52 protein-coding genes and 2 pseudogenes are annotated in these 57671 nt (G+C 27.2%); 42 read left to right on the forward strand and 12 right to left on the reverse strand.

Going from position 1 to position 57671, the window contains the following annotated elements; genetic code table 11:
- Positions 1-75, forward strand: a pseudogene (locus I2E83_RS08145) (NADH peroxidase); the annotation flags it as partial.
- A gap of 297 nt (positions 76-372) precedes the next feature.
- Here I2E83_RS08145 and I2E83_RS08150 read toward each other — a convergent pair.
- On the reverse strand, positions 373-837 hold the full coding sequence (locus tag I2E83_RS08150) for a DMT family transporter (protein ID WP_195429373.1): 465 nt from the start codon (positions 835-837) through the stop codon (positions 373-375).
- A gap of 9 nt (positions 838-846) precedes the next feature.
- Complete coding sequence (locus I2E83_RS08155) at positions 847-1269, reverse strand: DMT family transporter (RefSeq protein ID WP_195263205.1); 423 nt, start codon at positions 1267-1269, stop codon at positions 847-849.
- A 154-nt stretch (positions 1270-1423) separates the two neighbouring features.
- Between I2E83_RS08155 and yeiL the strand changes: the two genes are divergently transcribed.
- Positions 1424-2110, forward strand: coding sequence for a transcriptional regulator YeiL (yeiL, locus tag I2E83_RS08160; protein WP_195429375.1), 687 nt, complete (start codon positions 1424-1426; stop codon positions 2108-2110).
- Between the two features lie 278 nt (positions 2111-2388).
- Positions 2389-3036: a hypothetical protein gene (locus tag I2E83_RS08165; protein WP_195429377.1), complete on the forward strand. Its 648-nt coding sequence runs from the start codon at positions 2389-2391 to the stop codon at positions 3034-3036.
- A 225-nt stretch (positions 3037-3261) separates the two neighbouring features.
- Here the strand turns inward: I2E83_RS08165 and I2E83_RS08170 are convergent.
- Both I2E83_RS08170 and I2E83_RS08175 read right to left on the reverse strand, forming a co-directional pair.
- Positions 3262-3612: pseudogene (locus I2E83_RS08170) on the reverse strand (TIGR04076 family protein).
- A gap of 265 nt (positions 3613-3877) precedes the next feature.
- On the reverse strand, positions 3878-4117 hold the full coding sequence (locus tag I2E83_RS08175) for a hypothetical protein (RefSeq protein ID WP_195263208.1): 240 nt from the start codon (positions 4115-4117) through the stop codon (positions 3878-3880).
- 299 nt (positions 4118-4416) lie between these two features.
- Between I2E83_RS08175 and trmB the strand changes: the two genes are divergently transcribed.
- On the forward strand, positions 4417-5070 hold the full coding sequence (trmB, locus tag I2E83_RS08180) for a tRNA (guanosine(46)-N7)-methyltransferase TrmB (RefSeq protein ID WP_195263209.1): 654 nt from the start codon (positions 4417-4419) through the stop codon (positions 5068-5070).
- 101 nt (positions 5071-5171) lie between these two features.
- On the opposite strand, the gene I2E83_RS08185 is transcribed toward trmB, so the two are convergent.
- Positions 5172-6458, reverse strand: a complete 1287-nt coding sequence (locus I2E83_RS08185; RefSeq protein WP_195429378.1) for an aminotransferase class V-fold PLP-dependent enzyme — start codon at positions 6456-6458, stop codon at positions 5172-5174.
- 143 nt (positions 6459-6601) lie between these two features.
- Here I2E83_RS08185 and I2E83_RS08190 point away from each other — a divergent pair, with 143 nt between their 5' ends.
- Both I2E83_RS08190 and I2E83_RS08195 read left to right on the forward strand, forming a co-directional pair.
- Entirely contained in the window at positions 6602-8521 is a 1920-nt protein-coding gene (locus I2E83_RS08190) for a hypothetical protein (protein WP_195429379.1), read from the forward strand.
- A gap of 10 nt (positions 8522-8531) precedes the next feature.
- Complete coding sequence (locus tag I2E83_RS08195) at positions 8532-9149, forward strand: DUF4397 domain-containing protein (protein ID WP_195263212.1); 618 nt, start codon at positions 8532-8534, stop codon at positions 9147-9149.
- 34 nt (positions 9150-9183) lie between these two features.
- Here I2E83_RS08195 and zupT read toward each other — a convergent pair whose 3' ends face one another.
- Entirely contained in the window at positions 9184-9960 is a 777-nt protein-coding gene (gene zupT, locus I2E83_RS08200; protein ID WP_195263213.1) for a zinc transporter ZupT, read from the reverse strand.
- Between the two features lie 330 nt (positions 9961-10290).
- Here zupT and I2E83_RS08205 point away from each other — a divergent pair, with 330 nt between their 5' ends.
- The 7 genes from I2E83_RS08205 to I2E83_RS08235 all read left to right on the forward strand — a co-directional run bounded on the left by I2E83_RS08205 (position 10291) and on the right by I2E83_RS08235 (position 19249).
- Positions 10291-11121, forward strand: coding sequence for an alpha/beta hydrolase (locus tag I2E83_RS08205; RefSeq protein WP_195263214.1), 831 nt, complete (start codon positions 10291-10293; stop codon positions 11119-11121).
- Positions 11109-12137: an acyltransferase family protein gene (locus I2E83_RS08210; protein WP_195263215.1), complete on the forward strand. Its 1029-nt coding sequence runs from the start codon at positions 11109-11111 to the stop codon at positions 12135-12137. The genes I2E83_RS08205 and I2E83_RS08210 overlap by 13 nt, the downstream gene beginning before the upstream one ends.
- A 99-nt stretch (positions 12138-12236) precedes the next feature.
- Entirely contained in the window at positions 12237-12758 is a 522-nt protein-coding gene (locus tag I2E83_RS08215; protein ID WP_195263216.1) for an ECF transporter S component, read from the forward strand.
- A gap of 186 nt (positions 12759-12944) precedes the next feature.
- Positions 12945-13799 carry a patatin family protein gene (locus I2E83_RS08220; protein ID WP_195263217.1) on the forward strand — a complete coding sequence of 285 codons (855 nt, stop codon included), beginning with the start codon at positions 12945-12947 and terminating at the stop codon, positions 13797-13799.
- 199 nt (positions 13800-13998) lie between these two features.
- Positions 13999-15168, forward strand: coding sequence for an exonuclease SbcCD subunit D (locus tag I2E83_RS08225; protein WP_195429380.1), 1170 nt, complete (start codon positions 13999-14001; stop codon positions 15166-15168).
- A gap of 1 nt (position 15169) precedes the next feature.
- Positions 15170-18304 carry an AAA family ATPase gene (locus I2E83_RS18235; protein ID WP_195429381.1) on the forward strand — a complete coding sequence of 1045 codons (3135 nt, stop codon included), beginning with the start codon at positions 15170-15172 and terminating at the stop codon, positions 18302-18304.
- Positions 18305-18448: 144 nt separating this feature from the next.
- Positions 18449-19249 (forward strand): Rpn family recombination-promoting nuclease/putative transposase, encoded by an 801-nt coding sequence (locus I2E83_RS08235; protein ID WP_195263220.1) that lies wholly within the window; start codon positions 18449-18451, stop codon positions 19247-19249.
- Positions 19250-19491: 242 nt separating this feature from the next.
- Here the strand turns inward: I2E83_RS08235 and I2E83_RS08240 are convergent, their stop codons facing one another.
- A complete protein-coding gene (locus I2E83_RS08240; RefSeq protein ID WP_195429382.1) occupies positions 19492-20379 on the reverse strand; it encodes an AraC family transcriptional regulator in 888 nt (295 codons plus the stop codon).
- A gap of 142 nt (positions 20380-20521) precedes the next feature.
- Here I2E83_RS08240 and I2E83_RS08245 point away from each other — a divergent pair, with 142 nt between their 5' ends.
- Together I2E83_RS08245 and hcp are read left to right on the forward strand one after the other, a co-directional pair.
- Entirely contained in the window at positions 20522-21868 is a 1347-nt protein-coding gene (locus tag I2E83_RS08245) for an MATE family efflux transporter (protein ID WP_195429383.1), read from the forward strand.
- A 216-nt stretch (positions 21869-22084) separates the two neighbouring features.
- Complete coding sequence (hcp, locus tag I2E83_RS08250) at positions 22085-23722, forward strand: hydroxylamine reductase (protein ID WP_195429384.1); 1638 nt, start codon at positions 22085-22087, stop codon at positions 23720-23722.
- Positions 23723-24068: 346 nt separating this feature from the next.
- On the opposite strand, the gene I2E83_RS08255 is transcribed toward hcp, so the two are convergent.
- Positions 24069-24572, reverse strand: a complete 504-nt coding sequence (locus I2E83_RS08255; protein WP_207738495.1) for a TetR/AcrR family transcriptional regulator — start codon at positions 24570-24572, stop codon at positions 24069-24071.
- 135 nt (positions 24573-24707) lie between these two features.
- On the opposite strand from I2E83_RS08255, the gene I2E83_RS18165 reads away from it, so the two are divergent.
- The 7 genes from I2E83_RS18165 to I2E83_RS08285 all read left to right on the forward strand — a co-directional run bounded on the left by I2E83_RS18165 (position 24708) and on the right by I2E83_RS08285 (position 31325).
- A complete protein-coding gene (locus I2E83_RS18165; protein ID WP_279325024.1) occupies positions 24708-24842 on the forward strand; it encodes a hypothetical protein in 135 nt (44 codons plus the stop codon).
- Positions 24839-25810, forward strand: coding sequence for an alpha/beta hydrolase (locus I2E83_RS08260; RefSeq protein WP_195429387.1), 972 nt, complete (start codon positions 24839-24841; stop codon positions 25808-25810). Before I2E83_RS18165 ends, I2E83_RS08260 begins: the two co-directional genes overlap by 4 nt.
- Positions 25811-25823: 13 nt before the next feature.
- Positions 25824-26777 (forward strand): alpha/beta hydrolase, encoded by a 954-nt coding sequence (locus I2E83_RS08265; RefSeq protein ID WP_195429389.1) that lies wholly within the window; start codon positions 25824-25826, stop codon positions 26775-26777.
- Between the two features lie 398 nt (positions 26778-27175).
- A complete protein-coding gene (locus I2E83_RS08270; RefSeq protein WP_195263231.1) occupies positions 27176-27844 on the forward strand; it encodes a Crp/Fnr family transcriptional regulator in 669 nt (222 codons plus the stop codon).
- A gap of 428 nt (positions 27845-28272) precedes the next feature.
- Positions 28273-29700 (forward strand): NAD(P)/FAD-dependent oxidoreductase, encoded by a 1428-nt coding sequence (locus I2E83_RS08275; RefSeq protein WP_195429390.1) that lies wholly within the window; start codon positions 28273-28275, stop codon positions 29698-29700.
- Positions 29701-29710: 10 nt separating this feature from the next.
- Entirely contained in the window at positions 29711-30964 is a 1254-nt protein-coding gene (locus tag I2E83_RS08280) for an FAD-dependent oxidoreductase (RefSeq protein ID WP_195429392.1), read from the forward strand.
- 1 nt (position 30965) lies between these two features.
- Positions 30966-31325 (forward strand): DUF1667 domain-containing protein, encoded by a 360-nt coding sequence (locus I2E83_RS08285; RefSeq protein ID WP_195429394.1) that lies wholly within the window; start codon positions 30966-30968, stop codon positions 31323-31325.
- A gap of 149 nt (positions 31326-31474) precedes the next feature.
- On the opposite strand, the gene I2E83_RS08290 is transcribed toward I2E83_RS08285, so the two are convergent.
- Positions 31475-31981, reverse strand: coding sequence for a hypothetical protein (locus I2E83_RS08290; RefSeq protein WP_195429396.1), 507 nt, complete (start codon positions 31979-31981; stop codon positions 31475-31477).
- A gap of 146 nt (positions 31982-32127) precedes the next feature.
- The gene (locus tag I2E83_RS08295; protein ID WP_243249612.1) at positions 32128-32631 is read right to left on the reverse strand and encodes a GNAT family N-acetyltransferase; all 504 of its coding nucleotides are present in this window, start codon (positions 32629-32631) and stop codon (positions 32128-32130) included.
- A gap of 283 nt (positions 32632-32914) precedes the next feature.
- Between I2E83_RS08295 and I2E83_RS08300 the strand changes: the two genes are divergently transcribed.
- From I2E83_RS08300 to I2E83_RS08320, 5 genes are all read left to right on the forward strand, one after another.
- On the forward strand, positions 32915-33184 hold the full coding sequence (locus tag I2E83_RS08300) for an ACT domain-containing protein (protein ID WP_195263236.1): 270 nt from the start codon (positions 32915-32917) through the stop codon (positions 33182-33184).
- 13 nt (positions 33185-33197) lie between these two features.
- On the forward strand, positions 33198-34553 hold the full coding sequence (locus I2E83_RS08305) for a PFL family protein (protein WP_195263237.1): 1356 nt from the start codon (positions 33198-33200) through the stop codon (positions 34551-34553).
- 249 nt (positions 34554-34802) lie between these two features.
- A complete protein-coding gene (locus tag I2E83_RS08310; protein WP_195263238.1) occupies positions 34803-35558 on the forward strand; it encodes an NAD(P)H-dependent oxidoreductase in 756 nt (251 codons plus the stop codon).
- Between the two features lie 33 nt (positions 35559-35591).
- Positions 35592-36701, forward strand: coding sequence for a hypothetical protein (locus I2E83_RS08315; protein ID WP_195429398.1), 1110 nt, complete (start codon positions 35592-35594; stop codon positions 36699-36701).
- A 265-nt stretch (positions 36702-36966) separates the two neighbouring features.
- Entirely contained in the window at positions 36967-37485 is a 519-nt protein-coding gene (locus I2E83_RS08320; RefSeq protein WP_195263240.1) for a hypothetical protein, read from the forward strand.
- Positions 37486-37694: 209 nt separating this feature from the next.
- On the opposite strand, the gene I2E83_RS08325 is transcribed toward I2E83_RS08320, so the two are convergent.
- The gene (locus I2E83_RS08325; RefSeq protein ID WP_195263241.1) at positions 37695-38339 is read right to left on the reverse strand and encodes a TrkA C-terminal domain-containing protein; all 645 of its coding nucleotides are present in this window, start codon (positions 38337-38339) and stop codon (positions 37695-37697) included.
- Positions 38340-38591: 252 nt separating this feature from the next.
- On the opposite strand from I2E83_RS08325, the gene helD reads away from it, so the two are divergent.
- The 12 genes from helD (at position 38592) to holA (ending at position 54371) form a co-directional block, all read left to right on the forward strand.
- Complete coding sequence (gene helD / locus I2E83_RS08330) at positions 38592-40874, forward strand: RNA polymerase recycling motor HelD (RefSeq protein WP_195429400.1); 2283 nt, start codon at positions 38592-38594, stop codon at positions 40872-40874.
- 157 nt (positions 40875-41031) lie between these two features.
- Entirely contained in the window at positions 41032-42204 is a 1173-nt protein-coding gene (locus tag I2E83_RS08335; protein ID WP_195429402.1) for an FprA family A-type flavoprotein, read from the forward strand.
- A 277-nt stretch (positions 42205-42481) separates the two neighbouring features.
- Positions 42482-44791: an AAA family ATPase gene (locus I2E83_RS08340; RefSeq protein WP_195263244.1), complete on the forward strand. Its 2310-nt coding sequence runs from the start codon at positions 42482-42484 to the stop codon at positions 44789-44791.
- 522 nt (positions 44792-45313) lie between these two features.
- Positions 45314-45649, forward strand: a complete 336-nt coding sequence (gene spoIIAA / locus I2E83_RS08345; protein WP_195263380.1) for an anti-sigma F factor antagonist — start codon at positions 45314-45316, stop codon at positions 45647-45649.
- A 14-nt stretch (positions 45650-45663) separates the two neighbouring features.
- Positions 45664-46095, forward strand: coding sequence for an anti-sigma F factor (spoIIAB, locus tag I2E83_RS08350; RefSeq protein ID WP_195263245.1), 432 nt, complete (start codon positions 45664-45666; stop codon positions 46093-46095).
- Positions 46096-46104: 9 nt separating this feature from the next.
- The gene (gene sigF, locus I2E83_RS08355) at positions 46105-46860 is read left to right on the forward strand and encodes an RNA polymerase sporulation sigma factor SigF (RefSeq protein WP_195263246.1); all 756 of its coding nucleotides are present in this window, start codon (positions 46105-46107) and stop codon (positions 46858-46860) included.
- A 186-nt stretch (positions 46861-47046) separates the two neighbouring features.
- Positions 47047-47517, forward strand: a complete 471-nt coding sequence (gene spoVAC / locus I2E83_RS08360) for a stage V sporulation protein AC (protein WP_195263247.1) — start codon at positions 47047-47049, stop codon at positions 47515-47517.
- An 18-nt stretch (positions 47518-47535) separates the two neighbouring features.
- Complete coding sequence (spoVAD, locus tag I2E83_RS08365) at positions 47536-48570, forward strand: stage V sporulation protein AD (protein ID WP_195263248.1); 1035 nt, start codon at positions 47536-47538, stop codon at positions 48568-48570.
- Between the two features lie 15 nt (positions 48571-48585).
- Positions 48586-48942, forward strand: a complete 357-nt coding sequence (gene spoVAE / locus I2E83_RS08370) for a stage V sporulation protein AE (RefSeq protein WP_195263249.1) — start codon at positions 48586-48588, stop codon at positions 48940-48942.
- A 169-nt stretch (positions 48943-49111) separates the two neighbouring features.
- Complete coding sequence (locus tag I2E83_RS08375) at positions 49112-51610, forward strand: cation-transporting P-type ATPase (RefSeq protein WP_195429404.1); 2499 nt, start codon at positions 49112-49114, stop codon at positions 51608-51610.
- A gap of 267 nt (positions 51611-51877) precedes the next feature.
- The gene (locus I2E83_RS08380; protein ID WP_347708057.1) at positions 51878-53323 is read left to right on the forward strand and encodes a ComEC/Rec2 family competence protein; all 1446 of its coding nucleotides are present in this window, start codon (positions 51878-51880) and stop codon (positions 53321-53323) included.
- A gap of 16 nt (positions 53324-53339) precedes the next feature.
- Positions 53340-54371 carry a DNA polymerase III subunit delta gene (gene holA, locus I2E83_RS08385; RefSeq protein ID WP_195263252.1) on the forward strand — a complete coding sequence of 344 codons (1032 nt, stop codon included), beginning with the start codon at positions 53340-53342 and terminating at the stop codon, positions 54369-54371.
- 45 nt (positions 54372-54416) lie between these two features.
- Here holA and rpsT read toward each other — a convergent pair whose 3' ends face one another.
- Positions 54417-54680: a 30S ribosomal protein S20 gene (gene rpsT / locus I2E83_RS08390; protein WP_008677290.1), complete on the reverse strand. Its 264-nt coding sequence runs from the start codon at positions 54678-54680 to the stop codon at positions 54417-54419.
- A 175-nt stretch (positions 54681-54855) separates the two neighbouring features.
- Here rpsT and gpr point away from each other — a divergent pair, with 175 nt between their 5' ends.
- The 3 genes from gpr to I2E83_RS08405 all read left to right on the forward strand — a co-directional run bounded on the left by gpr (position 54856) and on the right by I2E83_RS08405 (position 57631).
- Positions 54856-55830, forward strand: coding sequence for a GPR endopeptidase (gene gpr, locus I2E83_RS08395; protein WP_195263253.1), 975 nt, complete (start codon positions 54856-54858; stop codon positions 55828-55830).
- A 78-nt stretch (positions 55831-55908) separates the two neighbouring features.
- The gene (locus tag I2E83_RS08400) at positions 55909-57009 is read left to right on the forward strand and encodes a stage II sporulation protein P (protein WP_195263254.1); all 1101 of its coding nucleotides are present in this window, start codon (positions 55909-55911) and stop codon (positions 57007-57009) included.
- A 64-nt stretch (positions 57010-57073) separates the two neighbouring features.
- Positions 57074-57631, forward strand: a complete 558-nt coding sequence (locus I2E83_RS08405; protein ID WP_195263255.1) for a hypothetical protein — start codon at positions 57074-57076, stop codon at positions 57629-57631.
- Positions 57632-57671: the final 40 nt, after the last annotated feature.

The following is a 57671-nucleotide window of genomic DNA, read 5'->3' on the forward strand; positions in this document are numbered from 1 at the left end:
GAAATGTGTAAAGATGAAGCTAGACACGGACAAGCATTCAAGGGATTATTAGACAGATATTTCGGACAAAACTAATTATAAATAAAAAAGGAATTGTATCAAAATAAATTTTGATATTATCCAATAAAAATGGAAGTTCTAATTAGAACTTCCATTTTTGCGCATATATAAATAATATATATAAATAATATATATAAATAATATATATAAATTTAAAAATGTATTCAAGTAAGTAAAATAAATGGTTTAAAAGGGGCTCGCGTTTCGCGAGGCCCTTTATAAAAATAAGAGATTAACTTTTTTGAAAAATAAAGCTTACTTGAAATTGAATAAATTTTATATTAAATAGATTTTTGAGACTGCGCCTTTTTATCATTTAATTATATTTAAACTTTTTGTTTCTTGAGCTTTTTTATCAATAAATATATTATAACTTAACCCTAATAAAATTAATAATCCACCGAGTATTTTACCAATAGAAATAATATTACTAGAAAAGTAATCTATAATAATACCAATAGATAGCTGACCTATAAAAACTAAAAGTGATAGAGAAAAAGATGATACTTTAGGTGTAATATAATTAAATAGTAAAACTACTAAAATACCAATTGTTCCTCCTAGGTATGCATAAAATGGAATAGATAATTCATTCATATTGTTGATATTAATATAGTCTTTAGTAAGAAAGAAAAATATTAATGATGTTATGAAACCTGTTAAATAATTAAAAAAGGTTCCTTGGAAAGTTCCTATTTCTTCAGCTAACTTAAAATTAACAATTCTTGATAAAACAACAGAGACTCCAGATAAAATTGCAAGTAAAATATATAACATAAAACCCTCCTAAAAAAATGTCATAATAATTATTCCAGATGTTATAATTAAAAATCCAAATATTTTTTTATTTTCAAATCTTACTTTTTTCATTCCCATTAAACCATAACTATCTATTATAAAAGAAGATACAACTTGTCCAAGAAGAGCTAATGATATAGTCAAAGAAGCCCCTAATTCCTTAAAACTTATATTATTAAAAATTACTGTAAAAACTCCAATTACTCCAGCACTATATAATATAATAGGAAGTTTTTTCTTAAAGGATATTTTATATTTCTTTAGCAATAGAATTACTAGTACTATAATAAATCCAGTTAGATGAATAATTAAAGAGGATGAATAATTACCTATGGCTTGTGATAAAATGCCATTAAAGCTAACCATTATAGTAATTAATATTCCTGTAAATAAAGATAAAAAATTATACATATTAATTCTCCTTATGCTTTTTTTATAAATTTAGCATAAAAAAATTATATTTTATTAGGACATATGTCATAATGAGTATATAAAATTTATAATAAAGATTTAATATTTAAATAAAATATGAAAAAGATCATATCTTATAAATTAGGGAGAAAGAATGAAGATAGTAACTGACATTAATTTAATAGAAAAATATATAAAATTAAATAATATTGAAAGTTTATTTAATGATGATATTAAGAATAATTCTGAAGTTTTATTTTTTAATAAGAGAGAATTAATTTTTCAAGAGGGGGAAGAAATAAGGTATCTAATGTTTTTTGTGGAAGGAAAGGCAAAAGTTTATACAACATTAAAGAATGGTAAACTATTGTTATTGGATTTTTATAAAGAGTTAGATACATTAGGGGATTTAGAGTTAATTACTAATGATTTATCAAGCTGTAATGTTGAAGCTATAGAGCCTTGTATTTGTATAGGTATTCCATTAAAAGTATTGAGAAATATTTATTATAATGATACAAAATTATTAAATTTCTTATGTAATTCATTAGGGAGAAAACTTAAAAGATCATCTAAAAATGCATCTATAAATCTAATGTATCCATTAGAAAGTAGGGTTGCAAGCTATATAATTTCTATAGGTACAGATAAAAACAGTAAAATTGTTAAATTTGATGAAACTTTAACTGTAATATCTGAATTGTTAGGTACAAGTTATAGACATTTATCAAGAACATTAAATAGATTATGTAATAAAAATATTTTAAAAAAGGAAGAAGATTATTACATTGTTATAGATTATAAAAAGCTAGAAGAATTAGCAGCAGATATATATAGCTGATGAATATTTTTTTTATTAAGAGATACTTTATAAAATTTCTATTTAAGCTGAAATAAAGGATTTATATATAATTAAATATATATTTTATAAACTTATATAAAGAATGAATCACATTCAGTATTTTGGTGATATATTTTACTTAAATATGTTTATTAATTATCTAAATATTATATTATTGTTAATTATGTTGATTATTAGATGAAACATATATATTAGAAAATTTACATATGATATAATTAAATTACTATACCATAATTATTAAAAGCGAGGGAAAACACATGAAAATAAAAAAGTTATCAGCAATAGTAGCAGCAGTAGTTATAACAGCAAGCTTAGCAGGATGTACAGCAGGTGGAGCTAAATTACCAGAAGGAGATGTTAAGATAGTAAATCAACAAGTTCAAGGAGTTGTTGAACTATTATTAGAATCTGCAAATTATGGTGAAGATAAAAGTACAGTGGCATCAATGGTATTACCAAAGGATTCTCAATATGATGTGAGTTTATATGTGGAAAAATACAGTAATGGTGAGTTGAGTGAAACAAAAGAATTAACTAAATATACAACTGAAACTATAGAAAAAGACTCAATAGTACATATAATAATGAATACAGCAAAATCAAATGATGGAGAAGCTGACAAATCTATATATTCTATTGCAGAAGTAGATAAAGAAAATACAAAGGATGCTAAAAATCCAGAATATAAGATAACTAAAACTTATGGGGAAAGCATAGATTTTGATTCAAAGTCAGAAGTAAGTCAAATAGGCAAGAATTTAGATGAAGAAATTACATTAATTGGATTAGTAAAATTTAAAGATGATGATTCAGAAAAAGCGACAATAAATTTAGATTCATATAAAGATGAAGTAGGTAAATATGCATCAGTTAATATAATCAAGGTTAAGGTTACTAAAAAGTAAATAGAAATAATTGATAATGTGCTGAGGCACGGTTAAAAGTATAAAATGGGATTAAAGACTACAAAAAGTAATTTTTAATTTAATATTTTAAATTGAAGGGCTGTTCTATGACAGCCTTTTATTAATTAAAGGCTTTATTTTAAACTGATGGTGATTAATAAACATAAATAAAAGTAGACATCAAATTTTTCACTTTTTTCAAACTAAACGCAATAAAAACTAAAATCAATCGAAAAACTTACCATTGTAAAAATTCTCATTTCCAAGTTTCTTTGCCGTCAGCCTGAACATAACGCAACCATCTGGACATACAATATCCTTGCTATATTTGCTATTGCCGCCGATGCTCTCTAAATCTTCGCCACTTCTGACAGCCTCCATAATTGGGAACATAATCATCATTACTTAGAGCAAATCCCTTGTCCATCTGTATTTACAGGAGAGCCATAGGTACAGAGATACATACTTATCTCCGACGTCCTCACCATTTCGGCAATACCGCTCTGTGTTGTCGCTAAGAAGAAATCTTGTTACCTAAATCTCAAATTTATATTCCTCATCATACCATTTTTTAATGATTACACTCCAAATTCCAATTTATCGAGTAGTTTAATATTCAACTAACTCATATAATTCAATTATATATCAAATAAAGAATAATTTTTATATATTTTAATGCGTACTATTCAATTTTCAAAGAACAAATTATATAAACTAATTATTGTTTCTGAATTGTAAACTAAAAAATACCGTATATTCTTTTTGAATAATACGGTATTTATATAAATTTGTTTTTATTTTGTTTTTATAATATAAGAATCCTAATTAACCTAGAATGATTTTATTTTTTTACTTCTGAATTTAATAATATTGCTATAACAAAAAATATAATACTTGGAATTAAAAATATTACGCCATGAATTATGTTATAAACAGATAATGGCGTTGAAGCGTAAGGACTAGCATTAGTATAGTAATCATAACGTAAATAAACTAAACCTCCCACAAAGCATACCAATAATATAGTCCCAATTATAAATGAAATCTTTGTTAGAATAGATTTCATTTTCTTACTATTCATTTATTTCACCTCTTTTTACTATTACAAAATAATTATGTTATATTTGGGCAAATATCCCGTAGCATTGAATTTTTTAAATCAAATTTTCCTGTAGTTTGAAATAGTTACAAATTATAAGTAAAGTTAATATGAATAAATCTTCATTTAATAATTTTAATAAGATATAAATAAATTGAATTTTAATAAATAGTGCCTGTCTATTCAACATCTTTAAATTCAAACGAAGGATATTTATATGTTGTATATGATATATAAAATCTGTATAATGATTATGAATTATAATAGATGGAGTGAAGAACATGAGATTAAGAAAAAAGCCATGGGCTAGACCAGAATTAGAAGCATGTAATTTTTTTATAACTAATCCAAGTGAAAATAAAGGAAAATGGAAACAATCATTTGTTAATGATAATCCTATATACTTAGAACTAGGATGTGGAAAGGGAACGTTTATAGCTGTTCATGGATCAGAAAATGAAGATATAAATTATATTGCTATTGATATCAAAGATGAAGTATTGGTATTAGCAAAAAGAAATATAGAAAAAGCATACGAAGATAAAAATAAAGAAATAAATAATTTGAAATTAATGGCTCAAGAAATTGCCTTAATTAATGATATTTTTAGTGAAGAAGATGTAGTAGATAGAATATACATAAACTTCTGTAATCCATGGCCAAAGGAAAGACATAAAAAAAGAAGACTTACTCATACAAGACAGTTAGAAAACTACAAAAACTTCTTAGCAGAAGATGGAGAAATATACTTTAAGACAGACGATGATGAGTTATTTGATGAGTCTATAGAATATTTTAAAGAGTCAGGGTTTAATATTGACTATATTACATATGATCTACATAAAAGTGGTTTTGTGGGTAATGTTAGAACAGAACATGAAAATATGTTTAGTGAACAAGGAATAAAGATTAAGTTTTTAATTGCAAGTAGATAGAAAATAATAAAAAGTTAAGTAAAAAGCCTCATTATGAGAGGCAGTGTAATTTAGAGTTTAATTACACAACTTTTACTTAACTCTTTTTATTATAAAGTTTTTTAATTTCTTAGTTTACATATTAAATCAATGATATTTAAGAATATATCAACTTCTTTTATTGAGTTATATAATCCAAAGCTTGCTCTTACCATACCAGGCATTTTACAAGTTGAATCCACTAAATGTCTACTTGCTTCCAAATCCGTTAATCCTAATAATCTTTTTACATAAGGATGAGCACAAAAAGCACCTTGCCTTACAGCTATTGCTCTAAGATTTGCTAGTAATCTAGCTACCTCAGCATTATACATTCCATCTATATTAAAAACTACTATACCTAATCTATCCGATATATTTTCATTATCACCATAAGATATAACGCCATTAATACAGTTTAAACCATCTATTGTTCTTTTTAATAGTGTTTTTTCGTTTTCTTCAATGGTATCAAATCCTATATTTTTTAATTCTTTCATTGCTTGAACTAATGCAATAGCACCAAAAAAATTAGGACTACCAGCCTCATCTTTTTCAGGAGGTGGTAATAAAACTTCGGAGTTATCTAACACAGCTTCTACAGTTCCTCCACCTTTAAAATCGGGATATAGTCTTTCAAAATCTTCTTTTAGTCCAACAATAGCACCACTTCCAAATGGAGCATACATTTTATGAGCAGAAAAAACTAAAAAATCTATTGAATCAGCAGTTATATCAATTTTTTTATGAGCCACTATTTGAGCACCATCTACTATTAGCTTGGCGTTATAGTTATGAACAAGTTCAGAAATATAAGATAAATCATTCATATATCCTGTTACATTTGAAGCAGCAGTAATTGTAACATATTTAACTAATCCACTATATTTGTCTAGTAAGTATTGTAACTCATCTAGCTTTAGTCTGCCATTTTCATCTACTTCAATATATTTTAAATCACATTTTCCTCTCCAAGGGAGGTCATTAGAATGATGTTCCATTCTTGTAGTGATAATTATATCATTCTTATTTTCTATTAATATATTAGATAGTCTATTAATTCCCTCAGTAGTGTTATTTACAAATATAACAGTATATCTATCCTTTGAAGCATTAAAAAAATTCAATATATAATCCCTACAGTCACAATATTGTTTTGTTGAGTATTCTGACTTTTGTCCAAGGCCACGACCAATTGATCCATATAATTCACATGCTTCTGTTATTTTATTTATAACACTATTAAAAACTGGTGTTGTTGCAGCGTTATCAAAATTTATTGGTATTATTTTATTATCATCTAATATAGGAACTCTTTTATTAAGACCTATAAATAAATCTCTTAAAGAATTATCTGTTGAATTACACATAGCATTACCTCCCATATATTCTATTCACTTACTTCATGTATTGTGCTATGAAAGTTAAAAGTGGGGAGTTCTAATGATATATGAGGGAACATATATAAATATATAACATATAAATATAATGAAATATTTTTTGGAGGAAATATATGTATTATAATGATTTAAATAGACAGCAAGAAGAGAATGAAGATGATGATTTAAAATTTATTCCTTTAAATATAAAAGAGCCTTTTTCAGAGAAGGATTCTAGCTGGTTTCCAATTGTAAACATGAATTCACCAAATATAAGCCATATGACTAATAATTTTATATTAGGATTTTCTAATCCGTCAGATGGTGAAATATTAGATGAAAACTTTTTAAAAACAATAGATTATGTACCAAACGTTAAATATGGTTATGCAGATGAAAATTACTTTAATACTTACGATGAAGGTAATTTGCCAAGTAATATGTCAGGTAGCATGCAAGGTAATATGCAAGGTGGCATGCTAGGTAGTATGACAGGTAACATGCAAGGTACCATGGCAGGAAATATGTCAGGGAATAACTATAATCAAGGCTTTTCTCAAGAAAGTGGATATTTGTCTAGTAATATGTTAACTAATACCAACACTAGTGGAATGAATAATCAAAGTGGTACTAGCTTTAGTAATAACTTTAATTTAGAATATCCGTCAGAAACTCAATCAGAAGCTTTATATTCATATAATAAGGAAAAAAACTGTAATGGTGCAACTTTAGGTTATGGTAATACATCGAATATTAATGCTGGGAATATGGGGATGAGTGATGGTACAGGAAATATGAATACTGGAGCTGCAGGAATAAATAACAACATGGGAAATATGAACACTGGAACTGCAGGAATGAATAGTGGAATGGGAAATATGAACACTGGAACTGCAGGAATGAATAGCGGAATGGGAAATATGAATACTGGAACTGCAGGAATGAATAGTGGAATGGGAAATATGAATACTGGAACTGCAGGAATGAATAGTGGAATGGGAAATATGAACACTGGAGCAGCAGGAATGAATAGCGGAATGGGAAATATGAACACTGGAGCAGCAGGAATGAATAGTGGAATGGGAAATATGAACACTGGAACTGCAGGAATGAATAGCGGAATGGGAAATATGAATACTGGAACTGCAGGAATGAATAGCAACATGGGAAATATGAACACTGGATTTACAGGAATGAATAGTGGCATAGGAAATATGAGTACTGGGGCTGCAGGAATGAATAATAACATGTGGAATATGAATGCTGGATTTACAGGAATAAATAGTGGAATGGGAAATATGAATGCTGGATTTACAGGAATGAATAACAACATGTGGAATATGAATAATGGAGTTTCAGGAGTAAATGATAATATAAATAATATATGGGATGATGATTATCAAGGAAGCATGGATGAAGAATATGTTCCATTTACTAATTACAATAATCTTAAATTAACTCCAAATATCCAATCCATGGAAGAAAATAATGAGAATATAAGCATGGGGGAAAATGCAAATAATTTATATACAGGTAGTGTAACTGGAGTAGCTACTAATACTTTACCAAATAGCATGGATATAAATTATAATGATTCTGAACCTAATTACACATTAACTAATATTCCCAATATGAATCCTTTAAATATGGGACCAAGTTATACCGTACCAGAAGGCTTTGATATAAATGATACTAGTAATCAAATAGAAACTTTAACTGCGACAAATCCTAAAATAGATAATTCATATAATTCATTTGAGAAGTTAAATGATTATATGAAAAATTATGAAAAAAGTGGAGTTATAAGAGAAGATAAGGAGATAGAAGAACCTCCTCATATGCGAATATTAAGAGATTTAGATTTGGGAAGTGAATATGAAAGCATATATAGAGATGATAAGAGTAAAGAAATAGACAGTATATTTAAGAAAATAGAAGAAAATCATGGAGCTATAATATCAACTTTAAAGGCGTATAGAGTTCCACACCCAATAATAAGCTTATTAGTTAAAAAGATAATAAAAATAACTTTAGAGCATTCTAATAAAGAGTGAGGTGAAAAATATGTTATTCCGTCAGAACTTACCTAACTTACAAAGTAAAATAAGATTTTTACATGCTATCCCTTTGGCACCTGCTGTAGATATTTATTTAGATGGAAATTTACTTGGAGAAAACATAGCTTTTTCGGATATATCATGCTATGAAAATATACCTCCAGGAAATCATGAGCTTCAGTTATATGTAACAGGAACGTATGATGATCCAATATTTACAAGAAATATTGATGTTTTACCTGATACTACTTTAACAGTTAATATAGTATCTAGCGGTAGTGCAATTAATATATTAGTTTTGAATGATGTTAATGTGAAAGGTAATATGACACTCACTTTTTTGAGGTTTATTAATTTATCTCCTAATGCTCCTTTAATATCTTTATCATTGCCAAATGATATAAATTTATTTGGGAATGTCGAGTATTTGGAAACTACAGGATATTATCCTTTATCTCCAGCGATTTATGATTTTAAAGTTACTTTTTCAGCTATAGCTGGATTAGAAAAGTATATAAATGAGAAGACATTACGAAATGGAAGATATTACACAATATATATAATAGGTTTATTAAATAGGCACCCACAAATTGGATATCTTATGGTTGAAGACGGAAGAGATTAAAAAATGACTGTATCTTTCAAGATACAGTCATTTTTTAATGTACATAAATATGGCTTAATGGAATTATACATATTCCTAAAAAAATTGAAAATAAATAAGTTTTATGATATCCATATTGTCTAGAAGCAGGTATAAGCTCAGCAAAGGAAATATAAAGCATTATTCCCGAAACCATAGCAAATATTATAGCAAGTATTATTTCATTTATATAAGGCCTTAAAAATAAGAAAGCTAATAAAGCGCCAACTGGTTCAGCAAGTCCAGAAAAAAGTGTGTATTTAAATGCTTGATATTTACTTTTAGTAGAGTAATATATAGGCATGGCTACTGAAATACCTTCTGGAATGTTATGAAGTGCTATGGCTAAAGCTATAGATATACCAAGTGTAGTATTTTCATACCCAGAAACAAAAGTAGCGATGCCTTCTGGAAAGTTATGTATCATTAAAGCTATCATTGATACAAATCCAACTCTATATAGTTTTCCTGATGGAGCTGAAGGGTTCACTTTAGGTTCATCAGGAATAAACTTATCTATTAGTAATGCTACAAATGCACCTGCTAACAAAAATAAAAGTGATAAAAGGACTCCATTTAATTTGCCATTATACTTACTAAGGGTCTCTTCAGCAGAAATGAATAGATCAGTAAAGGATACTGTTATCATTACTCCAGCAGAAAAAGCTAGTGCAAATGTAATTAGCTTTTTATTTTGAGACTTAGAAAAAAACACAATAAAAGCCCCAATTACTGTAGATAGACCTGCCATTAAAGAAAGTAATAAGGGAATAAAAGATTGATTGTTTAACATAAAAGTACCTCACAAAGTTATTAGTATTTTGAATTATGTTTTCAATAAATAATCTATATTATCAAAACTATTAAATACTTGTAGTTTAGTTAAATGTTAAATATTTATTGTAACAAATATATTAATAAATATATTAGAAAAGAAAATATACTATGCAATTTATAGAAAATTTTATAATATAATTTATGTAATTGTATTATTAGGAAGGAAATGTAATATATAATGTATAGTTGATTTATAAATAATAATATTATTAAAGTGATATTACATAATACTAATCTAACTATATATAATTACGAAGCTAGTATTTTAAATTTTAGGAGAGGTAGTATGATAAATAATAAAATAGAAGAAAAGATAGCAATGATACCTATAATTTATAAGATTTTACATGAAAATATACAAAGTAGAAAAAATGATTTTGAAAATTTTAAATATGGGGAGAATATAAAACAGTATTATAGAACTTATAAAGGTGATAAAAATAAACCTATAATATTTTTCATTCATGGAGGTGGATGGTGGCATGGAAGCCCTAAGACATCTAGTTGCATTGGAAAGTTTTTTAATGATTTAGGATATAATGTAGTTCTTCCAGCTTATAGGCTTGTACCTTTATATAAATATCCAACTCAAATAGATGATGTTTTTATGTCTTTAAAAGATTATTTATTAAAAGAAAATGATATTGAAAACAAGAAAATCATAGTTATAGGGTTTTCAGCAGGTGGAGAGCTTGCAGCTAATATAGTTTTCAATGTAAATAAACAAAAGGAATTTGGTATAAATAGTGATATTTTTAAAGGGCTAATTACATTAGCTGGAGTATTAGATTTTGAAAAATGTAAATCTAAACACTCTATAACATTAATTGAAAATTATATTGGTAAGGATAATTCTTTTAAAGAAATGAATCCTATAAACTTGCTAAAAGAAAGCAATAATATTCCTACACTATGTTTACATGGTAATAAGGATCCATTAATCAACTTAGAAAATTCTATTAGCTTTGTTGATAAGGTAAATAGTCTAAATGGGAATGCTAAATTAAAAATTTTAGATAAAAAGCATCATTCGGATATAATATCTCTAGTAATAAACAAAGGAGAAAAAGAATCTAAAATAATTTTAGATTTTATAGAAGATATATGGAGAAGTTAAAAACAAGAAATTATTTATTAGATAATCTGAAAGTTATATTAATATTCTTTGTAGTGTTTGGGCATGTAATTGAATATTATATAAAGGATAATAGTACCCTTAGAACTATATATATTTTCATATATATTTTTCATATGCCTCTTTTCATATTTATTTCAGGATACTTATCTAAGAATTTTTACAGAATGAAAAGAAAGGCAATTAGAAATTTATTAATACCATATATAATATTTAATATGATTTGGTATACTGCTGTATATATAGGTACAAAAAGAGCGATGTTTTCTGTACTTTATCCTGGGTGGACTTTATGGTATTTATTAAGTTTGTTTTTTTGGAGAATGACATTAAAATATTTAATAAAATTTAAACATATTTTATTAGTTAGTTTTATAATAGGTGTTTTAGTTGGATTAATACCTAGCATAGGAAGTACTTTATCAATTTCTAGAACTATTGTGTTTTTACCATTTTTCTTACTTGGATACTATACGAAGGAAGAGAATTTAGAAAAAGTTAAATCTTTAAAAAGAGAATATGCTCTTACGGGAATACTAGCATTTTTATTAGTGGCTATGTATATAGTTAAAAATAATTTATTTGATTATAAATTTTTATACAATTCATATTCATATGATGCTTTGGGAGTTTCATTACTGGAGGGGATTGTCTTTAGGATTTTCCTTTATTTTGGAGCAATAATATTTAGTGTTTGTGTAATAAATTTAGTTCCAAGTAAAGAACAATTCTACTCTAGAATAGGAAAAGCAACTATGAATATATATGTTTTTCATATTTATTTAGTTATGCTAGTATATTTCTTTATACCTAGATGGAATATTAGCATGTTACAGAATGTTTTAATTTTAGTAAGTCCTTTTATTATAATTTTCCTTTTATCTAGAAAAAAGATTAATAGCGTGTATGATGGAATATTTTATCCGGTTAATATAAGTATAGATACTGGGAAAAAATCTATTAAAAAATATAAATATATGAATAAGAAAACTCATTAATTTATTTAATGAGTTTTTTATTTGCGAAAAAAATATTTACAAATAGATATATTAATAATATACTGGTGTATATACACTAGTGTTTAAGGGGGATTTTATATGGAAAGTAGAGAAAAAATTAGAAAAATGGTTTTTGCAGCTGTGTTGACTGCAATTGCAATTATAATTCCAACTCAATTTGGCTTTTTAAAAATAGTAGTAGGACCTTTTACAGCAACTATAGCATCACATGTACCTATGTTTTTAGCAATGTTGATATCACCAGCTGTAGCAATATTTGTTGGAGTAGGATCTGCACTTGGATTTTTTATAACAACTCCATTAGTAGTTGCAGCAAGAGCATCTATGCATATAATAGTTGGATTTGTAGGTGCGTTAATAATAAATAAGGATAGGAACTTTAAGAAAGCAATTGCTATAACAGCACCTATTCATGGTATTTTAGAAGGGCTTATAGTTATACCATTTGGTTTTTCAGTTTATCAATTTATAGTAGTAGTAGCAATAGGTACTATTCTTCATCATTTTGTTGATGGAGCAATATCATATGCATTAGTAAAATCATTAGCTAAAGCAAGAAGAAAAAATATATATGATGTATTTTCAAGTGAAGCTGCTTAAAATACTTAATATTATTACTTATAAAAAGTCTGTTGAAGTATTAACAGACTTTTTATTATGAAAAATTATAATTAATTTAAATTCACATTATTATTAAGTTTATATTTTTTTATTTTATATAAAGTGATATAATTTAAAATTAATGGAAATAGTTACGATATAATTATATAGTTTGGAGGAATTAACATGGAAAGTACATCACTTATTCTAGAAGGTGGAGGAATGAGAGGAGTTTATACTGCAGGTGTGCTAGACTTACTATTAGATAAAGATATAGATATAAAATATTGTATAGGAGTATCAGCTGGAGCTTGCAATTGTGTTTCATATATTTCAAAACAGCATAAAAGAAATTATAGGGTAAATATAAATTACATAAATGATAAGAGATATTTAAGTTTCAGTAATTTAATTAAAACTGGTTCAGCTTTTGGAATGGATATGCTTTTTAATATTATACCAAATGAATTAGAGCCTTTCGATCATAAAGGGTTTGAAAGTTCAGGAGCACAATTTATTGTTGGAGCAACAAATTGTGAAACTGGCAAAGCAGAATTTTATAATATTAAAGATTTTAATGATGGATATGGATATGGGGCATTAAAAGCTTCTATTTCGTTACCATTAGTTGCAAAGATAGTTGATTTTGACAATAAAAAATTAATGGATGGTGGAATAGCTGCACCAATACCAATACAAAAAGCTATAGATGATGGAATAGAAAAGCATATTGTAGTTTTAACTCAACATAAGGGTTATAGAAAGAGTAAAACAAAAATAATGCCTATAATAAAAAGAAAGTATAAAAAACATCAAGGTCTTATTAATGCTATGGAAAATAGATATAAAATATATAATGAAACATTAGATCAATTAGATAGATTAGAAGAAGAGGGAAAGTGTTTTGTTATAAGGCCAAGTAGCCCATTAGATGTTAGTAGATTTGAAAGAGATAAAAATAAATTAGAATCTATTTATAATAAGGGATATGAGGATGCAAAGGCTATATCAGAGGATTTAATAAAATTTATTAATAAATAGTTTTATAAGTAGATAAAAAGGGAAGTGATTTTGGAAAAAAATTACTTCCTTTTTTTTTGTATACTTACTTAATTTAAATACTATCAATTTCTTATATATTTAGTTAAATGTAATATCATTATTGTAACTTATGTAATATAAAATTATTTTGCTATGATATAATTATCATATATTAAGTAAAATATTTTGAGGTGATTTTATGAAGATTTTTCATATGGGTGATTGGCATATAGGAAAGCTTGTCAATGGATTTTATATGACAGAAGATCAAGAATTTATAATAGAGCAAATTTATGAGGCAATTGAAAAAGAAAAACCAGATGTTGTTTTAATTGCAGGTGATTTATATGATAGATCAGTTCCACCGGTTCATGCTGTTGAATTATTAAATAAAACCATGAAAAAAATAGTTAAGGATTTAAATACTAAGGTAATAGCTTTAGCAGGAAATCATGACAGTAATGAAAGAGTGGAATTTGCAAGCTCATTATTAAGTGATAGTGGGTTATACATAGTTGGAAACTTAAAAAGAAAAATAGATAGAATAGTTTTAGAAGATGAATATGGAAAAATCAATTTTTACCCAATACCATATGCAGATGTACCAGTTGTTAGGGATTTATTTGAAGATGAAAATATAAAAACACATGATTTAGCTATGCAAAAAATAATTTCTGAAGCATTAAGTGATTTTAATGAAGATGAAAGAAATATTGCTATAGCTCATGGTTATGTAACTCAAATGAAGGAAGATAACTTTGAAGTTTTAGAAGAGAGTGATTCAGAAAAGCCTCTTTCTATAGGTGGAACTGAATATATTAATTCAAAGCACTTTGAAAAATTTAATTATACAGCTCTTGGACATTTACATGGTCCTCAAAAGGTAGGAAGTGATAGAATAAGATATTCAGGTTCACTTATGAAATATTCATTTTCAGAAGTAAAGCAAAAAAAAGGGATCACCATTGTAGATATAGATGAAAATGGAGATGTAGATATAAAAATTTATGATTTAAAGCCAAGAAGAGATTTTAGAATTAAGACTGGAACATTAGATGAAATCATTAAAGGCTTTGATAATTCATCAGAGAATTATGAGGATTACATAAAAGTAATATTAAAAGATAAAGGTGAGCTTTTAGATCCAATGGCAAAGCTTAGAAGTATATATCCAAATGTTATGGAACTTACCAGAGAAGAAAGAGTTTCAAGAAATAGTAGTAGAAATGTAGCAACTAATATAAAAGAAAAATCTAAAATAACTTTATTTAAAAATTTTTATGAAGATATAATGGATGAAGTTTGTAGCGAAGATGAAATGATAATCATGGAAAAAATAATAGAAGGCGCAGAGAAGGGGGGAGAGTAAGGTGAAGATAAGAAAGCTAATAATAACAGGTTTTGGACCATATGCTGAAAGACAAGAGTTAGATTTTGAAGCAAGTCTTGATGGGAAAAATATGTTTGTTATAACAGGAAATACAGGTGCTGGAAAAACTACAATTTTTGATGCTATAAACTTTGCTTTATATGGAGAAGCAAGTGGTAGTGAAAGAGATGGTAAAAATTTAAGAAGTGACTTTGCTGATAAATCAACTCCAACTGAAGTAGAGCTTTGGTTTTCACTTAGAAATAAAGATTATTATATAAAGAGGTCACCACAATATTTTAGAGCTAAGCAAAGAGGTGATGGATTTACAGAAAGTAAGCCTTCTGCTGAAATAAAAATAGGAGATAAAACAGTATCAGGACCAAAAGAAGTCACTAGATTAGTTGAAGAAATACTAGGAATTACATGCGAACAATTTAAACAACTTGTTATGATTCCACAAGGTGAATTTAAGAAGTTATTAAATTCAGATAGTGACAAGAAAGAAGAAATTTTTAGAAAGATTTTTGGAACTAAGGTTTTTTCAGATATACAACAAAATATAAAATCAGAAGCAAATAATCTTAAAAAGTCTATAGAGCAAATACAAAGAGATAGAGAAAATAGAATTAAGGCATTTTCATGTAAAGAAGATGACGAAGAGTTAAGAAGAAATATAAATGCTAAGGACTTAAATATAGAATTAATACTTTCAAAATTTAAAGATGCTATAGATAAAGATGAAGTAGAAGAAGATATAATAAAGGAAAATCTTAAAGAAATTAATATAGAAATTAATAATATATCAAAAGAATTAGTTTTAGCCAATGATATAAATAAGAAGATAGATAATCTAGAAAAATATAAATGCGATTTAGAGAAATTAAATTTATTAAAGCATGAATATGAAGTCAAAAATGTGAAATTAGAAAGTGGAAAAAAAGCTGTAACAGCTTTAGGATTTGAAGACAAATATAAGGAGAAGAAATTATCCTTATTAAAGGCAGAAGAAAGTTTAAGAAAAAGTATAGAAAATTTAGAGAAATATAAAAAAGAATTTGAAGATGCAGAAAGAAAACTAAAAATAGAAAATGAAAAAGAAGATATAAAAAACAATTTAAGAAAACAGCTTGATGAAATAGAGAAATTAAAAGAAAAGGCATCAAATTATCAAAGCAATAAAGAAAAGCTTGATAAGATAAATAAAGAATCTCAATATATTCTTGAAAGAATAAAGCAAATAGACTTAGATAGGAATAATAAGAACGACTTAATAAAATTATTATCAGAAGAACTAGAAAATATAAATAAGTTAAAAGATGAAAAGAGTAGCTTAGATATAGAAGAAATAAATTATATATCTAAGCAAGAAAAACTTAATAAGCTTTTAGGTGCTTTAGAAAAATGTAAGTTAGAAAGTCAAAGACATGTAAAAGGAACAGCATTTTATGAAAGTGCAGATAAAGAATATAATGAAAAGAAAAATAATTATGAAAAGCTAGAAGATGCCTTTAGAAGAAATCAAGCAGGAATATTAGCTAAAGACTTAATAGAAGGAGAAAATTGCCCAGTTTGTGGGTCTACTCATCATCCAAAGCTTGCAGTTATAGAAGCTGAAAGTATAAATGAAGTAACAGTAAAAGAAGCTAAAGCATTAGCTGACAAGTTTTATGAAAAAAGAGAATCTTATTATAGAGAATTAACTAAGATACAAGCAGAGATAAATTCACTTAAAGAAGAAACGATAAAGCCTGTATTTATAGAAATATTTAATAGTGAAAACTTCAAAGATGATATTGAAGGGGCTATAGAAAAGACCAATTTTGAACTAAAAAATAATTGTAGCAATTTAGATAAAATAACTAATAGGAAAAAAGAAATTGAAAAAGTAGTGTCTTTAGAATCAAGTAAATTAAAGCAAAAGCAAGAAATAGAAAAATATACTGAACAGTTACGAGTTGAGCTAGAAAATAAAAATAAAGAACTATTAGCAAAAGAGGGAGAATTAAAAACACAAGAAGCAAATTTACAAAATATAGTTAGTGAATTTAAAGGAACTATAAGAAGCCTTAAAGAGTTAGAAGAGGAACAATTAAAAGTAAATAGTACTCTTGAAAAGCTAAAAGAGGATTATATAAAAGCAGAAAAAGAATTTAATAATATAAAAACTATTTATGATAAAGAAAATGGTAATAGAAGTTCCTTGGAGAAAGTTACTGAAAATGCAAAGTCAGAGCTTGATGATGCTTTGAATATGTTTAAAGAAAAGGTTCTAGAATTAGGATTTGAAAATTACAATGACTATTCTTCAAGTAGAATGACAGAGGTGGAAATTAATGCATTAGAAAGAGATATAAATAAGTTTAATATGGATATATCTAATGCACAAAAGGTCTATAATTTATCTTTAGAAGAGTGTAAGGACTTAAATAAAGTCGATATAAGAAATATAGAAGAAACGTTAGAAACTAAGAATAATGAAAAGATTAATTTAGAAAAAACTGAAAAGGAAATTTACTTAAGAATAAGCCAAAATAAAAGAATCATTGGAGAATGTATTAATTACAGTAAATTAATAGAGGCAGATGAAGAAAAATATAAGACTGTAGGTAAGCTTGCAAAAGTGATAAACGGAGATAATCCAAGAAAAATAAGTTTTGAAAGATATGTTTTAGCAGCATATTTTGAAGATATAATTGAAGCTGCTAATATTAGATTTGCCCAAATGACTTGCAATAGATTTGAGCTTTTAAGAAAAGAAGAATTAGGAGATAAGAGAAAAGGGCAAGGATTAGATTTAGAAGTGTTTGATAACTATACAGGTAAGTCTAGAGATGTAAAGACTTTATCAGGAGGAGAATCTTTTAAAGCATCATTATCTATGGCATTAGGCCTTGCAGATGTGGTTCAAAGTTATTCAGGTGGAATACAATTAGATACTATGTTTATAGATGAAGGCTTCGGAACCCTAGATCCAGAATCCCTTGATTCAGCCATCGAATGCTTAATAGACCTACAAGACGATGGAAGAATAGTTGGAGTAATTTCCCACGTTCAAGAACTAAAAGATAGAATAGAAACTAAACTAGAAGTAAGCTCAACAAATAAGGGAAGTAAAGCTGTCTTCAAAGTTTAGACATAAGTTAATAAGGTGAGTTAGTTGTTTAATAAAGCACTCTATAAATAGGAATTTGTCATTGAGATTGAAGGAATAATTTAATATAATAATGGCAAGAACTTAAACAAAAGATAAAATGAGAGAAGTGTAAAGGGCGGTATAATGGCAAAAAGATTAAAAGATTTAAATTTAGAAGATGATTTTTTGTTTGCGAAAGTAATGAGTGATAAGGAAATTTGTAAAGAGTTTCTAGAGAAACTTTTAGAGATTAAAATTGAAAAGATAGAAATGCCAGAAAATCAAAAAACTATAGAATTACTTTTAGAAAGTAAAGGTATTAGATTAGATATATATGTAAAAGATGAAAATAATACTGTTTATAATGTAGAAATGCAACGTGGGAAACATAAAAATATTCCCAAAAGATTAAGATATTATCAAGGAAATATTGACTTAGACTTAATAAGTAAAGGTGAGGACTATATAAAACTTTCTAAAAGTTATATTATATTTATTTGTACTTTTGATTTATTTGGAGCAGGTAGGCATAAGTATACTTTTGAAACAGTATGTATTGAAGATAATACTATAAAATTAAAAGATGATACAAATAAGATAATATTAAATACTAAAGGGATTATGAAAGATCTAGATGATGAACTTATTGATTTTTTAGAGTATGTTGAACATTCAGATGATAAAACAGCTGAAAAAACTACAGGAACTTTAGTTAAAAATATTCATAAAAGAGTAATTGAAGTTAAAAATAATCCTAATGTGGAGGTGGAATTTATGACACTTTTAGAGCGTGATAGAGAAAAGTTAGAAGAAGGAAGAGAAGAAGGTTATGAAGAAAAGGCATTTGATGTTGCTAAAGAAATGCTTAAAGACAATGAACCTATTGAAAAAATAATGAAATATACAAAATTAAGTAAAGAAGAAATTCTTAAGATAAAAATTTGATAAGATTATATTATTGGAGACCTAGCGGTTTCCTTTTTTATTTCTAAAAATATAGTATATAATTATTGCATAAATTGGAAGTTAATGAGTAGTTTAAAAAGAGTAAGTTTAAAGGTATGGACGACTTGAAATGTGACATTAGGTCGTGTAAAATCTATATGTGACCATCAAATTAAAGAATTGTATTCGAAATTATACGAAAATCGAAAAGTTAATACATATCATTAAGTTTAATTCTCAGTCTATAAATTTGTTTTTCTATATTTGGTAGGAGATATTGATAAAAACTTCTTAAAGGTTTTAATAAAATATGACACATCGCCAAAGCCAACTTCATAAGCAATTTCTGTTATAGATAAATTGGTATTAAATAAAAGTAATGTTGCTTTTTGAATTCTAAAATAATTAATGTATTGAGTACAAGTTTTTCCAGTTTGAGCTTTGAAGAATCTTAAGAAATGATATTCACTATATTGCGCTATATCTGCTAATTCTTTAATTGATATAGGGTTTTTATAATTGGTTTGAATATATTTAATAACTTCTTTTAATTTTTCAACTTTAATTAAATCACTATAGTTTTCGGAACTTACATTTAGCTTTACATAACCTTCTCTAAAAATAGTAGAAAAAATTAAAAATAAAGATCCTTTAATTTCTAGTTGAAATCCATGAAATTTAGTATTGTAGCTTTCTATTAAGTTATTAAAAGAATTAATTATTTTATCATGTCCAACATTTGAAGATCTTATTATATTTGTAAAAAATAATTTGTTTTTCATTATAGGATTTACAAAGTTAATTTGAGAATAATCTAAAGTACTCCCCTCTATTAAAGATAAATTAAATACAAGAGCTATATAAGATATCTTAGTATTTTCTTTACCTATCATATAATGAATAGCTCCATTAGGAATAATAATGAAATCTCCAGTAGTTACGCTAAATATTTTAAAATCTATACAAATTTCTGCGGAACCATCAAGTATGTATATAAACTCCATTTCATCATGCCAATGTGAATAGAAATCGGCTGAGTTTCTAAATTCTACATTATAGACTTCTAGAGGCAATTGAATATTTCCATGGTTAACTTGTTCTTTAAGTTGTAAATAACTTTTATTATCCATAATATCTCCTTTAAATAAAAAAAATAGCAGAATTGTTATAGCTATAAGCAGTTTTCAACGAGAAAAGTAATTCTAATAACAGTATAATACAAAAAGAAATAAATTTCATTATATTAACATCTTTATGATGGTGGAGGAGATTATGGAGGTTGAAGGAAGATTAAAGAGAGACTTAAAAAGTATAACTTGGCCATTATTTATAGAAAGCGCGCTTTTTTCTTTATTGGGTAGTGTTGATACAATAATGTTAGGAAGATACTCTGATAATGCTGTTGCAGCTGTAGGTGTATCTAATCAAATAATATGGATGCTAAATCTTATGTTTGGAATAATAACAGCTGGTACATCTATTTTAATTGCTCAATATTTAGGAGCAAAAAGTGAGCAAAAAACTATAATTCAGGTTGCAGGAATATCTATTGGTGTAAATACAATTATAGGGGTAATTATAAGTTTATTAATGTTTTTTTGTGGAACTGGAATGATGAAATTATTAAATAGCCCGCCAGAGTTAATAAATTTAGGAAATCAATATTTAAAGATAGTTGGTGGATTTATATTTATTCAAGCAATAACTATGACTTTTACAGCTATATTAAGGGCTCATAGTTTAACAAAGATATGTATGAATGCAACTATTATTATGAACATTGTAAACGTAATACTAAATTATATACTTATATTTGGGAAACTTGGATTTCCTAGTATGGGAGTTGCAGGAGCAGCTTTAGCAACTACTTTAAGTAAAGTTGTGGGATTGATAATTTTAGGGAAATCTACTTATGATTTACTTTTAAATAAGTTTAGGATATCTATGTTTATGCCATTTCCTAAAGCTCATCTTATAAATATACTTAAGATTGGGGTTCCATCAGCTGCTGAGCAAATTTCATATAATTTATCTCAATTAGTTATAACGAGTTTTATAAATCTTATAGGGGTAAGTAGCATGGCTGCAAAAAGTTATGTTGGGACGATAGTTTGCTTTAGTTATATATTTGCATTAGCTGTAGGACAAGGCGGAAGTATATTAATAGGAAATTTAGTAGGAAATAAAGAAGATAACAAAGCTTATAAATTATGTATTTATACAATAAAAAAGGCAGTAATAGTATCAATAGTTATGAGTATTTTGATTGCTATTTCAGGCAAGGGTATTTTAGGATTCTTAACAAATAGCCAAGATATATTATCAATAGCAGTAATAGTATTTATAATAGAAATAGTATTAGAACCTGGAAGATGTATAAATATAGTAGGTATTAATGGATTAAGAGCAACAGGGGATGTTAGATTTCCAGTATACATAGGAATATTTTCAATGTGGACATTTGGAGTTGGACTAGCGTATTTACTTGGAATAAAATTAAATCTTGGTCTTGCAGGAGTATGGATAGCTTTTGCAGTAGATGAATGGTTCAGAGGGATATTAGTATTAATTAGATGGAAAACAGGAAAGTGGAAGGGAAAAGGATTTGTGAACAATTAACAATTGATAATTCATAATTGATAATTAAGGAATAAATTCTTTCGGGGTCAGAAGTAGAAGTTCTTTATTAAGTAAGCTTAGATAAATTAAATTATAAATTTTTTTAATTTTTAATTATTTTGTAACGAGTGTTACCGAATTGAATATAAAATCCTCATATAATGTAAACATAGAAGAAACAAATTAAGATTTAGATTATCAAGGGGGATTTTTTCGATGGAAAATAAGATGTTTTGTTTCCAATGTCAAGAAACAGCAGGATGTACTGGATGTACACAATTTGGAGTTTGTGGTAAATCACCAGATTTAGCAAGAATGCAAGATCTATTAGTATATACAACAAAAGGATTATCAGAAGTTACAACAAGATTAAGAAAAGAAGGAAAAGAAATTTCAGCTGAAATTAATCACTTTATAACATTAAACCTTTTTACAACTATAACTAATGCTAACTTTGACGATGAAATATTCTATGAAAGAGTTAAAAGAGTTTTAGAAATAAAAGAAGAATTATTAAATAAGTTATCAAACAAAGATGGTTTATCAGAAGCTGCATTATGGACAGCGACTACAAGAGAAGAATATGATGCAAAATCAAGAGAAGTTGGTGTATTAGCAACTAAGGATGAAGATATCAGAAGTTTAAGAGAACTTATAACTTATGGATTAAAGGGATTATCAGCTTACATGAAACATGCTAACGAATTAAGTTATGATAATGAAGAAGTAAGTGCATTTATGCAAGAAACTTTAGCTAAATTATTAAATGATAATTTAACAGTAGATGAATTAGTTGCTTTAACTTTAGAAACTGGTAAGGTTGGGGTAGACGGTATGGCTTTACTTGATAGTGCTAATACTGGAACTTATGGACACCCAGAAATGACAAAAGTTAATATAGGTGTTAGAAATAACCCAGCAATATTAGTTTCAGGTCATGATTTAAAAGACTTAGAACAATTATTAAAGCAAACAGAAGGTACAGGAGTAGACGTTTATACTCACTCAGAAATGTTACCAGCTCACTACTATCCAGCATTTAAGAAATATGGTCACTTTGTAGGAAACTATGGAAATGCATGGTGGAAGCAAAAAGAAGAATTTGAAAGCTTCAATGGACCAATACTAATGACAACTAACTGTATAGTACCACCAAAGGATAGCTATAAAGACAGAGTTTTCACAACTGGAGCAGCAGGATTCCCAGGATGTAAGCATATAGATGGTATAGATGGACAAGCTAAAGATTTCTCAGAAATGATTGAACTTGCAAAGGAATGTAAGGCTCCAACAGAAATAGAAAAAGGAGAAATAATTGGAGGATTTGCTCATAATCAAGTAATGCAACTTGCAGATAAAATTGTAGATGCTGTTAAGTCAGGAGCAATTAAGAAGTTCTTCGTAATGGCAGGATGCGATGGAAGAGCTAAGTCAAGAAATTACTACACAGATTTTGCAAAAGCTTTACCAAATGATACTGTTATATTAACAGCAGGTTGTGCAAAATATAAATACAATAAATTAGATTTAGGAGATATCGGTGGAATTCCAAGAGTTTTAGATGCAGGACAATGTAATGATTCATACTCATTAGCATTAATAGCATTAAAACTTAAAGAAGTATTTGAATTACAAGATATTAATGAATTACCAATAGCATTTAATATTGCATGGTATGAACAAAAAGCTGTAATAGTATTATTATCATTATTATATCTTGGAGTTAAGAATATCCACTTAGGACCAACATTACCAGCATTCCTATCACCAAATGTAGCTAAAGTACTTGTTGAAAACTTTGGTATTGGTGGAATCACTAATGTTGAAGATGATTTAAATATGTTCTTAGCATAATAAGAAGATTAAAAACTGATTATTAAAGTGAATTTTATTAATGACATCTAAAAATATTAAGAAGATGATTTCTGTACTTAGCAGAAGTCATCTTTTTTTATTTGGGAAATTATGTTTATTAAAATTTATGATAGTAATTTTTATAAGTAGGAGAAATATATAGTATGTAAAGATGATTTTTACTTAATTTTAAATCTGTAAATATGTATTTTTCATAAATAAAATAATCTAATATTTAAGATCATCAGAAGCAGAGCTTAGTTTAGAAACTAATATTTATTTTTTTGTTGAATGTTCATTAGCTTTACAATAAACTGTAACCTTAAAAGACAACACTAAATATTTTTTACAGATTTCTATTTTTAAGTAGCTTTGTCATTTCTTCGCCTGATTCTTGCATTCCTCTTAAAAACCATTCTTCAATCCATCCATAAATACCATTTGCAATAAAAGCAGTAGTGTAGGCACCAAAGTTTGGATACTCCGCCTTGGGTCCTAAAGCATCCATAATAATATCTTTAAGAAAATAGAAAATGCCTCTATCTCTTAGCAACAAATAAAAATCTTTATATTCTGTAATATAGGCAAATATATCCCCAAGAATATCATCATCGGTATGTTCACTATTTTTGGGGTACTTTTTATTCCATTCATTTAATGTCAAAGACATGTACTCTTTAATGATAGTGTCTTTATCGTCAAAGTTGCGATAAAAAGAAATACGACTGACTTGAGCAGCTGTAGTAATTTCACTTATAGAAATATCCTTCAGCTCTTTTTCTTTCAATAATTTAAGTAAAGCACTGGTAATCTGTTTTTTTACATAGCTAGTTTTTTCAACATTATCCACGATGTTACATTTCTCCCTTCTTTGTACCATTTTTTAAAATCCATTGATTGAGCAAAAGTAAGATGTTACACTTGTTACATGCTGATGTTACACTTGTTACATTGAGATGTCAAGTAGAGTTAGGAGGAAAGTATTATGATATTTACAACAAAACGAGTAGTTATTCTTATTACTGTTATTCTTGTTGCTGCTGTATTAGGTAGATTGGCTGTAAGAGCTATTATGAATCTTATGTTAGGTGGAACAATGTTTGGAGGTAATTTACTATGAAAAATAAAATGAAGAAAGGAAAAGGAATGTTTATATTTATATGCATATTAGCATTTATTATTTCATTTGTTGGCTCAGCTATATTTAAAATAACCTATCAACCTAAGTGGGCTAAAAAATATTCTGTAGATTGGGATAACTCTATAGGTACAATTTATAAAGATATTTCTTACGGTGATAAAGAATCTAATAAATTTGATTTATATGTTCCAAAGGATAATTCAAAAGAAAATTATGGATTGATTGTCTATCTTCATGCAGGAGGTTTTACAACTGGAGATAAAAGTGGCGATGCAGCAATACTTGAATGGTTATGTTCTAAAGGATATGTAACTGCAGGTATAAATTATACACTTCGTACTGATGAAAATGGGGCTAGTGTTTATTCTCAATCTATGGAAATAAAAGAGGCTATGCCAGTTGTTGTAGAAGAAGCCAAAAAACTCGGGTATAATTTAAATGAAATGGTTATAAGTGGTGGCTCAGCAGGTGGAACACTTGCTATGTTATATGCTTATAGGGATGCTGAGGAATCTCCTATACCGGTTAAAATGATGTTTGAGATGGTTGGGCCATCAAGTTTCTTTGCTGAAGATTGGGATGTTTATGGACTAGATAAAAGCAATGAAGCAGCTGCGGGACTATTTGGAGTAATGCTTGGTAGTGAAATAGATAAAGATATTATTGGAACAGATAGACTTCAAGAAATAATTAAACCAATATCAGCTTATGCATGGGTAAATGAAAATTCAGTTCCATCTGTAATTGCTTATGGAAAATACGATAAAATATGTCCATTTAAAACTGCAAGACATCTAGTTAATGCATTAAAAGATAATAATGTAGATTATAAATATTTTGAAGCACAACATTCAGGACATGGACTTCAAAATGATTCTAAGCTATATGAAGAATTTATGGATACAGTTATTAGCTATTTAGATAAATATATGCCAGTAGAAAAATAAAAGTGAGGTAAAAATGCAAAAATTCTTAGAAATTATTGGAATTATATTGTTAATAATAATTGGAGGAGTTTTTATTTTATTAAAAGTAATAGAATACAGAGTGAATCATTACTATAATTATTTAGAAACTGAAAAAGATTTAGAAAAGAAGTATTCCGAGTTTGGAGAGTATGAAGTATCATTTAAATCCTTTGATGCTGATAGTGATGTATTTAAAAAATATGAAATATGGTATCCAACTGATTTAGAGAATAGTAATGAAAAATACCCATTAATTGTTGTTGCAAATGGTACTGGGATAACGGCATCAAAATATAAAGCCTTTTTCAAACATTTGGCATCTTGGGGATTTGTAGTAATTGGAAATGAAGATGAAAATTCAAGAAGTGGTGAATCTTCTTCAAAATCTTTAGACTATGTTTTAAAATTAAATCAAGATAAAAATAGTATTTTCTATAATAAAATAGATACTGATAATATTGGTATTGGTGGACACTCACAAGGTGGAGGTGGAACAATTAATGCTGTAAATAACTGGGGCAATGGTAAATTATATAAAGCAATGTATACAGCAAGTGCAACATCATCATTTTTTGGACAAGAAGGCCATCTTGGTACTGACTGGGCTTATGATGTAACAAAAATAAATATACCTTATTTCTTTATTGCAGGAACAGAATATTTTGATGCAGGAGAAGCAATAAGCATAGAAGAAACAACAGGTCAAGGAATATGCCCATTATATGCGATGAAGGATATTTATAGTAAATTAACTACTGAATATAAAGTTATGGGAAGATTAGTGAATGTAGACCACGGAGCGACATATCAAAAAGCAGATGGATATATGACAGCTTGGTTTATGTATTGGCTAAAAGATGATTTACAAGCTGGTGGTGTATTCTTTGGGGAGGATTCGGAGATACTTACAAACGCTAACTGGCAAGATGTTAAAATAAATAAGTAATACACAACTCTATAAAAAAGTAGAACTCAGTTTTTACCATTCTGCTTCTAAATATTAGTATATTGTAAATTTAAAATGTATAATATCAATATTAGTTTAAAGCAGTGACTTAGCAATAAACAATATTTGTAGTTTTTAGATGTACACTTTATATCATAGCTTTTTATTTTTTTTATGTATAATTTATGATAGTATAATATTAATAAATTACAAAGCAATTTAAATTGATAATGGACAATTGATAGTGGATAATTAAGGAGGTTTTGCACAGCAAAACTTAAATTGGTGCGCAGCACCTTTTATTTAAAAATCCCTGGGGTTTTTTCTTAATTGTCCATTATGCATTATCAATTATCAATTATAAAAATGTTCGCATTTTTATACAAAGGAGAGTTCGTATGATAGATATATTAAAGAATACTTGCTTTTTTAAAGGGATTTCTGAAGATGAAATAGGAGAAATTTTAAAAAGCGAATCATATATAATAAAATCTTATAAAAAGGGTGAAGTAATAGCAAACCAAGGAGAAAAGTGTAATAGTTTATCTGTTGTAATTGAAGGAAAGGCTGTAATACAAACTATATATGAAAATGGAAAAGTATTAACATTATCCTATTTTAATGTAAGTGATGTATTTGCAGAAGCACTATTATTCTCTAAAGAGAAGGAATATCCTGCAACAGTTATGGCTTTTGAAAATTGTAAGGTATTATCTCTTCCTAAAAAAAGTGTTTTAGGAATAATTCAAAAAAATACAAAATTTACAGAAAACATATTAGAACTTTTATCTCAAAAAATAGTTATATTAAATAGAAAAATAAATTTAATAGAATTAGATTCAATAAGAAGGAAGATATGTAAGCTTTTACTTGATAATTATAAAAGAAATAATACATTTTCATTAAAAATATCATCTAAAAAGGATTTAGCTGAAGAACTTGGAATACCAAGGCCATCTCTTTCAAGAGAGCTAATAAATATGAGAGATATGGGGCTTATAGAGTTTACTTTAAAAGAAATAACTATATTAGATCTTGAAGGGCTAGAAGATGAATTTTTTATTTAGTAATAAAAATAAATAGGCAGACCCTATGAAAGAAGTCTGCCTATTATTTGGTATATATAAATTGTAAAGGGATAACTTAAATTAACCCGTGCAACAAATATATTATAATGGAATATTTTAATAAATTAAATAGAATTTAGAGAATTTAGCATAATTGCCAAAAAAGTTTAATAATCTTTGTATAAATTCTATATGAAAAATATTATATAGATAAAATTCTGAAAACTATATGTACCATTGGAAAAATATATGATATAATGGGGTCATAATTATTTAATGTGCTAAGAGAAGTTAGAGTTAAGCATAAAAATAAGATTTAAGTCTTATTTTTGTGCTTTTTTTGTTATCTAAACACAGATTACAGTGATAATTTAAATTATAAAAAATTGGTTAAACTAAATTTAAATAATATTAATGGGGGTATATATATGTATGATGTTGCCATAATAGGAGCTGGTGTTATAGGAGCTTCTATTTTTAGAGAACTAACTAAATTTAATTTAAAAGTTGTAATTTTAGAAAAAGAAAATGATGTAGCCATGGGAACTACAAAAGCAAATTCAGCTATAATTCATTCTGGGTATGATCCGGAGTATGGAACGCTAATGGCAAAATACAATGTAAAGGGTAATGAAATGTTTGAAGACTTATGCAAAGAGCTATCTGTACCCTTTAAAAGAAATGGTTCATTAGTAATAGCTTTTAATGAAGAAGAGTTAGAATTAATAAAAGTTTTATATGAAAATGGTATTAAAAATAAAGTAAAGGGATTAGAACTCTTAAATAAAGAAGAAGTTTTATTAAAAGAGCCTAATTTAAATGATGATATATTAGGTGCATTATATGCTCCAACAGGAGGAATAGTAGGACCATTTGAATATACAATAGCTTTAATTGAAAATGGTATAGAAAATGGGGGAGAAATCAAATTAAGTAGTGAAGTTATAGGAATAGAAAAAGATGATATTTTTAAAATTAACATAAAAGATAAAGAAACAGTAGAAGCAAAATACGTAATAAATGCAGCTGGTGTTTATTGCGATAAGATTCATAACATGATATGTGAAGAGAAATTTGAGATAACTCCAATTAGAGGAGAATATTATGTAATTGATAAGAATGAAGGTAAGATGTTTGAACACACTATATTTCAATGTCCTACAAAGCTTGGAAAAGGTGTACTAGTTACTCCGACTGTTCATGGAAACTTAATAGTAGGACCGAATGCAGAAACTATTGAAGATAAAGATTCAGTAAAAACAACAAGTAAAGGTTTAGAATATATAAAAGAAACTGCTTCAAAGACAACAAATAAAATAAATTTTAGAAATTCAATTAGAAATTTTTCAGGCTTAAGAGCACATTCTGATAATGGAGATTTTATTATAGAAGAAAATGAAGATGTTAAAGGATTTATAGATGTAGCTGGTATGAAGTCACCAGGATTATCTGCTGCTCCAGCAATAGCTATAGATATATTAGATATATTAAAAAATGCAGGACTTAAGATGGATAAAAATGATAAATTTAATCCATATAGAGAGCAAATCAGATTTATGGAACTTTCATTAGAAGAAAGAGCTGAGGTAATAAAAAAGGATAGTAGATATGGAAGAATCATATGTAGATGTGAACAAATAACTGAAGGAGAAATAGTAGACGCTATAAAAAGATCCTTTGGAACTATTTCATTAGATGGAGTAAAGAGAAGATGTAGACCAGGAATGGGAAGATGCCAAGGGGGATTTTGTGGACCACGTGTTCAAGAAATTATATCTAGAGAGCTTAATATACCGTTAGAAAATATAGTTTTAGAAAAAGATGGTTCATATATTTTAACTGGAAAGTCAAGATAGGGGGATAATTATGAGTTATGATTTAATTGTAATAGGTGGAGGTCCTGCAGGTCTTGCAGCTGCATATGAAGCTTATTTAAATGGAGTAAGAAATATCTTAATAATTGAAAGAGATAGAGAGCTTGGAGGGATACTAAACCAATGTATTCATAATGGATTTGGACTTCATACTTTTAAAGAGGAGCTTACAGGTCCAGAGTACGCAGACAAGTTTATAAAGTTAGTTCAAAGTAGTGAAATAGATATTAAACTTGATACAATGGTTCTAGAAATAGAAGAAGATAAAAAAATACATGCAATAAATTCTAATGATGGCTATATGATTTTGGAAACAAAGGCAATTATATTGGCAATGGGATGCAGGGAGAGAACAAGAGGAGCTATAAATATTCCAGGGGATAGACCTTCAGGGGTATATACTGCAGGAGCAGCTCAAAGATATATAAATATGGAAGGATATATGCCGGGCAAAGAAGTGGTAATCTTAGGCTCAGGTGATATAGGACTTATAATGGCTAGAAGAATGACATTAGAAGGTGCTAAGGTAAAAGCAGTTGTAGAGCTTATGCCATATTCAAATGGACTTAATAGAAATATAGTTCAATGCTTAGAAGATTATAATATACCATTATATTTATCACATACAGTTGTAGATATAATTGGAGATAAAAGACTAGAAAAAGTTATAATTTCAAAGGTTGATGAAAATAAGAGACCTATAAAAGGAACAGAGATAGAATTTGAATGTGATACGTTACTGTTATCGGTTGGATTAATTCCAGAAAATGAATTATCAGATAAGGTAGGAATAGAATTAGATAGAAGAACTAATGGACTTGTTGTAACAGAAAGCATGGAAACTAATGTTGATGGAGTTTTTGCTTGTGGAAATGTAGTTCATGTACATGATTTAGTGGATTTTGTTACTGAAGAGGCTAAACATGCTGGAAAATCAGCTGCAAAGTATTTGAAAAACATATTAAAGAAGGAAAATTATATAAATATAAAAAATGGTAATGCTATAAATTATACTGTTCCTCAAAAGATTTGTATAGAAGATATAGATGAAAAATTGACTGTATTTATGAGAGTAAATAATGTCTATAAGGATAAAGTGCTTGTTGTTAAATCTGGAAATAAAGAAGTTACAAGGCTAAAGAAAAGGCATTTAGCACCATCAGAAATGGAGAGAGTAGTCTTAAGTAAGAAGCTATTAAGCAATATAGAAGAAGATTTAATTATTTCTTTAGAGGATGGTGAATAAAATGGAAAAGAATTTGATTTGTATATGTTGTCCTATGGGATGTCATTTAAAGGTCAATGTTGAAGAAAACAAAGTAAGTGGAAATGGATGCAAGAGAGGTATTGATTATGGGATTAGTGAAATAACAAATCCTGTTAGAGTAATAACTACAACTGTTAAGATAAAAGATGGTGAACTTCCAGTGCTTCCAGTAAAAACAAAGGGAGCTATTCCAAAAGAGCTTAACTTTAAATGTATGGAAGAACTAAAAAAACTTGAAGTAGTTGCACCTGTTTCTGTAGGTGAAGTAATTCTTAAAGATATATTAGGAACAGGAATTGATATTGTAAGTTGTAGAGATATAAAAAGCATTAAAGCTTAAATAATATTAAATTTAAAATAGAAGTATAAAGGAAGAAAAATGATTAAAGATGACTGGCTATTAATAGCCAGTCATCTTATTTAACATAAATATATGTACAAATTAAAATTTATCTGCCAATTTTATAATAGTTAATTACATATTAGTAATTAATGAAGTAGCTCGATTATTTTCATTTTCATTAAAGCTAATTGAATAGCTTCAAGTATTTCCTTTTTACTTATATTTTTTTCACTACCATAATGAGGCTGTAATCTTTGAATTAATACATCACTAGCACTATTTATAGCATCTAGTTCAATATTTTTTAGGTTACTACTATCGTATTTCAATACTGATTCAAGATTATCTAAAGAATTATAAAGTGCACTACCGTTCACGCCATTTCCTGAAAGTAATATTTCACCACTCTCTAACACATTTTGTAATGCATAGACATTAATAATTAGGTCTTCTACATTGCGGTTAAAATCTTCTTCTGTTGGGGAAGCTTCCGTAATTGCATAAATAGAGTTTTGTGTATTAATAGCTAACCATAGAACTCTATCAGCATAGGTATTTAATTTATTATTGTTTAACTGAAAGTATTTATAAAGAGAAAATGAAAAAAGGATTAATACCGTAGCACATATACTTATTATTATTTTTTTTCTCATGGAAAGCTCCTCCTAAAAAACTAGGTATTAGTAAATATAACTTCAATATTAATTTTTCCTAAGGGTATAACGAAACCTTATATCCTTTTAAGTCATTGATTTTACTTACTTAAAATTGATTTTGAATAGAATTTTATACGCAACATCTATAAATCTTTGCAATACATGACTTCAACAGCATCACAAAATTTTTGTGATTTATCTGTTAGAACAAATCCATGATTTTCATAAAATTTACGTGCTCTAATATTTTCTTTAAATACCCATAGCATAACTTTGCTAAATCCAGCATTTTTTATATCTCTTAAAATATAATCCATCATTACTGTTCCGTATCCTTTTCCCCAATTATCACATAAACTATGAATACAAATAATCTCTGAATATCCCTTCATTTCTTCATCCCTTGCTTTATCCCAATATGCAATACAATGAGGATTTTCATTAATGGACAATATGAATCCATTTCCAATATTTTTGCTAAGTAACATATTATATAACTCTATAGCTTCATTAATGTTAGTATATTTATCTAAATTTTCTTTAGACAAAATTTTGTTAAATGCATTTTTCCATGATTCTGTTTGAATGTAAGCCAATGTATTAGCATCACCAGCTTTTACTCTTCGTATATTAATAACGCTCATCATACTTACCATCCTTTTAATTTTATATTTTTATTATACATTAAATATGGTTATAATTACATGAAAATAAAAATATTAACATTATATCTTTAAATTCCTTCACAATAGTATGATAAATCAACACTTAATTAATACAGAGCCTAATTTTTTATTTGAAAAGAATAAAGTTTGCTAGAACCACGAATGATGGAAGTTAAAAATTGACAAACTTACGGACTAGAGATAAAATTATAATAACTTTTCAGATTATTTAGAAAAATACAATAAAAATAGGAGTTGAATATTTATGAAAGCAATTTTAACAGTAATAGGAAAAGATAAAGTAGGAATAGTTGCAGGCGTTAGTAACGAATTATTAAGATTAAACATAAACATCTTAGATGTTAATCAAACTATAATGGACAAATACTTTACAATGATAATGATGTTAGATTTAAAAGAATCTAATTCTACCTTTGATGATATTAAAAGTGCATTAGTAACAAAAGGCGAAGAACTTGGAGTAGAGGTTAAAATCCAAAGAGAAGAAATATTTAATTCAATGCACACTTTATAATTGGAGGTTAAATATGAATAGTAATAATATATTAGAAACCATAAAGATGATAGAAGAAGAAAAACTTGATATAAGAACTATAACTATGGGTATTTCATTATTGGATTGTATAGATTCAGATGGAGATAAGGCAAGAGAAAAGATATATAATAAAATAGTTAGCAGTGCTAAGGACTTAGTAAAAGTAGGAAAAGAAATTGAAAATGAATTTGGGGTTCCAATAGTAAATAAAAGAGTAGCTGTAACTCCTATATCAATAATTGCTGGAGCTACAGATGAAACAGATTATGTTAAGTTTGCACAAACTTTAGATAAAGCAGCAGAAACTCTAGGTATAGATTTTATAGGTGGTTTTTCAGCTTTAGTACAAAAGGGATATACTAAAGGAGATAAAATACTAATAAATTCAATACCAGAAGCATTAGCTAAAACTAGCAAAGTATGTTCATCTGTAAATGTAGGTTCAACTAGAGCTGGAATAAATATGGATGCAGTTAGAGAAATGGGAGAAGTAATTAAAAAAACTGCTGAATATACAAAGGATACAAAGGGATTTGGTTGTGCTAAACTAGTTGTGTTTTGTAATGCAGTTGAAGATAATCCTTTTATGGCAGGAGCCTTCCATGGAGTTGGAGAAGCTGATAAAGTTATAAGCGTTGGAGTTAGTGGACCTGGTGTTGTGCAAAGGGCATTAGAAAAAGTAAAAGGAGAATCTTTTGATGTAGTTGCAGAAACTATAAAGAAAACTGCATTTAAGATTACAAGAATGGGACAATTAGTTGCAAAAGAAGCCTCAGAAAGATTAGGTGTTCCATTTGGAATAGTAGATTTATCATTAGCTCCAACTCCAGCAGTAGGAGATTCTGTTGCACATATATTAGAAGAAATGGGACTTGAAGTAGTTGGAACTCATGGTACAACAGCAGCTCTTGCATTATTAAATGATGCTGTTAAAAAAGGTGGAGTTATGGCATGTAGTCATGTAGGAGGATTAAGTGGAGCATTTATACCAGTTTCAGAAGATGCAGGAATGATTGATGCTGTATTAAATGGTTCATTAAATTTAGAAAAACTAGAAGCTATGACTGCTATATGTTCAGTTGGATTAGATATGATTGCAGTTCCAGGAGATACCCCAGCAGAAACAATAGCAGCTATGATTGCAGATGAATCAGCAATAGGAATGATTAATAATAAAACTACAGCAGTAAGAGTTATACCAGCTCCTGGCTGTAAGGTAGGAGACTTAGTTGAGTTTGGAGGATTACTTGGAACAGCTCCAGTAATGCCTGTAAATAAATATTCATCTTCATTATTTATACAAAGAGGCGGAAGAATACCAGCACCAATCCATTCATTTAAGAATTAGTCATAAATTGTGAATATAAAGGCTACGATAACTAGATATGTTCCATAAGCTAATAGCTTACGCAAAGAAGTACTAGGCTCATTAATGATATCCATTAAATTGGAGATATTATATAAAAATCGGAAAGTTAATACATATCATTAAGTTTAATTCGCAATTTATAAATATCGTGTATAATATAATAGAGTAATCACAAGAGAGAAGGCAAAATAAAGTGCTTTCTCTTTTGTTATTTTAGGGGGAGAAATTATGAGATGTGTTGTAATACATGGAAGTCCAAGAAGGGGTAATACTTGGGATGTATTAAATATTGCAAAAGAGGAAATGAAAAAACATGGTGAAATTGAATTTGTAGATATTGAATTACGTAAAGAAAGCATACCTTATTGTAATGGATGTTTTTTATGCATTTATAAAGGTGAAGATAAATGCCCACACAATGAAAAGATAAGTTATATAGTTAATGAAATTGAAAATTCAGATGCTATTATAATCACTTCACCTGTTTATTCAATGCAAGTTAGTGGGCTTTTAAAAATATTTATAGACCATATGTCATATAATTTTCATAGGCCAAAATTTTTTACAAAAAAGGCATTAGTAATTACTACTACTGCAGGGGCAGGTCATACATCTTCAGCAAAGTATATTAGGGATGTCTTATATTATTGGGGATTTAATTTTGTGGAAATGATACCAATAGCATATAGAGCAACAGAATTAAATGATAAAAATGTGGAAAAAATAAAATGTATATCTAGTAAGTTTAGTGAAGATTTGATATCTAGAAAAATACACAAACCAAAAGTAAAATCTATATTTATGTATAATTTATGGAGAAAATCAGGAGAAACACCTTTTAAAGAAGGAGATGCAGATTATATATATTGGAAGAATTCAGGGCTTGCAAAATTTGTTTATCATCCTGATATTAAAATTGGAGTTTTAAAAAGAGCAATAGGGAATGCTACTTATAAATTAATGGGCGGCAAAGTAGAAAGTTAGTGTGATTATAAGATTAGACTTGGGGGATTAATAATGGACTTAATAAACTCTATATATTTAGAATGTAGTGACCAATGGTGGAAATCAGATAGAAATTTCAAATTGGATATGAAAAAATATACTAATATAGAAAAGAAAAATAAAGAAAAGAACTTAGATAATTATATAGATTTAATAATTAAAAAAATAAGTGAATTTCCAAGTGAAGATAGTAAGAAGAAAGAGTGGCAAAAGGATTTTAATAAAATTATAGACGATTTTATAGAAAGTGAAGAAGAAACTTTTAAGCTCGGAATAATTAATAAAAATCTTAAGAATGACTTTTTTAATAGCACTAAAAGGTTTATAAAAGAAGCAAAACAATTTGATGATAATTTAAGTTATAGTGATATAGGGCAAGCTATGAGAAATGTCTGGATTATAAATATTCTTCAAGCAGCATTTGGAGAAAAAGTACAGTTGTCTAAGGCTATATTTGGATATAGTATGTTATATCCATATACAGATAATTATTTAGATAATACAAAGATAAATGATGCAGATAAGAAAATATTTAATAATAAATTGAAAAAGAGATTAAATGGAGAGAACATTGAGGGGAATGATTCGCATGAAGAAGATGTTTATAAATTAGTTAGTTATATCGAAGAAGACTTTAAAAGAAATGATTATAGTGAGTTATATAAATCTTTACTTTCCATTCATAAAGGTCAAATAAGAAGTTTAAAACAACAAGATATCGTTACTATTCCTTATGAAGAGGATATTTTAGGAATATCTATTGAAAAAGGTGGATCATCAGTACTAGTAGATGGATTTTTAACAAAGGGAAAGCTGAATAAAGATGAAATATCTTTTTGTATTTTTTATGGTTTCTTGCTTCAACTGGCAGATGATTTACAAGATATTAAATCTGATATAAATAATAATCATATAACTATAATGTCACAATTAGCTCCTAAATATAATTTAGATAAAATAGTAAACAAATTAATAAATTTTACAACTTTATTTTTGGAAAAAGACAGTTGTTTTAAAGGGAAAAATATACCTGAATTAAAAGAACTTATAAAAACAAATTGCATAATGCTTATATTGTTTTCAGTAGTATTAAGTAAGGAGTTTTTTCAAGTGAATATATAAAAATAATAAATGAATATCTGCCCTTTTCTATAAAATATATTGAAAATATAAATTTTAAGATTAGAAAAAAAATTAGAAAAATAGAGTTTGAAGATGCAGTTAATTATATATTGGAAAATTAATAAAAATAACGGAGCTGTAACATAATTAAAAATGTAAAATGTAAAATTAAGGTGGTATTTCATACTGAGGTTTTGATTGAGTATAATAAATAGATAACTAATTCATAGTAATTGTTATCTATATAATGCAAAGGGGTATGTAAATGAAAAATTTTATTAAAATAATTTTACTTATGGGTATATCATTACTTTTGCTAATAGGATGTAATTCTAAAGAACAAGAAAAAACTATAGATAATTTCATTAACAAGTTACTATCTGTAAAGACATATGAAGGTATTACATTTGGGGAGGATTTGGATAAATACGCAGAGGAGTCAAAAGCAAATTTTGGGGAATACTTTACAGAAAACGGATTTGACACTTTAATGACTAATAGAATTCTTCATTTTTATTATACTGTTATAAATGAGAATAATGTAAAGGATATAACAGATATTAAAATAGTAAAAACTAAAGAATCAGAAAATGATACTTATACAAATTATGAATTTATACATTATGAATATGAAGTGTCTTATAAATTAAAAACAGATGATAAGTCAATAGATATGACAGATTATATGGTTTTTAAAGTGATGAAAGATAATACTTCTATTATTGATGAGGTGTCTATATTAAAAGAAAAAAGTAGCATTTTCACTGAATATTTAAGTGATTAAAATTACCGAGTAAGTTAATTTTAACATTATAAATAGAATAATATTTATAAATTATATATTAAGGTAGTTCAAAATGAACTACCTTAAATTTATGTCATAAATTAATAAATTAGTATAACATAGTTTAAGATAATATAAATTTAAAAGTATTTCAGTATGAAATACAACATTCATTTTAAATTTTTAAATTCTAAATTAAACATGCCCCGTTATTTTAATTCTTTATCAGATGATGGTAAAGAAATATAGTTTTTAACTGTTTCTAGAACAGAATCTTCTCCAACATAAACTATTATATCTTGTGAATGTATTTTGAAGTACGGGCCAGGTGATAAGAATAAATCGCCATCTCTCTTAACAGCAATTATAGTAGCTTTTGTATTATGCCAAAAGTTAAGTTCACCAATACTTTTATCTACAGCAATACTATTTTCTTCTACTATACTTTCAAAAGGGATAATAGAACCAACATTTCTTAGCTGAGTAGCAAATTCAATTATTGCATTAATATTTTTTTCAAGCTTATTATCGATATCTTTTCTTTTCTTTATTAAATCAAAAGTGTCGCTATTTAAATGAGTAAAATCTGATTTTGTTTTGAATTTATTTAAAAATTCTTTTGCATAAGTTTTATTATTTATTATGATTCCACTTTTTTCATTAATAGTAACAACATTCATATCTTTTAATAATGCTAAGGATCTTCTAATAGTTTCAGGAGATACATTATATATACTAACTAAAGTAGTTCTTCCTGTTATTTTACTTCCTTCTAAAAATTCATTATTTATTATTCTATGAGCTATATCAATAGCTATTTTTATATAATTAGGGGTTTTTGTTTGCTTAGACAATATTAACATCTCCTTTACGTTAAGATTCTAACATACAATATTGGAAAGTAAAATACCTATTGAAATATATAATCTATAAATGAGGTAATATAAGGAATAAATGTATTGCTTGAAGTAAATAATTGGAATATAAGAAAGTTATATATTAATGTTAACTAATAATTTTTAATTGTTTAGTTATGTGCTTTATAATTGAATTTAGATTTTAATTAGCCTATAATTAAGGCATTAGTTGAATTTAGAGGTAATGATATGAATAATAATTTGAAATTAGAACAAGAAATATTAAAGGAAAAAAGGAAAAAGATAGATAATGAACTTTTAGAGAAGAAAAAGAGCTATGAAGTTATAGAAGGCAAGTTAAAAGCTTTAACAAAAGAATCAAAGGGAAATTATAACGAAGAAAAAGAAACAACAGAAAAAATATATTCTGTATTAAAAAAAGATATAAAGAATTATGAGGAGGCTATTAAGGTTCCTTATTTTGGTAGGGTTGATTTTAGGGAACTGAGAGGCCAAGACGAAAGTATATATATAGGCAAACAATCAGTTAGTTCAACTATAGATGGAGAAGAAATAGTAGTAGATTGGAGAACTCCAGTAGCTGATTTATATTATAGTGGAACTGGAGGATATGCATATTATAAATCTCCACTAGGAATAATAGAAGGAAACCTATCTCTAAAAAGAAAATTTTTATTTAAGGAAGATTCTTTAAATGAAATATTTGATGAGGGGATAAACGAAATTATAGTAAAAACAGGCGATGAAGGAAATGACTTAGTTGATGAATTTTTAAAAATAAATCTTGAGGAAAGTAGAGGAAAAAAATTAAAAGAAGTAGTAGCAACTATCCAAAAGGAACAAAATGATATTATAAGATGGCCTAAGAATTTACCTATTATAGTTCAAGGTTCAGCTGGTTCTGGGAAAACTACTATAGCCTTACATAGACTTGCCTATTTGATTTATAGATATTCAGAAACTATGAAGGGAAAAGATATTTTAGTTTTAGCTCCTAATAAGTTGTTTTTGGATTATATCTCAGATATATTACCTAATTTAGGTGTTGATGAAGTTAATCAAACTACTTTTCAGGATTTAGTACTTAAGCATCTGAAAATTAGAAGTAAGGTAAAGGGAAAAGATGAAAAACTTAAGGAGTTAATTGAATCTGACGATGCAGAAAAATGCAAATTAATAATAAATTCATCTAAAATAAAAGGAACATTAGCATTTAAATCTATTATTGATAGATACATTGCATTATTAGAAAGTGACTCTGTTGATATAACAGATATAATGATTGGAGATTATTTATTATTTAATAAAAGAGAAATAATGAGGCTTTATCTTAAAGACTTAAAGAATTTTCCAATAAATAAAAGAAAAGATGAAATAAAAAGATATTTAGGATTAAAGCTTAAAGAGAGAATAGAAGTCCTTTGTCTGCAAGTAGATTTAGAATGGGATATAAAGATTAAAGAAATAAAAATTAAACAAGAAGATTGTGAAGATAGAAGAAAGCAATTAATACAAACTTATTCAGAAAGAGATGAAATAAAAAATAATATAAAAAATAACTCAAAAAAAGAAATGAATGAGTATTTTAAAAGCTGGAGAGGAATAACTTCTAAGGACATATATGTGGATTTATTTAAAAATGAAGATTTTTTTGAACTTGCTACTTTAAATAAAATACCAAAAGAATTATCACAATTCATGAAGGAAGAAATTATTTCAAACTATAATAAAGGAATTATAGATGAAGATGATTTAGCACCACTTTTATATATTAATATTCTTTTAGAAGGCGTTGAAGAAAAAGAAAAATACTCTCATATAGTGGTGGATGAAGCACAAGATTATAATCCATTCCAAATTTATTTAGTAAATAGATTAACAAGAGGAAATTCTCTTACTTTAGTTGGAGATATTGCTCAAGGAATATATTATTATAAAGGGATAAAGAATTGGAGTGATATAGTAGATAAGGTCTTTGATGGAAAGGCAACTTATATGCAGCTTACTCAAAGCTATAGATCTACAGTTGAGATTATAGATTTTGCTAATGGTGCGCTAGATGCACAAGAGTTAGACTTGAAAAGAGCAAAACCTGTATTAAGACATGGAGAATTACCTAAAATAATAAAATGTAATAATAGCAAAGATGCAGTAAAAAATATAAATGATATAATTACTGAAGTTATGGATAAAGGGAAAAGTAGTATTGCAATAATAACTAAAGGTGTAGAAGAAGGAAAAACTTTAGAAAAGCTTATAAAAAAGAATTCGCAATTTAAAGCAACATTAATAAAAGGGAATGAAAAAGAGCATAATGATGATATATTGATAATACCATCCTATTTAACAAAGGGATTAGAATTCGATGCAACAATTATTTATAATCCGAGTAAGTCTAATTTTAAAAATAATTTATTAGATCAAAGGCTTTTATATGTATCATTAACAAGGGCTTTGCACTATGAATATATAATAGAAGTTGATAATATAACAGATATGATAAAAATATAAAAGTTATAGACAAATTAAATAAAAAGTTATAGAAGAATTAAAATATAGATGATAAATACACAAAAAAAGTCGAATTGCATAATTGTTTGACAAAAGTATTTATGGTAAAATATTACTAAAATATATATAGTAAAAGATTAAAGTTGGAGGTAGGGATATGTTACAGGAAGAGCTAAAGAATAATATATATTGGGTAGGGGTTAAAGACCCGGATTTAAAAATATTTGATATAATAATGGAAACTAAAAAAGGAACAACCTATAACTCTTACGTAATAAATGACGAAAAAGTAGCTGTAGTAGATACTGTTAAAACTGGATTTTATGATGAGTTTAAAAATAATTTAAAAGAAGTAATTGGTGATAGGAAAGTAGACTATGTTATAGTTCAGCATACTGAATTAGATCATAGTGGATCATTAATAAAATTAATTGAAGATTATCCTGAAATAAAAGTAGTAGCATCTAAAGCTGCATTAAATTATTTAAAGAATATATTAAATAGAGATTTTAATGCCGTAGAAGCTAAAGAAGAGATTTCACTTGGAGAAACAAGTCTTAAATTTATAAGCGCACCTAATTTACACTGGCCAGATACTATTTTCACATATGTAAAAGAAAGAAATTTACTATTTACATGTGATTTTACTGGTTCTCATTATTGTCCAGAAGGCGGAATTACAGAAAGTTTGAACCAAGATTATTTTGTAGAAATGGAATACTACTTTAATTGCATAATGGGACCATTTAAAAAGTTTGTACTAATGGGCTTAGACAAGATAAAAGACTTAAATATAGAATGTATTGCACCGAGTCATGGACCAGTTCATGTTGCTAATATAGATAAGATTTTAAATCTTTATAAAGAATGGGCAACAGAAGCAGAAGTAGATAAAAATAAGGTAGAAATATTTTATATTTCTGCATATGGAAATACAGAAAATATGGCTAACTTTATGAAGGAAATGCTAGAAGAAAAGGGATTTAATGCAGATGTAACAGAAATAACAACTATTCCTTTAGAAGAAAGTATAGCAAAAATAGAAAGAGCAAGAGGATTTATGGTTGGATCTCCAACAATAAATCAAGATGCAGTTAAACCATCTTGGGATTTATTATCATTAGTTAATCCTATAATAAATAGAGGAAAACCTGCATTAGCATTTGGTTCTTATGGATGGAGTGGAGAAGGAGTAAGAATGCTAACATCAAGACTTAAAGATTTAAAGCTTAAAGTAGTTGAGCCAGGATTATCATTCTGTTTTGTGCCTTCAGAGCAAGATTATAAGAATGCAGAAGAAATGGTAAATAAGTTTATAGAACTGATGTAGTTAAAAAACACTAGTAAAAGAAAGATCTGTGAATAAAAAAACACAGGTCTTTTATTATTTTACAACAAAATATTAACTAAAAATATATAATTATGAAAAAGAAAGTATTAGTCATAATAAACTTTCATATATATTTAATATGATATAGATAAAAATAATTAAATTTTAAAAATTATTCCCTAAAAAAGCATCTTAGGAATATCTATATAGTAAATACTAAAAAAGGGGGGAAACTGCTTCTTAATAATTGCTAAAGCAATTTTAAAGTGGAAAATATATGAGAAAAGAGTTAACTTCACAAGAAGTAAAATTTAATTTTAAATTCAAAGAAAGTGATTTGAAAGGCAGTGTAACAAAAATTCCTGAAATAGATAGTGAGTATGAAAAGATTGGAAGAGCTCTTAATATAAATAAAGAAGGCTATAATCTTTATTTAATTGATTCATTTTCTAAGGAAAAACTAAAGAAACTGCAAGGTTATATAGAGGAGCAGTATAAATATCTGGAACCTCCAAAAGACATTTGCTATGTTTCATTAGAGGATGATAAAAAGCCAGAAGTATTATTTGTTAGTAATGGTAATGGTAAAAAGTTGAAGGACGCAGTTGAAGAAATAAGAAATAATTATATAGAAATAGTAGAGGAGTTCTATAATACTTCATCTGAAGATGAAAAGGATGAGCTTATAGAAGAAATACAAAGTAAGAGAAATGATTATATAAGTGAATTGATGGAGATGGCAAAAAAAGAAGATTTTGAAGTGAAAGTCACTAATAAGGGTTTTGCTTTTATTCCATTAATAAATGGCAAGGTAATTAGCGAAAGTGAATATGATAAATTAGAAAAAAATAAGAAAGAAGCTATTGTAGCAAAAGCATCTATTTTAAAGAAAAAAGCAGAAGTAGTTTTAGGAAAATTAAAAGATATAGAAACTAAATCAATAAAAAAGTTAAAGGAAATATATAGTGATTTCTTAGCCAAGGAAATGGAAGGATATAAGGACGAGGTTTTACTTGAATTTATAGATGATGATGCAGCTTATGAATATTTAGAAAGATTATTTATATCAATTGAAAAGGAAATTATAAATTGCTATACAATGGATATTGATGAAGATGAAGAACAACTTTATCAAGTTATAAATAAGTATGATATGCATTTACTTGTTGACAATAGTTCAAGGTCTACACCACCTGTTATTTATGAAGAAGATCCAAATATAAACAATTTAATGGGTTTTATAGAGTATGAGAATCATAATGGTGTATATACGACAGATATATCCTTAATAAATCCAGGAACTTTACTAAAAGCAAATGGTGGATGTTTAATTGTTAGAATGAGCTCACTAGCTACTAATTCATATTCTTACTACCATTTGAAGAAGGCTCTTATAACTAATAAAATAACATATGATAATTCAAAATCATATGTAGAAGTAATATCAATAAGTGGATTAAAGCCACAACCAATACCTATAAATGTAAAAGTGATTTTAATAGGTGATCAAGAAACTTATGATACACTGTATAGCTTAGATGAAGATTTTAGAAAGTTATTCCCTTTAAGGGCTGAATTTAATCCTATTGTAGAGGCAAATGATAATGTTACATCTTATATAAATAAATCTATAAAAAATAAAGTAAAGCAAAATAATCTTATGCCTATTACAGAAGATGGAATAAATGAAATAATCAAATATCTATCAAGAACTGCTAATAGTAAGACTAAAGTAAATATAGATACTACTGAAATAGAAAAATTAATGATTTTAGCAAATGATAATGCAAAAAAGAGAAAGTCATTAATGATAGAATCTAAAGATATAGTGGATATTGCATATGCTAAAGAAAGAATAGAAGATGAATATGATAAAATGTATAAAGAAAACAAAATTTTAATATCTGTTATAGGAAAAAGAGTAGGAGTTATAAATGCACTAGCTGTTTTGGATACTGGATATCATTCTTTTGGAAAGCCTATGAGGATAACATGTGTATCTCACAAAGGATCAGGAAGAATAATAGATATTCATAAAGAAAGTAGATTAAGCGGAAAAATACATGAAAAATCAATAAATATATTAAAAGGATTACTAAATAATATAATTAATCCATATGAAGAAATTCCAGTAGATTTTTATTTAAGTTTTGAGCAAATTTATGGTTTACTTGATGGAGATAGTGCATCAGTAGCAGAGATTATATGTATTTTATCTTCATTAAGTAAAAGACCTATAAAGCAAACAATTGCAGTAACTGGCTCTATAAATCAATTAGGGGAGGTACAAGCAATTGGAGGTGTTAATGAAAAAATTGAAGGTTTCTATAGGGTATGTGACTTTTTAGATACAGTTAAAAATAAAGGAGTTTTAATTCCTTCTTCAAATAAGGATGAATTAATATTAATACCAGAAATTGAGAAGTCTATAGAAAATGGGGATTTCCATATATATACTATGGATAATCTAGATGATGCAATAGAAACTTTAATATTAGAAGAAGGTGAATCATTAGAAGATTTTTATACAAGCTTACGATCAGAAATAAAAAAATATAAAAAAGTTAAAAAAGAAAAACAAGAATAGTAATATAACTAAAAGACATAGTCTTAGAAATTTATTTTAATGTAGAATTTAGTTTGTTCAATTTCAATTAATCTTGACTACTTTTACAAAGTTAATCTCTTATTTTTATAAAGGGGGTCGCGTTTCGCGACCCCCTTTTAGGCTTACACATTAATTTTTTCTTCTAAAGGGTATAACGAAACGTCATATCCTCTTAAGCTATTGATTTTACTTACTTAAGTTAGGGTTTAAATAGAATTTTTTTATCTACTATTTAAATATGCATAAAACTAAGTATTTTTAATTTTTAATAAAAATTTATAACATATATTACATAAATTTATATTGAGTAATAAATTAAATATTAAAATTTCTATTAATTTAAATATAATAAGATAAAAAAGTTATTATTTTATTTGACTATGAATAAAATAGTATGTTAAAATTATGGAAAAAGAAGGAAAATAATTTTAAATAACTATTGAGGAGGTGGGTGGTGCTGGTCGCACAATTAAATGGCTTTCTGCGGCAGCCCCAGTTTGTATGTATCTAAAATTCGATAAAAATGAAGACAAACTAGTTGTTAGCTTAATGGGTGAGTTAGATCATCATAGTGCTGAAGAGGTAAGAGTTAAAATAGATGATAGGATAGATAGAGATAACATAAAAAAAGTTATATTAAACTTTAATGGAGTAACATTTATGGATAGCTCTGGAATTGGTGTAGTTATAGGTAGATATAAGAAAATGCAAAATAGAGATGGGAAACTTTGTGTAGCAGAAATAAATAAAACTGTTAATAAAGTTTTTGAAATATCAGGTATGTATAAAATTATTGATGTATATAGCAATATAGATGAAGCTGTAGTCAATATTTAATGGAGGGGTTTAAAATGGTAGATAATAAAGTAAGTATAGAATTAATGAGTAAATCCCAAAACGAAGGGTTTGCAAGGGTTGCAGTTGCTGCATTTGTTTCCCAATTAGACCCAACAGTAGAAGAACTAACAGATGTAAAGACAGCGGTATCAGAAGCCGTAACAAATTCTATAATACATGGTTATGAAAACAAAAAAGAGGGTATAATCAAAATAGAAGCTACTATAAGTGGGGATGAAATAACTATAAGTATTGAAGATTTTGGCAGAGGAATTACAAATGTTGAGCAAGCAATGGAACCACTATATACTTCAAAGCCAGAGCTAGAAAGATCCGGAATGGGATTTACAGTTATGGAAACATTTATGGATAGCTTAGAAGTAAAGAGCGAAGAAGGTAAAGGAACTAAAGTTGTAATGAAGAAGAAATTCAACACAGTAAGTTAGGTGAAGTATATGGAAAATGGAAGTGTAAGAAAAGAGGCGTATAATTATGAAGAAAACTCACAATTAATACCTCTAGCAAAAGCAGGTAATCAAGATGCCATGAATAAAGTCATTGAGATGAATTTACCTCTTGTATCATCCATTAGTAAAAAATTCCTTAATAGAGGGTATGATTACGAAGACATATTTCAAATAGGTTCCATAGGGTTAGTTAAAGCTATAAATAATTTCGATGATAAATTTAATGTTAAGTTTTCTACCTATGCAGTTCCTATGATAATAGGGGAAATAAAGAGGTTTATTAGAGATGACGGAATAATAAAGGTAAGTAGAAATGTAAAAAGTTTAGCTAGGAAGTTACATTTTGACAAAGAACAACTAACTAAAAAATTAGATAGGGAACCAACTATTGAAGAGCTATCTGAGTTTTCAGGCGTAGACAAAGAAGAAATACTGTTTGCTATAGAATCTGCTGCTAGTATGCAATATCTATATGATACTATTCATCAAGATGATGGAGCCCCTGTTTTACTTATAGACAAACTAAGTGAAAAAGGTGAAGACGATAGTGATATGATAAATAAAATTGCATTAAAAGAAGCACTAAGAAGCCTCGATAGTAAGTCAAGACAAATAATAATGCTTAGATACTTTAAGGATAAAACACAAGTTCAAGTTGCTAAGATGCTAGGTATAAGTCAGGTGCAAGTATCTAGAATTGAAAAGAAAGTATTAGTATTAATGAAACAAAAACTACAAGAATAAAGAAAAAATATTAAATTACAAATGATAACAAAGGGAAAGAAAAAAATGAATAAGTTATAATAAAAATCTTTTGAAATTATATCAAAAGATTTTTTTTTTGTTGAAAAAATTTTGAAGTATATTCCAGTGTTATATTTATTATAATTGGGATAATAAAATTATACATATTTAGAAAGGAGTAATATTATGGCTAAAAAAAAGACACCAAGTGAACAACAAATATTAAATAAATTTCAAACTATTACAGATCAGACAAATCCAAAGCCTAAAATAGTTAGAAATTGTGCAAGGGCTTTTTTAGTTGGAGGGGCAATTTGTACATTAGGTCAAATTTTTCAAACACTTCTAGTTAAATATGGATTTCAAGAAGAAGAGGTTAAAATGTTGTTACCAATAATTATGGTATTTTTAGGAGCTCTTTTAACTGGAGTAGGAATATACGATAAAATAGCATCTTTCGGAGGCGCTGGAACGGTAGTTCCGATAACAGGTTTTTCAAATGCTGTTGTTGCTCCAGCCATAGAATTTAAAAAAGAAGGTTTCGTGTTTGGAGTAGCAGCTAAAATGTTTACCATAGCAGGACCAGTATTAGTATATGGTATAGGAAGCTCCGTAATAATAGGTATTATTTATTATTTTATACAAGTATTAAAATAAAAAGGAGGAAGGAATAATATGAATACTAATAATTTAAATGTAAAAAAAGTTGGAAAGCAAACTGTAAAACTTCAAAATCCTCCTAAAATAATAGCAACATATTCTATTGTTGGACCAAAAGAGGGTGAAGGACCATTAAAGGAATATTTTGATGAAATATTAAATGATGATATGTTTGGAAAAGAAAGCTATGAAAAAGCTGAGAGCGAAATGATGTATACAGCAATAACAAGTGCAATAAATCGCGCTGGATTAAAAGAAGAGGATATAGATTATTTATTTGCTGGAGATTTATTAAATCAAATAACATCTTCATCTTTTGCAGCTAGAAAATTAAATATACCGTTCTTTGGATTATATGGAGCTTGCTCCACTATGTCAGAATCATTAAGTGTGGCTTCTATGATGATAGATGGAGGATTTGCTAATTATGTTGTTGCCTCTACTTCATCACATTTTAGTTCAGCAGAAAGGCAATTTAGATTTCCTTTGGAATATGGGTCACAAAGAAGTCCATTGGCTCAATGGACTGTAACTGGTTCAGGAGCTATGGTTCTTGGAAAAGAGGGTAACTTTCCAGAAGTTACTTATATAACAACAGGAGTTGTAAAAGATTATGGAATAAAAGACCCAAATAACATGGGTGCAGCTATGGCACCAGCAGCAGTAGATACCTTAGCAAGGCATTTCAAGGATACAGGTAGAGACCCTAAGTTTTATGATGTAATTGCAACAGGGGATTTGGGTAAAGTAGGTAAAGAAATAACATGTAAATTACTATTAGAATATGGATATGATATAAGAGAAAATTACTTTGATTGTGGAGATATGATATTTGATGATGTAGTTCAAAATACAGACTCAGGAGGAAGTGGGTGTGGGTGCTCAGCTGTGGTAGCATCAGGATGCTTCTACAAAAAATTAATGAGAAAAGAAATAAAAAATCTTTTATTAATTTCTACAGGAGCTCTTATGAGTACAACCTCATCTTTACAAGGTGAAAGTATTCCGGGCATAGCACATGCTGTAGCAATAGAATTTAAAGAAAAGTAGAAAGGGGAGACTAGTATGGAATATTTAAGTGCCTTTATAGTAGGTGGAATAATATGTGTAATAGGACAAATTCTTATGGACACTACTAAATTGACACCAGCAAGAATTCTAGTAATCTTTGTAACATTAGGGGTAATATTAGGTGCCTTTGGAATATATGATAAATTAGTTGAAATAGGTGGAGCGGGTGCAACAGTTCCTTTACCTGGGTTTGGAAATTCTCTTGCTAAAGGTGCAATAAAAGCTGTTGAAGAAAAAGGATTAATAGGTGCTTTTACAGGTGGGATAACAGGAACAGCTGCAGGAATAACAGCTGCAATTTTCTTTGGATACATAATGGCGTTAATATTTAATCCTAAAACAAAATCTTAATAGATTATAGTAAATATTAGAAATTAATACTTTAAAAAAATGGCCTAACAACTTATACTATAAGTGTTAGGTTTTTCTTTTTTTAGTTAAATTTAAAAAATGATACAATTAAAATAACTTTAAAAATAATAGTAATAAATGGCGAATTATTAGAGGTAGGAGGAGGAAAATGAAAAGTTATTATGGAAATAGCTGGACGAAGGTAGTAGATTCACTTGGAAGCAATGTCAATAAAGGGCTTTACGAGTATGATTGTAACTTAAGAAAAGAAGAGGATGGGGATAATAAAATTTCGCTTCCATATTCTAGAGGGGTATTTAAATTAATATTAGATATTTTAAAAGAAAAATACTTGTACTTATATTTATTACTTATAACTATTTTTTTATTAAATAAATTTTACATAGTTAGTTTACTAACAATATTTTTACTATTATTTAATTTAGGGTTTAAATTATATCATGAGATTTCTAAGGAAAAAGAAATAGAAATTTTACAAAATTTAAATACTTCCCAAGTACTAGTTTTACGAGAAGGAATAGAGAAATTAGTGGAAGCAGAAGATTTAGTAAAAGGAGATATAGTTTATTTTAGAAAAAATTCTATAATTGCAGCTGATATTCGAATTATAGAGAGTGAAAATCTTAAAGTAGATGAAAGTAGTGTAACTGGAGATCGATTTTTAAAAGATAAATTTTCAACAAAGCTTGATAATGAAATATCATCTATTGGCGAAATGAGTAACATTCTTTTTAGAGGTTCTTTAGTAAAAGAAGGTTCAGGAAAAGGGATAGTTATAGGAGTTGGAAATAATACACAACTAGGAAAATTAATAAGAATAATAGATAATTCAAAGGGTAAAAAGGATATTGCTATAAATAAGGTGGAGGAAATTTTATTTAAACTTGTATTATGCCTAATTATTGTACAAGCAATTTTTATAGTTGCATTTCCTGGGAAATTAATTGACAAAAAACAACTATTTATACAAGGGGTATTTGCAATAATTTGTATTTTTGTTCCGATTATAATAACGTATTATGGAAAATACATAAAAGAAAAGATTCTAAGGGAAGATGATATTGAACTAACAAATTTTTCAGCCTTAGATTTAGTAAATGACATAAAAATATTTTTCTTGGACAAGCTTGGAACAATAACTAAAAAAGAATTGTTTTTAGATAAATTATACACAAATGAACAAATTTATAAATCTAATACAATAGATATTAATGATATAAATATAAAAAGACTTTTAGATATATCAATACTATGTAATAATGCAAAATACAATAATGATAATAATTGGTCAAAAGGAAACATGCTTGAAGTAGCATATGTAAAATATGGAGTTGAGAATTCTATTTTTAAAGGCAATTTAGAAAGTAAAAATAAAAGGAAATTCCAAATTGATAGAGGCTCTAATGAAAACATGATAACTACAGTGAATAAAAATAGAAATGGATATAGAGCAAATTCTAGAGGAAGTTTAGAAGCAATATTAAATAGTTGTACTCATATACTTATTAATGGAATAGAAAGAGAAATGTCTTCAGAAGATATAATGAAGATTAAACTTGCAGATTTGAATTTTTCAAAAGAAGGATTAATAACAGAAGCATTTGCATATAGAAGCTTTAATTATGAGCCTTCAGAATTTGAAAATATAGAAAGCAATTTGGTGTTTGTTGGGATTATGGCTCTAGAAAATCCTTTGATTGATGATGTAGTTGATGATATTGGAAGTATTATGGATCAAGGTGTGTTACCAATTATATTTACTGAGGATAATAAAATAGCTTCTGAAGTTCTTGGCAAAAAAATAGGTCTTATATCATCACTAGAACAAATAACTACAGGTGTTGAATTAGAATCTTTAAGTGAAGAGGAAATGCTTAGAGTTGTTTCTAAAACAAGGATTTATTGTAAGCTAAACCCTGAGCAAAAGAATAAAATTATATCATTATATAATACCGATGGATATAAATTTTCTATTGAAGGCGAAACATTAGGTGATATTTCTCTTATAAGCTTAGCAAGAGTTGGAATAGTTAAAGGAAAGCTATCCATGTTACTCAAAAAAATAGGAGATATATATACTTATAAAAGTAGTATTAAGGCTTTCTTTAAATTAAAAGAAAAACATGCTGAAGTAGAAGAGGGGATAAAAAGAGGAATAAGCATATACACCATAGCTATGCTATGTGAAATTGTATTTTTAAATTTAAAATATTATATAACAAGTGGACTAGTAGTAGACGAGTATTTTATTATATTAATGAATTTTTTTATGCTTTCACCTATAATAATCATAAATATGATATATGGGAATGATGTTTATAAAGGTAAAAAAGTAGCTTTAAGATGTATATTATTTTGTATTATACCTGTAGTTGCACTTTATTTTATAAAAGATAATTATGACATAATAGGATTTTCTTTAATGGGATTAATGCTGATTATAGATACTCTAATTAATTGTCGAATATTTAAAAGAGGAAATTTAAAAGGATTAAAGTTATTAGTATTAACTATATTCATTTATATAATATCTTTATTTATATTAATTATGATAACTAAATTTACTTACTCTATGATATTTGTTATTGTGATATCTTGGTTAATATTTATTTTTTTATTAGGAGATTTAATTATAAAAAAATGGTAAAAATTATTAATGAGGTGTTGCCATTTGGACTATGAAGAAAAAATAAATATATTACCATATATATTTATTACTTTTATATTATCAAGTTATATATTTATAATTTCAAATAAAAATATTTGGCTAGCAATACTTATTGCTAGCTGTTTTTTTATAATGCTAATATTCAAAATGAATTTGAGGTTAACTATTGTTCTTATAGCTTTCTTTTTTATACCTATAATTAATAATATTTATTATTATAATTTTGAGGTTCACGAAAAGGAAAATGTGCGAATAATATCGCTTAATTCTTATGGAGCAACTGCTGAGGTATCAAAAAGAAAGATATATTTAACTGGCAATTTAAAAAATGTTAAATTAGGAGAAAGGCTTATAATAACTGGAGAGTTTACTAAAGAAATAAATAAAGAAAAAGGGGTAATAGGAGAGTTTAAAGTAGATGAATTTAAGAAATTAAATGTTGATTTAAAAGGTAAAATATATAGGATGAGAGAGTATATATTTGATACATTAAAGGAAAAATTAGGATATAGAAGAGCGGCAATAGTTACATCTATATCATTTGGATATTCAGATTTTTTAGATAAAGATGATGAAGAAGATATGAAAAATCTGGGGGTACTTCATGCAATTTCTGTATCAGGCCTTCATATGGTTTTAGTTTACTCTATATTAAAAAAGATATTTGGAAGCAAACTTGCTCCTATAGTTTCTATAATCTATGTAATATTTACAGGTGCTGCTTTATCAACTGTAAGGTCCTATATAATGATGTTATTTATGGGATTAGCAACTCCTTTAAAAAGAAATTACAATCCACTTGCATCATTATCTATGGCTGGTATTGTATTGGTTTTATATAAGCCATATAGCATATTTGAAGTAGGCTTTCAATTAAGTTTTTTAGCTACTCTTGGAATAATAATATTTAATAAAACAATAAATAAAAAGTTATATAGATTTCCTAAGTTTTTAAGGGAAGGTGTATCTATTTGTTTATCATCACAAATTTTTACATTTCCAATTTTAATAATATATTTTAAAGAGTTCTCTTTGGGGTTTCTTATGGGAAATTTAATACTCTTACCTTTAATAAATATAGTAGTTGTACTAGGAAATTTATTAGCTATTTTAGTTAAAGTTAACCTTCTGTTTAACTATATATCATTTATAACTTATTATGTAACTCTATTTATAGATATATCAACAGAGTGGCTACTAAATATAACACCAAATTCTTTATATTTAAATGAAATAGTAATTATATGCTATATTGTTATGTGGATTACATGTTACTTTTATTATAAAGGCTATGGAAGGGTTATTTATTTCCCTCTAATACTAGTTTTCTATTATTACATACTAGTATATAGCCCATTTCCTAAGATAGAATATTATAAAGATGGAATAATATCAATAAGTTTTAAAGGAGAGCGTAGTGTAGTTGCTTTGAAAAAAAGTGTGAATTTAGAAAAATATAAAATAGTAACTTTATCACAAAATTCATATAATAATTTTAATACTATAAGAATAAGTGATGGTTATCAAATGTTAAAAGATAATAAAGATATTATATTAAAAGGTAGAAATAAGAATTATGTACTTAAGATATCAAAAGGGAAAAATGATTTTAATTATGATATAATAGATTTTAAGTCAAGTAATTATGGTAAGATAATTTTGCTTGAAAATAATATTTTAGTATTTAATTAAAGAAAGGTAGATTAAGTTGATAGATTTTGATGCACTAGAAGGTGAAGTTAAAAAGAGTAAAATAGAAAATTCTTATATTTTTTGTGGTTTAGATGAGGAACTTATAAAAGAAGGAATAAACTTAATTGTAAATGATACTGTAGATAAATCTTTACTAGATTTAAATTATATAAGGTTAGATGGATTAACTACAAATCTTGATGAAATTATGAATGCTTGTGAAACAATGCCTTTTATGGGGGATAAAAAAGTTGTAGTTGTATATAGAGCAGCGTTTTTAAAAGATAAAACAGATAGTGCAAACACTAAAACTTATAATGAAGTATTAAAATATCTAAAGGATTTACCACCTTATACAGTACTAATAATGTATTATTTATTTAATGATAAAAGAGATACTCCTAAAAAGAATAATAAAATAAAATCCTTAGATAAAGTTTCTAAAGTAGTTTATTTTGATAGGCTTAAAAAAGATAGGTATTATAAAAAAGTAGAGGAAGTATTTAAAGCTAATGGAAAAGAAATAGGAAAGATAGAAGCACGATATTTTGCTGAAAAGGTCCAAAATAATTTTGATATAATTAAGAGGGAAGCAGATAAGATTATATCCTATACTAATGGAGCTCAAATAACTAAAAGAGACATAGATAAGCTTATAGCTAATTCTAGTGAAGATGATATATTCGATTTAATTGATTTAATATCTCAAAGAAAAGTAGAAAGAGCAATTGATTTATTAGATGAATTATTATTTAAAAGCGATCAACATATGCTGATAATAAGCAATATAGAAAATAATTTCAAAAGACTATATGAAATTAAAGTTCTTAGTCAAAATGGAGTTAATATAAATGATCTTGCAAGTAAGTATAGGCTACCAACTTTCATATGCGAAAAGCTTGTTAACCAATGTAATAAATTTACTATAAAGCAATTGCAAAAATTAATGGAAATTTGTTTAGAAACTGAAAAAAAGCTGAAAACATCTGGTGTAGATAAAACTATGGAGATGGAACTAATGCTTTTTAATATATTTATGGTAAAGTAATCATAAAAAATAATAGCCGGTCCAATGGACCGGCTTCTTATTTGATTACGCCATAGCGTTTAACTTTGCAGCTAATCTTGATTTCTTTCTAGCTACCATGTTCTTGTGACATACTCCTTTTTGAGCTGCCATGTCTAAAGCTTTAACAGCCTTAGGGAAAAGAACGTTAGCTTCTTCTGCATTATTTGCAGCAACAGCAGTTTCAAACTTCTTTATAGCAGTCTTTAAAGCTGATTTTATCATTCTGTTTTGAGCAGTTTTAGCTTCTGTAACTTTAATTCTCTTTTTTGCTGATTTAATATTTGCCATTCTAAATTCACCCCCTTAATAATTTTATAGGGTCTCTTTGCAGTTTTGGGGAAATCTGCGTTCGAGTTCGTTTTTAACATACTAGATTATATCATTGAAAGTTTATAAGTTCAAGTATTAAATTATAACATTAAGGAAAAATAAGAGGGATGGAAGATTTTTAGGAGGTATTTTTATGATAAATGTAAGAACAGATTTAGCTATAGAAGCACGAGATATGTATACAAAAGAAAATAAAAGAGATCTTGATGGAGTTATTGTAGAAGAAGAGAAGGAAGATGATATAAAAATAACTACAGTAACTATAGAAAGTGACGAAGCAGGAAAGGAGCTTGGAAAACCTAAAGGGAATTATATTACTATAGATTTCCCGGAATTCACACATTATGATGGAGAATCTATGGATAAAGTTTCTAAGGTTGTTGACAATGTATTAAAAAGATTGGTTGATATATCAGAAGATAAGACAGCTTTAGTAGTTGGACTTGGAAACTGGAATGTAACTCCTGATGCACTTGGGCCAAAGGTAACAGAAAAAATTATGGTAACTAGACATTTGAAACAAGTTATGCCAGATGCGATAGATGATTCAGTGAGACCAGTTTGTTGTATATCTCCAGGCGTTCTAGGTGTTACTGGAATAGAAACAGGAGAAATAGTGAAATCTTTAGTAGATAGAATAAAGCCAGATTTAGTTATATGTATAGATGCATTAGGCTCTAGAAAGTTAGAAAGAGTTAATAGAACTATTCAAATAAGTGATACTGGAATTTCTCCAGGAGCAGGTGTTGGTAATCATAGGATGAAAATAAACGAAGAAGTATTAGGAGTAAAGGTTATTGCAATTGGAGTTCCAACTGTGGTTCATGCATCAACAATAGCAAATGATACTATTGATTTACTACTTGATGAACTTATAAGTAAGGCTGAAAGTGGAAAAGAATTTTATAATATGCTAAAATCAGTAGATAAAGTAGAAAAAAGCGCTTTAATAAAGGAAATACTAGATCCTTTTGTTGGAGATTTAATGGTAACACCTAAAGATGTGGATGCAGTTATAGAGTCTTTAGCTAAAATAATTGCTAATGGAATAAATATGGCAGTACAACCAAACTTAGATATGGAAGACATAAATAAATTTATGAATTAATCAAATAAATTTTGATAAAAGTATTAATAATTATGTAACTCCCTTAATATAAATAATAGAGAGAAGGGGGAGTTGCCGTTGTATTCATTAAGACAAACTATACCTAAACAAAAATCAAGAGGTGTTAGAGGAAAACCAGCTTCTGCTAAACCTAATTTTAATGTTGGATATGCAATAATTATACTTGCTGTTATTGTGTTTTTTATAAGAGCAATGGGAGTTATAAATAAGTACAATGAACGAGGTGGTTATGCATATGTTCAAATGTTAAACTTTACTATGCCAGTTGTGAAAACTCAAGTATATGATGAAGGCGAATATGTAGAAAATAACCTTTCAGTAAAAAATGTAGTTTTAGAAGCTTTAGGTCTTAGAGGGTTTAGTACTTATGGAATAGTTGGAAGAGAAATAAGTTTATTTAAAGATAGTACTTTAGGGGATTCTATTTTAGGATCAGCAATAAAAAAATTAACACCATTTTCATTAAAAAATGATAGTATAGCTAAAATGACTTCAGAGGATATTGCGGAATTAAATAAAGTAAGTGCAGCATATGATCCAAGTTTAAAGAAAGTATTAGATAACTCAAAGCCAGAAATTCTTATATTCCATACACATACAACGGAAAACTATGCTGAAGCGGGAAAAGATACTACAGATAGTAATTTTAACGTTGTAGGTGTTGGTGATGTTTTAGCAAAAGAGCTTGAAGAAGGATATGGAATATCAGTAATGCATGATAAAACAAATCATAGTGTTTCTTATAATGATAGTTATACAAGATCGAATGAAACTTTAAGAAAGTACTTGGATAAATATGGAGATTTTAAAATAATCATAGATTTGCACAGAGACAGTGTATCTAATAAAGATGCAGTTACAGTTAATTTAAATAACCAAAATTTAGCTAAGATGATGTTTGTTACAGGACAAAACAGTACAAGATATTCAGCTAATAAAGCTTTAGTTGATGAATTGTATAATACAGCTAATACCCTATTTCCAGGAATAATTAGAAATACTTATGAATATGAAATTGCAGCAACTTCTATTAATTATAGTTTAAGTGATAATTTTGTACTTATAGAAGTAGGAGCAAATGTAAATACTGCTCAAGAAGCAAAATTAACTGCAAAATATATAGCAAGAGTATTGGCAGAACATTTAAATAGGAATTAAATTGAATAAAAGTTGATATTTATGAGCATCCTTTTAGATAATAAAAAAACTAGGGGGTGCTTTTTTGTTTAATAAAAAAGTCTTAATAGGAACAATAATTTTTTCCTTGTTAGTTTTCATTGGCTTTGTCCAAATTAATATTGTAAATACTAGAGCATTATCACCAATTGGTAATGGTGAAGATAACTATCAATTAGTAAAAGAAGAATTTGGAGAAGATTTTGAGGAATTTATAAGAGATAATGCAGAAGTTAAAATTTATACTACTGATGAAAATAATGAAAATACAACTATAAAAGTATCAGATAAAGAGTTTATGATAAATGCTAATAATCCAATAACAGAAAAAATTTATATGTTAGGAAGTAATATATATAATGGGTTTAATAGTATAAAGAATAAAATTAATGAGAAAATAAAGAGTGATTATAAAGATGAAGAAATAAACTCTATAAATGAAAGCAATGAAGAAAATGGAGATAGTAAAGAAGGTTCAAATGATACAGAAGGTGTAAATGATAAAGAAAGTGAATCTAGTGATAAGGATAAAAATACAAACTCTAATACAACTAATGATAAATTAGACAAAATAGTTGATGACTTTTTAGAGAAATCTAATTAAATATAGTATTTTACAGGGTTTAACAACTTCATATTTATAT

This window comes from Clostridium sp. D46t1_190503_E9, from assembly GCF_015555225.1.
GTDB lineage: Bacteria > Bacillota > Clostridia > Clostridiales > Clostridiaceae > Clostridium.

What these genes read in the sequence shown, in the direction of transcription:
- I2E83_RS08150 (WP_195429373.1), bottom strand. Translation starts at nt 837, where the DNA reads ATGTTATATATTTTACTTGCAATTTTATCTGGAGTCTCTGTTGTTTTA.
- I2E83_RS08155 (WP_195263205.1), bottom strand. Translation starts at nt 1,269, where the DNA reads ATGTATAATTTTTTATCTTTATTTACAGGAATATTAATTACTATAATG.
- yeiL (WP_195429375.1), top strand. Translation starts at nt 1,424, where the DNA reads ATGAAGATAGTAACTGACATTAATTTAATAGAAAAATATATAAAATTA.
- I2E83_RS08165 (WP_195429377.1), top strand. Translation starts at nt 2,389, where the DNA reads ATGAAAATAAAAAAGTTATCAGCAATAGTAGCAGCAGTAGTTATAACA.
- I2E83_RS08175 (WP_195263208.1), bottom strand. Translation starts at nt 4,117, where the DNA reads ATGAATAGTAAGAAAATGAAATCTATTCTAACAAAGATTTCATTTATA.
- trmB (WP_195263209.1), top strand. Translation starts at nt 4,417, where the DNA reads ATGAGATTAAGAAAAAAGCCATGGGCTAGACCAGAATTAGAAGCATGT.
- I2E83_RS08185 (WP_195429378.1), bottom strand. Translation starts at nt 6,458, where the DNA reads ATGTGTAATTCAACAGATAATTCTTTAAGAGATTTATTTATAGGTCTT.
- I2E83_RS08190 (WP_195429379.1), top strand. Translation starts at nt 6,602, where the DNA reads ATGTATTATAATGATTTAAATAGACAGCAAGAAGAGAATGAAGATGAT.
- I2E83_RS08195 (WP_195263212.1), top strand. Translation starts at nt 8,532, where the DNA reads ATGTTATTCCGTCAGAACTTACCTAACTTACAAAGTAAAATAAGATTT.
- zupT (WP_195263213.1), bottom strand. Translation starts at nt 9,960, where the DNA reads ATGTTAAACAATCAATCTTTTATTCCCTTATTACTTTCTTTAATGGCA.
- I2E83_RS08205 (WP_195263214.1), top strand. Translation starts at nt 10,291, where the DNA reads ATGATAAATAATAAAATAGAAGAAAAGATAGCAATGATACCTATAATT.
- I2E83_RS08210 (WP_195263215.1), top strand. Translation starts at nt 11,109, where the DNA reads ATGGAGAAGTTAAAAACAAGAAATTATTTATTAGATAATCTGAAAGTT.
- I2E83_RS08215 (WP_195263216.1), top strand. Translation starts at nt 12,237, where the DNA reads ATGGAAAGTAGAGAAAAAATTAGAAAAATGGTTTTTGCAGCTGTGTTG.
- I2E83_RS08220 (WP_195263217.1), top strand. Translation starts at nt 12,945, where the DNA reads ATGGAAAGTACATCACTTATTCTAGAAGGTGGAGGAATGAGAGGAGTT.
- I2E83_RS08225 (WP_195429380.1), top strand. Translation starts at nt 13,999, where the DNA reads ATGAAGATTTTTCATATGGGTGATTGGCATATAGGAAAGCTTGTCAAT.
- I2E83_RS08235 (WP_195263220.1), top strand. Translation starts at nt 18,449, where the DNA reads ATGGCAAAAAGATTAAAAGATTTAAATTTAGAAGATGATTTTTTGTTT.
- I2E83_RS08240 (WP_195429382.1), bottom strand. Translation starts at nt 20,379, where the DNA reads ATGGATAATAAAAGTTATTTACAACTTAAAGAACAAGTTAACCATGGA.
- I2E83_RS08245 (WP_195429383.1), top strand. Translation starts at nt 20,522, where the DNA reads ATGGAGGTTGAAGGAAGATTAAAGAGAGACTTAAAAAGTATAACTTGG.
- hcp (WP_195429384.1), top strand. Translation starts at nt 22,085, where the DNA reads ATGGAAAATAAGATGTTTTGTTTCCAATGTCAAGAAACAGCAGGATGT.
- I2E83_RS18165 (WP_279325024.1), top strand. Translation starts at nt 24,708, where the DNA reads ATGATATTTACAACAAAACGAGTAGTTATTCTTATTACTGTTATTCTT.
- I2E83_RS08260 (WP_195429387.1), top strand. Translation starts at nt 24,839, where the DNA reads ATGAAAAATAAAATGAAGAAAGGAAAAGGAATGTTTATATTTATATGC.
- I2E83_RS08265 (WP_195429389.1), top strand. Translation starts at nt 25,824, where the DNA reads ATGCAAAAATTCTTAGAAATTATTGGAATTATATTGTTAATAATAATT.
- I2E83_RS08270 (WP_195263231.1), top strand. Translation starts at nt 27,176, where the DNA reads ATGATAGATATATTAAAGAATACTTGCTTTTTTAAAGGGATTTCTGAA.
- I2E83_RS08275 (WP_195429390.1), top strand. Translation starts at nt 28,273, where the DNA reads ATGTATGATGTTGCCATAATAGGAGCTGGTGTTATAGGAGCTTCTATT.
- I2E83_RS08280 (WP_195429392.1), top strand. Translation starts at nt 29,711, where the DNA reads ATGAGTTATGATTTAATTGTAATAGGTGGAGGTCCTGCAGGTCTTGCA.
- I2E83_RS08285 (WP_195429394.1), top strand. Translation starts at nt 30,966, where the DNA reads ATGGAAAAGAATTTGATTTGTATATGTTGTCCTATGGGATGTCATTTA.
- I2E83_RS08290 (WP_195429396.1), bottom strand. Translation starts at nt 31,981, where the DNA reads ATGAGAAAAAAAATAATAATAAGTATATGTGCTACGGTATTAATCCTT.
- I2E83_RS08295 (WP_243249612.1), bottom strand. Translation starts at nt 32,631, where the DNA reads ATGATGAGCGTTATTAATATACGAAGAGTAAAAGCTGGTGATGCTAAT.
- I2E83_RS08300 (WP_195263236.1), top strand. Translation starts at nt 32,915, where the DNA reads ATGAAAGCAATTTTAACAGTAATAGGAAAAGATAAAGTAGGAATAGTT.
- I2E83_RS08305 (WP_195263237.1), top strand. Translation starts at nt 33,198, where the DNA reads ATGAATAGTAATAATATATTAGAAACCATAAAGATGATAGAAGAAGAA.
- I2E83_RS08310 (WP_195263238.1), top strand. Translation starts at nt 34,803, where the DNA reads ATGAGATGTGTTGTAATACATGGAAGTCCAAGAAGGGGTAATACTTGG.
- I2E83_RS08315 (WP_195429398.1), top strand. Translation starts at nt 35,592, where the DNA reads ATGGACTTAATAAACTCTATATATTTAGAATGTAGTGACCAATGGTGG.
- I2E83_RS08320 (WP_195263240.1), top strand. Translation starts at nt 36,967, where the DNA reads ATGAAAAATTTTATTAAAATAATTTTACTTATGGGTATATCATTACTT.
- helD (WP_195429400.1), top strand. Translation starts at nt 38,592, where the DNA reads ATGAATAATAATTTGAAATTAGAACAAGAAATATTAAAGGAAAAAAGG.
- I2E83_RS08335 (WP_195429402.1), top strand. Translation starts at nt 41,032, where the DNA reads ATGTTACAGGAAGAGCTAAAGAATAATATATATTGGGTAGGGGTTAAA.
- I2E83_RS08340 (WP_195263244.1), top strand. Translation starts at nt 42,482, where the DNA reads ATGAGAAAAGAGTTAACTTCACAAGAAGTAAAATTTAATTTTAAATTC.
- spoIIAA (WP_195263380.1), top strand. Translation starts at nt 45,314, where the DNA reads ATGTATCTAAAATTCGATAAAAATGAAGACAAACTAGTTGTTAGCTTA.
- spoIIAB (WP_195263245.1), top strand. Translation starts at nt 45,664, where the DNA reads ATGGTAGATAATAAAGTAAGTATAGAATTAATGAGTAAATCCCAAAAC.
- sigF (WP_195263246.1), top strand. Translation starts at nt 46,105, where the DNA reads ATGGAAAATGGAAGTGTAAGAAAAGAGGCGTATAATTATGAAGAAAAC.
- spoVAC (WP_195263247.1), top strand. Translation starts at nt 47,047, where the DNA reads ATGGCTAAAAAAAAGACACCAAGTGAACAACAAATATTAAATAAATTT.
- spoVAD (WP_195263248.1), top strand. Translation starts at nt 47,536, where the DNA reads ATGAATACTAATAATTTAAATGTAAAAAAAGTTGGAAAGCAAACTGTA.
- spoVAE (WP_195263249.1), top strand. Translation starts at nt 48,586, where the DNA reads ATGGAATATTTAAGTGCCTTTATAGTAGGTGGAATAATATGTGTAATA.
- I2E83_RS08375 (WP_195429404.1), top strand. Translation starts at nt 49,112, where the DNA reads ATGAAAAGTTATTATGGAAATAGCTGGACGAAGGTAGTAGATTCACTT.
- rpsT (WP_008677290.1), bottom strand. Translation starts at nt 54,680, where the DNA reads ATGGCAAATATTAAATCAGCAAAAAAGAGAATTAAAGTTACAGAAGCT.
- gpr (WP_195263253.1), top strand. Translation starts at nt 54,856, where the DNA reads ATGATAAATGTAAGAACAGATTTAGCTATAGAAGCACGAGATATGTAT.